This window comes from Nonomuraea sp. NBC_00507 (assembly GCF_036013525.1).
Taxonomy (GTDB): Bacteria; Actinomycetota; Actinomycetes; order Streptosporangiales; family Streptosporangiaceae; genus Nonomuraea.
In genome coordinates, this window is the sequence record NZ_CP107853.1 from 7,752,341 (window position 1) to 7,807,216 (window position 54,876).

General features: G+C 67.4%; 61 protein-coding genes and 1 pseudogene (1 of these 62 running past the window's edge). 26 read left to right on the top strand and 36 right to left on the bottom strand.

The window, feature by feature from the left end:
- On the top strand, window positions 1-405 hold the 3' portion of the coding sequence (locus OHA25_RS61570) for a recombinase family protein (RefSeq protein WP_442941935.1). The gene continues 102 nt to the left of window position 1, outside the view; 405 of the gene's 507 nt are visible here — the last part of the coding sequence; its start codon lies off the left edge, out of view; its stop codon occupies window positions 403-405.
- Here OHA25_RS61570 and OHA25_RS37235 read toward each other — a convergent pair.
- From OHA25_RS37235 to OHA25_RS37250, 4 genes are all read right to left on the bottom strand, one after another.
- On the bottom strand, window positions 383-1,318 hold the full coding sequence (locus OHA25_RS37235) for a hypothetical protein (RefSeq protein WP_327581605.1): 936 nt from the start codon (window positions 1,316-1,318) through the stop codon (window positions 383-385). The two genes, OHA25_RS61570 and OHA25_RS37235, sit on opposite strands and share 23 nt — an antisense overlap.
- Entirely contained in the window at window positions 1,315-2,382 is a 1,068-nt protein-coding gene (locus tag OHA25_RS37240) for a hypothetical protein (protein ID WP_327581606.1), read from the bottom strand. Before OHA25_RS37240 ends, OHA25_RS37235 begins: the two co-directional genes overlap by 4 nt.
- Before the next feature lie 953 nt (window positions 2,383-3,335).
- Window positions 3,336-4,343, bottom strand: coding sequence for a phosphotransferase enzyme family protein (locus OHA25_RS37245; protein WP_327581607.1), 1,008 nt, complete (start codon window positions 4,341-4,343; stop codon window positions 3,336-3,338).
- Between the two features lie 202 nt (window positions 4,344-4,545).
- Window positions 4,546-5,640 carry a MalY/PatB family protein gene (locus OHA25_RS37250; RefSeq protein WP_327581608.1) on the bottom strand — a complete coding sequence of 365 codons (1,095 nt, stop codon included), beginning with the start codon at window positions 5,638-5,640 and terminating at the stop codon, window positions 4,546-4,548.
- A gap of 171 nt (window positions 5,641-5,811) precedes the next feature.
- On the opposite strand from OHA25_RS37250, the gene OHA25_RS37255 reads away from it, so the two are divergent.
- On the top strand, window positions 5,812-6,270 hold the full coding sequence (locus OHA25_RS37255) for an Lrp/AsnC family transcriptional regulator (RefSeq protein WP_327581609.1): 459 nt from the start codon (window positions 5,812-5,814) through the stop codon (window positions 6,268-6,270).
- A gap of 220 nt (window positions 6,271-6,490) precedes the next feature.
- On the opposite strand, the gene OHA25_RS37260 is transcribed toward OHA25_RS37255, so the two are convergent.
- A complete protein-coding gene (locus OHA25_RS37260; RefSeq protein ID WP_327581610.1) occupies window positions 6,491-7,354 on the bottom strand; it encodes an RHS repeat domain-containing protein in 864 nt (287 codons plus the stop codon).
- Between the two features lie 57 nt (window positions 7,355-7,411).
- On the bottom strand, window positions 7,412-7,537 hold the full coding sequence (locus tag OHA25_RS37265) for a hypothetical protein (RefSeq protein ID WP_327581611.1): 126 nt from the start codon (window positions 7,535-7,537) through the stop codon (window positions 7,412-7,414).
- Here OHA25_RS37265 and OHA25_RS37270 point away from each other — a divergent pair.
- The 7 genes and pseudogenes from OHA25_RS37270 to OHA25_RS37300 all read left to right on the top strand — a co-directional run.
- A pseudogene (locus OHA25_RS37270) lies at window positions 7,536-9,644 on the top strand (DUF4158 domain-containing protein); the annotation flags it as partial. The gene OHA25_RS37265 and the pseudogene OHA25_RS37270 overlap by 2 nt on opposite strands.
- Window positions 9,645-9,690: 46 nt before the next feature.
- Complete coding sequence (locus tag OHA25_RS37275) at window positions 9,691-10,599, top strand: Tn3 family transposase (RefSeq protein WP_327591092.1); 909 nt, start codon at window positions 9,691-9,693, stop codon at window positions 10,597-10,599.
- 604 nt (window positions 10,600-11,203) lie between these two features.
- Window positions 11,204-12,403 (top strand): hypothetical protein, encoded by a 1,200-nt coding sequence (locus OHA25_RS37280; protein WP_327581612.1) that lies wholly within the window; start codon window positions 11,204-11,206, stop codon window positions 12,401-12,403.
- Between the two features lie 390 nt (window positions 12,404-12,793).
- Window positions 12,794-13,327 (top strand): hypothetical protein, encoded by a 534-nt coding sequence (locus tag OHA25_RS37285; RefSeq protein WP_327581613.1) that lies wholly within the window; start codon window positions 12,794-12,796, stop codon window positions 13,325-13,327.
- Between the two features lie 27 nt (window positions 13,328-13,354).
- A complete protein-coding gene (locus OHA25_RS37290) occupies window positions 13,355-14,374 on the top strand; it encodes a hypothetical protein (protein ID WP_327581614.1) in 1,020 nt (339 codons plus the stop codon).
- 22 nt (window positions 14,375-14,396) lie between these two features.
- Window positions 14,397-15,728 (top strand): Dyp-type peroxidase, encoded by a 1,332-nt coding sequence (locus OHA25_RS37295; RefSeq protein ID WP_327581615.1) that lies wholly within the window; start codon window positions 14,397-14,399, stop codon window positions 15,726-15,728.
- 40 nt (window positions 15,729-15,768) lie between these two features.
- Window positions 15,769-16,638 (top strand): bile acid:sodium symporter family protein, encoded by an 870-nt coding sequence (locus tag OHA25_RS37300; protein WP_327581616.1) that lies wholly within the window; start codon window positions 15,769-15,771, stop codon window positions 16,636-16,638.
- 145 nt (window positions 16,639-16,783) lie between these two features.
- Here OHA25_RS37300 and OHA25_RS37305 read toward each other — a convergent pair whose 3' ends face one another.
- Window positions 16,784-16,921, bottom strand: coding sequence for a hypothetical protein (locus tag OHA25_RS37305; protein ID WP_327581617.1), 138 nt, complete (start codon window positions 16,919-16,921; stop codon window positions 16,784-16,786).
- Between OHA25_RS37305 and OHA25_RS37310 the strand changes: the two genes are divergently transcribed.
- Entirely contained in the window at window positions 16,907-17,185 is a 279-nt protein-coding gene (locus OHA25_RS37310; RefSeq protein ID WP_327581618.1) for a WD40 repeat domain-containing protein, read from the top strand. The genes OHA25_RS37305 and OHA25_RS37310 overlap by 15 nt on opposite strands.
- Before the next feature lie 67 nt (window positions 17,186-17,252).
- Here OHA25_RS37310 and OHA25_RS37315 read toward each other — a convergent pair whose 3' ends face one another.
- The 4 genes from OHA25_RS37315 to OHA25_RS37330 form a co-directional block, all read right to left on the bottom strand.
- Window positions 17,253-17,789: an NUDIX hydrolase gene (locus OHA25_RS37315; RefSeq protein WP_327581619.1), complete on the bottom strand. Its 537-nt coding sequence runs from the start codon at window positions 17,787-17,789 to the stop codon at window positions 17,253-17,255.
- 1,581 nt (window positions 17,790-19,370) lie between these two features.
- Window positions 19,371-20,906, bottom strand: coding sequence for a MobF family relaxase (gene mobF, locus OHA25_RS37320; protein WP_327581620.1), 1,536 nt, complete (start codon window positions 20,904-20,906; stop codon window positions 19,371-19,373).
- Window positions 20,907-21,104: 198 nt separating this feature from the next.
- The gene (locus tag OHA25_RS37325; RefSeq protein ID WP_327581621.1) at window positions 21,105-21,548 is read right to left on the bottom strand and encodes a GyrI-like domain-containing protein; all 444 of its coding nucleotides are present in this window, start codon (window positions 21,546-21,548) and stop codon (window positions 21,105-21,107) included.
- Between the two features lie 312 nt (window positions 21,549-21,860).
- Window positions 21,861-22,535, bottom strand: coding sequence for a hypothetical protein (locus OHA25_RS37330; RefSeq protein ID WP_327581622.1), 675 nt, complete (start codon window positions 22,533-22,535; stop codon window positions 21,861-21,863).
- Window positions 22,536-22,545: 10 nt separating this feature from the next.
- Here OHA25_RS37330 and OHA25_RS37335 point away from each other — a divergent pair, with 10 nt between their 5' ends.
- The gene (locus OHA25_RS37335) at window positions 22,546-22,944 is read left to right on the top strand and encodes a hypothetical protein (RefSeq protein ID WP_327581623.1); all 399 of its coding nucleotides are present in this window, start codon (window positions 22,546-22,548) and stop codon (window positions 22,942-22,944) included.
- 129 nt (window positions 22,945-23,073) lie between these two features.
- Here the strand turns inward: OHA25_RS37335 and OHA25_RS37340 are convergent, their stop codons facing one another.
- From OHA25_RS37340 to OHA25_RS37355, 4 genes are all read right to left on the bottom strand, one after another.
- A complete protein-coding gene (locus tag OHA25_RS37340) occupies window positions 23,074-23,709 on the bottom strand; it encodes a TniQ family protein (RefSeq protein ID WP_327581624.1) in 636 nt (211 codons plus the stop codon).
- Complete coding sequence (locus tag OHA25_RS37345; protein ID WP_327581625.1) at window positions 23,706-24,278, bottom strand: hypothetical protein; 573 nt, start codon at window positions 24,276-24,278, stop codon at window positions 23,706-23,708. The genes OHA25_RS37340 and OHA25_RS37345 overlap by 4 nt, the downstream gene beginning before the upstream one ends.
- Window positions 24,279-24,395: 117 nt before the next feature.
- Window positions 24,396-24,602: a hypothetical protein gene (locus tag OHA25_RS37350; protein ID WP_327581626.1), complete on the bottom strand. Its 207-nt coding sequence runs from the start codon at window positions 24,600-24,602 to the stop codon at window positions 24,396-24,398.
- Between the two features lie 236 nt (window positions 24,603-24,838).
- A complete protein-coding gene (locus tag OHA25_RS37355) occupies window positions 24,839-25,150 on the bottom strand; it encodes a hypothetical protein (RefSeq protein WP_327581627.1) in 312 nt (103 codons plus the stop codon).
- Window positions 25,151-25,412: 262 nt separating this feature from the next.
- On the opposite strand from OHA25_RS37355, the gene OHA25_RS37360 reads away from it, so the two are divergent.
- The 6 genes from OHA25_RS37360 to OHA25_RS37385 all read left to right on the top strand — a co-directional run bounded on the left by OHA25_RS37360 (window position 25,413) and on the right by OHA25_RS37385 (window position 30,336).
- Window positions 25,413-26,186, top strand: a complete 774-nt coding sequence (locus tag OHA25_RS37360; RefSeq protein WP_327581628.1) for a class I SAM-dependent methyltransferase — start codon at window positions 25,413-25,415, stop codon at window positions 26,184-26,186.
- 678 nt (window positions 26,187-26,864) lie between these two features.
- The gene (locus OHA25_RS37365; RefSeq protein WP_327581629.1) at window positions 26,865-27,896 is read left to right on the top strand and encodes a pentapeptide repeat-containing protein; all 1,032 of its coding nucleotides are present in this window, start codon (window positions 26,865-26,867) and stop codon (window positions 27,894-27,896) included.
- Between the two features lie 161 nt (window positions 27,897-28,057).
- Entirely contained in the window at window positions 28,058-28,297 is a 240-nt protein-coding gene (locus OHA25_RS37370) for a hypothetical protein (RefSeq protein ID WP_327581630.1), read from the top strand.
- Window positions 28,294-28,608, top strand: coding sequence for a hypothetical protein (locus OHA25_RS37375; protein WP_327581631.1), 315 nt, complete (start codon window positions 28,294-28,296; stop codon window positions 28,606-28,608). The genes OHA25_RS37370 and OHA25_RS37375 overlap by 4 nt, the downstream gene beginning before the upstream one ends.
- Before the next feature lie 323 nt (window positions 28,609-28,931).
- Complete coding sequence (locus OHA25_RS37380) at window positions 28,932-29,837, top strand: recombinase family protein (protein WP_327581632.1); 906 nt, start codon at window positions 28,932-28,934, stop codon at window positions 29,835-29,837.
- A gap of 130 nt (window positions 29,838-29,967) precedes the next feature.
- A complete protein-coding gene (locus OHA25_RS37385; protein ID WP_327581633.1) occupies window positions 29,968-30,336 on the top strand; it encodes a hypothetical protein in 369 nt (122 codons plus the stop codon).
- A 94-nt stretch (window positions 30,337-30,430) separates the two neighbouring features.
- On the opposite strand, the gene OHA25_RS37390 is transcribed toward OHA25_RS37385, so the two are convergent.
- From OHA25_RS37390 to OHA25_RS37420, 7 genes are all read right to left on the bottom strand, one after another.
- Entirely contained in the window at window positions 30,431-33,991 is a 3,561-nt protein-coding gene (locus OHA25_RS37390; RefSeq protein WP_327591093.1) for a WD40 repeat domain-containing serine/threonine protein kinase, read from the bottom strand.
- Between the two features lie 398 nt (window positions 33,992-34,389).
- Window positions 34,390-34,647, bottom strand: coding sequence for a hypothetical protein (locus OHA25_RS37395; protein WP_327581634.1), 258 nt, complete (start codon window positions 34,645-34,647; stop codon window positions 34,390-34,392).
- Window positions 34,644-35,102 (bottom strand): hypothetical protein, encoded by a 459-nt coding sequence (locus OHA25_RS37400; RefSeq protein WP_327581635.1) that lies wholly within the window; start codon window positions 35,100-35,102, stop codon window positions 34,644-34,646. The genes OHA25_RS37395 and OHA25_RS37400 overlap by 4 nt, the downstream gene beginning before the upstream one ends.
- 171 nt (window positions 35,103-35,273) lie before the next feature.
- Window positions 35,274-35,699 carry a hypothetical protein gene (locus OHA25_RS37405; RefSeq protein ID WP_327581636.1) on the bottom strand — a complete coding sequence of 142 codons (426 nt, stop codon included), beginning with the start codon at window positions 35,697-35,699 and terminating at the stop codon, window positions 35,274-35,276.
- Complete coding sequence (locus OHA25_RS37410) at window positions 35,700-35,909, bottom strand: hypothetical protein (RefSeq protein WP_327581637.1); 210 nt, start codon at window positions 35,907-35,909, stop codon at window positions 35,700-35,702. It lies immediately after the preceding gene.
- A 159-nt stretch (window positions 35,910-36,068) separates the two neighbouring features.
- On the bottom strand, window positions 36,069-36,581 hold the full coding sequence (locus OHA25_RS37415) for a single-stranded DNA-binding protein (protein WP_327581638.1): 513 nt from the start codon (window positions 36,579-36,581) through the stop codon (window positions 36,069-36,071).
- Window positions 36,582-36,673: 92 nt separating this feature from the next.
- Window positions 36,674-36,805, bottom strand: a complete 132-nt coding sequence (locus tag OHA25_RS37420) for a hypothetical protein (RefSeq protein ID WP_327581639.1) — start codon at window positions 36,803-36,805, stop codon at window positions 36,674-36,676.
- Between the two features lie 45 nt (window positions 36,806-36,850).
- Here OHA25_RS37420 and OHA25_RS37425 point away from each other — a divergent pair, with 45 nt between their 5' ends.
- The 4 genes from OHA25_RS37425 (at window position 36,851) to OHA25_RS37440 (ending at window position 41,944) form a co-directional block, all read left to right on the top strand.
- Window positions 36,851-37,021: a hypothetical protein gene (locus OHA25_RS37425; RefSeq protein WP_327581640.1), complete on the top strand. Its 171-nt coding sequence runs from the start codon at window positions 36,851-36,853 to the stop codon at window positions 37,019-37,021.
- Window positions 37,022-37,082: 61 nt separating this feature from the next.
- The gene (locus OHA25_RS37430; RefSeq protein WP_327581641.1) at window positions 37,083-37,391 is read left to right on the top strand and encodes a GNAT family N-acetyltransferase; all 309 of its coding nucleotides are present in this window, start codon (window positions 37,083-37,085) and stop codon (window positions 37,389-37,391) included.
- Between the two features lie 170 nt (window positions 37,392-37,561).
- On the top strand, window positions 37,562-38,803 hold the full coding sequence (locus OHA25_RS37435; RefSeq protein WP_327581642.1) for a cytochrome P450 family protein: 1,242 nt from the start codon (window positions 37,562-37,564) through the stop codon (window positions 38,801-38,803).
- 204 nt (window positions 38,804-39,007) lie between these two features.
- Entirely contained in the window at window positions 39,008-41,944 is a 2,937-nt protein-coding gene (locus tag OHA25_RS37440) for a Tn3 family transposase (RefSeq protein WP_327581643.1), read from the top strand.
- On the opposite strand, the gene OHA25_RS37445 is transcribed toward OHA25_RS37440, so the two are convergent.
- Window positions 41,928-42,197: a hypothetical protein gene (locus OHA25_RS37445; RefSeq protein ID WP_327581644.1), complete on the bottom strand. Its 270-nt coding sequence runs from the start codon at window positions 42,195-42,197 to the stop codon at window positions 41,928-41,930. The two genes, OHA25_RS37440 and OHA25_RS37445, sit on opposite strands and share 17 nt — an antisense overlap.
- Before the next feature lie 125 nt (window positions 42,198-42,322).
- Between OHA25_RS37445 and OHA25_RS37450 the strand changes: the two genes are divergently transcribed.
- Window positions 42,323-42,721, top strand: a complete 399-nt coding sequence (locus tag OHA25_RS37450) for an MmcQ/YjbR family DNA-binding protein (RefSeq protein ID WP_327581645.1) — start codon at window positions 42,323-42,325, stop codon at window positions 42,719-42,721.
- 129 nt (window positions 42,722-42,850) lie between these two features.
- Here OHA25_RS37450 and OHA25_RS37455 read toward each other — a convergent pair whose 3' ends face one another.
- The 3 genes from OHA25_RS37455 to OHA25_RS37465 are packed head-to-tail and all read right to left on the bottom strand — an operon-like array spanning window position 42,851 to window position 44,206.
- Window positions 42,851-43,099 carry a trypsin-like serine protease gene (locus OHA25_RS37455; protein WP_214324877.1) on the bottom strand — a complete coding sequence of 83 codons (249 nt, stop codon included), beginning with the start codon at window positions 43,097-43,099 and terminating at the stop codon, window positions 42,851-42,853.
- Between the two features lie 56 nt (window positions 43,100-43,155).
- Entirely contained in the window at window positions 43,156-43,920 is a 765-nt protein-coding gene (locus OHA25_RS37460; protein ID WP_327581646.1) for a DinB family protein, read from the bottom strand.
- Window positions 43,910-44,206, bottom strand: coding sequence for a hypothetical protein (locus tag OHA25_RS37465; protein ID WP_327581647.1), 297 nt, complete (start codon window positions 44,204-44,206; stop codon window positions 43,910-43,912). The genes OHA25_RS37460 and OHA25_RS37465 overlap by 11 nt, the downstream gene beginning before the upstream one ends.
- A gap of 378 nt (window positions 44,207-44,584) precedes the next feature.
- On the opposite strand from OHA25_RS37465, the gene OHA25_RS37470 reads away from it, so the two are divergent.
- A complete protein-coding gene (locus OHA25_RS37470) occupies window positions 44,585-45,172 on the top strand; it encodes a recombinase family protein (RefSeq protein ID WP_219537618.1) in 588 nt (195 codons plus the stop codon).
- An 89-nt stretch (window positions 45,173-45,261) separates the two neighbouring features.
- The gene (locus OHA25_RS37475; RefSeq protein WP_327581648.1) at window positions 45,262-45,822 is read left to right on the top strand and encodes a hypothetical protein; all 561 of its coding nucleotides are present in this window, start codon (window positions 45,262-45,264) and stop codon (window positions 45,820-45,822) included.
- An 11-nt stretch (window positions 45,823-45,833) separates the two neighbouring features.
- On the opposite strand, the gene OHA25_RS37480 is transcribed toward OHA25_RS37475, so the two are convergent.
- Together OHA25_RS37480 and OHA25_RS37485 are read right to left on the bottom strand one after the other, a co-directional pair.
- On the bottom strand, window positions 45,834-46,031 hold the full coding sequence (locus tag OHA25_RS37480; RefSeq protein WP_327581649.1) for a hypothetical protein: 198 nt from the start codon (window positions 46,029-46,031) through the stop codon (window positions 45,834-45,836).
- A 59-nt stretch (window positions 46,032-46,090) separates the two neighbouring features.
- Window positions 46,091-46,417: a DUF4192 family protein gene (locus OHA25_RS37485; RefSeq protein ID WP_327581650.1), complete on the bottom strand. Its 327-nt coding sequence runs from the start codon at window positions 46,415-46,417 to the stop codon at window positions 46,091-46,093.
- A gap of 32 nt (window positions 46,418-46,449) precedes the next feature.
- On the opposite strand from OHA25_RS37485, the gene OHA25_RS37490 reads away from it, so the two are divergent.
- The gene (locus tag OHA25_RS37490) at window positions 46,450-46,893 is read left to right on the top strand and encodes an ArsR/SmtB family transcription factor (RefSeq protein WP_327581651.1); all 444 of its coding nucleotides are present in this window, start codon (window positions 46,450-46,452) and stop codon (window positions 46,891-46,893) included.
- 75 nt (window positions 46,894-46,968) lie between these two features.
- Here OHA25_RS37490 and OHA25_RS37495 read toward each other — a convergent pair whose 3' ends face one another.
- The 6 genes from OHA25_RS37495 to OHA25_RS37520 all read right to left on the bottom strand — a co-directional run bounded on the left by OHA25_RS37495 (window position 46,969) and on the right by OHA25_RS37520 (window position 51,817).
- Window positions 46,969-47,481 (bottom strand): hypothetical protein, encoded by a 513-nt coding sequence (locus OHA25_RS37495; protein ID WP_327581652.1) that lies wholly within the window; start codon window positions 47,479-47,481, stop codon window positions 46,969-46,971.
- A gap of 429 nt (window positions 47,482-47,910) precedes the next feature.
- Window positions 47,911-48,177: a hypothetical protein gene (locus OHA25_RS37500; RefSeq protein WP_327581653.1), complete on the bottom strand. Its 267-nt coding sequence runs from the start codon at window positions 48,175-48,177 to the stop codon at window positions 47,911-47,913.
- A 375-nt stretch (window positions 48,178-48,552) separates the two neighbouring features.
- Window positions 48,553-49,011, bottom strand: coding sequence for a hypothetical protein (locus tag OHA25_RS37505; protein ID WP_327581654.1), 459 nt, complete (start codon window positions 49,009-49,011; stop codon window positions 48,553-48,555).
- A 532-nt stretch (window positions 49,012-49,543) separates the two neighbouring features.
- Window positions 49,544-49,786, bottom strand: coding sequence for a hypothetical protein (locus OHA25_RS37510; RefSeq protein ID WP_327581655.1), 243 nt, complete (start codon window positions 49,784-49,786; stop codon window positions 49,544-49,546).
- Window positions 49,783-50,607 (bottom strand): TetR/AcrR family transcriptional regulator, encoded by an 825-nt coding sequence (locus OHA25_RS37515; RefSeq protein ID WP_327581656.1) that lies wholly within the window; start codon window positions 50,605-50,607, stop codon window positions 49,783-49,785. The genes OHA25_RS37510 and OHA25_RS37515 overlap by 4 nt, the downstream gene beginning before the upstream one ends.
- A 307-nt stretch (window positions 50,608-50,914) precedes the next feature.
- Complete coding sequence (locus tag OHA25_RS37520) at window positions 50,915-51,817, bottom strand: LysR family transcriptional regulator (RefSeq protein WP_327581657.1); 903 nt, start codon at window positions 51,815-51,817, stop codon at window positions 50,915-50,917.
- 188 nt (window positions 51,818-52,005) lie between these two features.
- Here OHA25_RS37520 and OHA25_RS37525 point away from each other — a divergent pair, with 188 nt between their 5' ends.
- Entirely contained in the window at window positions 52,006-52,311 is a 306-nt protein-coding gene (locus tag OHA25_RS37525; RefSeq protein WP_327581658.1) for a DUF1330 domain-containing protein, read from the top strand.
- Window positions 52,312-52,889: 578 nt separating this feature from the next.
- Here the strand turns inward: OHA25_RS37525 and OHA25_RS37530 are convergent.
- Together OHA25_RS37530 and OHA25_RS37535 are read right to left on the bottom strand one after the other, a co-directional pair.
- Window positions 52,890-53,297, bottom strand: coding sequence for an ACT domain-containing protein (locus OHA25_RS37530; protein ID WP_327581659.1), 408 nt, complete (start codon window positions 53,295-53,297; stop codon window positions 52,890-52,892).
- 84 nt (window positions 53,298-53,381) lie between these two features.
- Entirely contained in the window at window positions 53,382-54,701 is a 1,320-nt protein-coding gene (locus OHA25_RS37535; protein ID WP_327581660.1) for an IS630 family transposase, read from the bottom strand.
- Window positions 54,702-54,876: the final 175 nt, after the last annotated feature.

Here is a 54,876-nt window from a genome sequence, read left to right on the forward strand (position 1 = left end):
CGAGAAGGCATCGCCGCGGCCAAACAGCGCGGCGCCGTACACCGGCCGCAAACCCGCGCTCACCGCCGAACAGGCGCAGCAGCTGCGAGAGCGCGCCGCCGCCGGCGAACGCAAATCCACACTAGCCAAAGACTTCGGCATCAGCCGCGAGACGGTCTACAGCTACCTCCGCCCGATCACCGCCACCGGCTGATCAACTGCTTAGCGTTGTTTTTGGGCTGGAAACTACGGGCGGGCCTCGTGACGGTGGATCAAGCACGCGGCCCGTTTCCGCCGTATTCCGGTGGCACCCCTACCATTGCTGCCGGAGTCAAGGTCTCGGTCGGCGTCGTGCACAAGACCGTGGCCAACGCCCAACAGGAACAGCTGTGCCCCCGGCTCGTCACGAGGGCAGGCGGTCGATGACCGTGGCGGCGTCGGCCTTGGAGCCCCTGACCGTCACCACGAGGTTGCTGACCCGGACCCATATGGTGTCCTTCTTCTGGAACGCCTCGTCCCCCAGGCCGTTCACCATTTTGAATGGCTTGCTTCTGTAATGGGCGAACATCGCCTTGGCTACGGCGATCCCGCTCTTGCCGCCCCACGCCGCTGCGTGCCGTACCGTGACGTCGCCGTGGTCGCACGAGGTCGCCGAGAGGGGCTTGCCGTCCTTCACCAGCGAGCACGCGTACGGCGCCGCGGCGAACCGTCCGTCCGACGGGTCGGCGACGGTCGGCGCCGACCGCGCCACGGCCTCCGCCACCCACAGCGCAGCCTTCCGCGCGTCGTCACGTTGCCGTGGGTCGTCCTGGGCGGGCTTGCCTTCGCGGAACCTGCCATATCGGACGATGATCACCACGTTACTGAGCCGGTAGCCCAGAACCGTGCTGGATGGCCCCAGGTCGTAGACGACCGACTCATCACCCACTCCCGGAAAGGAGTTCGTAGCCGGGTCGCGGGTCTTGGTCCGTCCGGCAGCCCACCACAGGTCAGCCGGTGGGTCCTGAAGATACGCGCGAGCTCGCGTGATGTCGGTGGCCAGATGAAAGCTGACTACGAGTTCGTAAGCCGACGCCGCCGGCAGGGAAGGAGCCGAAGGCCGCCAGACGCACGCCGGCCCGCTGTAGGCCCCAAGGGCGAACGGGACCAGCTGTTCCGACCGCTCAGCAGTGAGCAGGGCGCACGGATCGAGCACATGGGTGTACCTGCCGGGCCCGGTCTCCTGCGCGATGGACGCCTGCGGAGTGCGGGCGGCCTGGGAGGGCTTCACGGGCGGATCTGCCGAGCATGCAGCAGTGAGCAGCAGGAGGTATGCCGCGAGCAGCCGTACGCGCGTCATGAGAGACCCGCCACGATCCACCGGGCGGCCTGCTCGGCACGGGCCGGGTTCGTCGCCTCGATCCTGCCGATCAGGTTGGCCTTCCTGAAGATCACGGTGTTCCCGTCAGCGAGCGCCTCGTGCGCGATCCCCACGGTCACCGACTTGTCTGTCTTCCAGTGCGAGACCATCTCCTTCGCCTGAGCGATGCCGTCGCCTGCCGGACCCCGCCGGGGCGCCCAGAGCTGCACGACTAACCGTGGGTCCTTGAATAACGCTCCCCAATGGCAGCTGCTGGGATGGCTGCCCAGCGGCTGGATACTTCCGGCTTTCAGCTTCTTGATCTGTGCCGCGGTGAGCGTGGCGCAGGCCAGCGGTGTCTCCGTGAAAATCCCTGGAGGTGGCGCGGCGGTCCGTTCCGGCGGGCTCATCCGTTCGAACGCGGTAGCCATCCGCTTGCTCACCTCCACCGCGCCCCGGCGCAGACGGTTCGCGCTCACCCTGCCATCGATCCCGGTGTAGCCGACCTCCAGGAGGACGTTGCCGACGCGGAAGACGACCTCGACGCGCTCCAGCCGCTTAGTGGAAAGCCCCAACCGCTTCGAGGGAATGGTGAGGAAATCGACCTCATGAGCCTCATCGCCAACGCCCTCCAACGCGCGTGCCGCCGTTGTGGTCGCATCGCGCCTGTTAGCAGTCATCACTCCGATGGCGGGATCCGACCAGATCGTCAGCTCGGATGGACGTAAGTCGTCGGCGTGGCGCGTCCGGTAGATCTCATGCGTCTGCGCTGAGGTGCGGCTCCACGGTTCCACGTCCTTGTCGGTCCCATAAGTCTCGGGTAGTTGCTCGGAAGTCCAGGTAGACCCCTCCCCGTTCGGACCGACCGGCCGGACCTGGAGGCCCACGCCCCTTCCCGCCCAGACGCAGTGGATACCCTCATGCTCGACCTTGGCGTCCGGCACGAGCCGCTCGACCAGGCCGGCATCGACTACCGAGCAGAAGTCGATCGGAACGGGAAACCTCGGCTGGACTGCCCCCGGCAACGGGTTGAGCCACAGCAACAAAGCAATCATCAGCCGCACGACCCGGCACATTAGCCACCATCGGTATGTTCCGGGTATGTCGCTTCGGCCTTTCAGGAGGGCTGCACCTGACATCCAGCTCGGCGAAGCTCATCTTGGTGCTCGTGCGGGCGCCGAACCGGCGCAGCACCTCGGCTGGGTCGAGCCCGCGCAGCAAGGGCACGCAGTAGATCTCGCCGAGCAGGTCGCCCCGATCGCCGTACGGCGATCGCAGCCAGCGGAACGGTGCCAGCGCATCGATCGTCATTCCGGGATCTCGGCAGGCCCTCCAGCCCGCTCCACCCTGTCGCGCGCACCTGCTGTTCGAGAGTGACCTGCTGCCGCTGTAATCACGGATGGTCACTACCGTGCCTCTCGGCATCGAGAACTCGCGACAGGTGAATAGGCGACTCCACCAGTACCGAGGCCGAACAGGCCCTCGCCGCCGTGTGCACCAGAAGAAGAGCCAGGTCACGAGGGCCGCGCCGCGCCAGATCTGCAGGGCATGTCAGTGGCCGTGATGAGACCCTGGATGGCCCAGGCAAAGACCGTCATCCTCGAGATCGCTACATCGTTCCGCGTGGTGGACTTGCCCGTCGCCGCGGACGGGCGCTTCTCCTGCGGGTCTCTAACAGGCCTGGAGGCCTGGATGAAGATCGATTATGAGACGTGCAGGGCTCCTACCTGCGAACTGACACGCTGTGCAGATTCCTACTGACATCCCGCTGCAGATTCGCAAGCAGTCTGTCTCGACTCACCGAATCTGATGCATGAGCATGGCGCCGACCTGGAGTGCATCAGTTGTGCTGATCCACGGACAAGCCATGCGGCTCAGCGAAGCTGATGCACGCAGAAGATCGGGGTCAGCCGAGATAACAGGAATTCCGGCCGTGAGCGGATCTTGAACTCTCTGACCTGCGCAAATATCGAGGTACCGAGCCCCGTCGTGGGCTCGCGCCAGTCGCCCGTCAGAGTCACCCGTGCCCGCCGGCGGTCGCGAGTGACCGGAGCTTCCCGCCGTTGGCGTCGAGCCAGCGGGTCGTGTCCTCCAGCTTGCGGATCCGGTCGGCGACCTCGCCGAGCTCTGCCTTCCCGTTCAGCCAGCGGCCTCCTCGCGACAGAGCGCTACCGACGGCCCGGGCGAGGAGCAACCGGGGCAGCGCGTCGGCCTCGGCGGCGTCCAGCGGGCGGACCGAGGCGTACCCCCGGAGAAAGGCCGCCGTGCGGAGTTGCCAGTCGCGCGTCTCCAAGGCCCCGCTGTAGAACAGCGCCGCCGTTACGTCCTGGACCAGGAAGCCGACCCCGGCAAACTCGAAGTCAAGCAGCCCGCTCACCTCTCCGGTGTCCTCGTCGACCAGCACGTTCGAGGCCGCCAGGTCACCGTGGATGACCTGGGTCGGCAGCGCGCCGCCGCCCGCAAGCCACTCCTGCTCGACGCGGCGCGCCACGGCGTCGAGACGGGCGACCCGCTCCGCGCTGATCCCGGCAGCGCGCAGCTGACGGCAAAGGGCGCCAACGTGCGGCACGGCGGGGTGCGTCAGAGGATTACCGCGCCAGTGCCCCAGCCCGTCTTCTGGCGGCACGCCCAGCATCGCCTCGCCGAGCAGCCCGGCCGCCCGGCCGAAGCGCTCGAGTGCCGTCTGGCCCGTGAGGTCGGGCCGCACGCCGGGGATCCACCGGCAGACGGTCGCGGGCCCGGCCGCGGTCTCGATCACCGTGTCCCCGCTGAGCGCGGCGACTGGCTCAGGCACCTGGAAGGGAAGTCCGGCCTGCCGTAGCCACCGCAAGATCTGGTGCTCGGCGTCCACCTGCGCGGCGGACAGGGACTGGCTGACCTGGAGCACGAATCGGAGGTCCGCCTGGCGGAGCATGAACGTCTGGTTGTTGGTTCCCTGCTCGGCTCGGATGATCGTCGTGCCCGGGGGGAAACCCCACGCTGCAAGCAGCCGTGGCAGGAACTCGAGATCGGCGGGCGCGCTCACGCGCCAATTCTGGCGGCATACCCAGACCGGCGCGCAACCGGTTGGCCTGCCAGTAGGAGCGGAACGGCGAACCGGGTTTAGCGTCACATCCGTTGACACTGTAGGTCTGACCAGGCCAGTCTTGCCCAATGGCGGAGTCTGATGGTGTGCAGCGGGTCCGGAGATTCCTCGTGCATGAGCAGGGTCCGGTGTAGCCCTCGGGTCACTCCAGAGCGGCGGCCATCCGCCGGACCGCCTCGGCGATCAGGTCGGGTGAGGTCGCCAGGTTCAGGCGGACGAATCCGGCGCCGCCGGTGCCGAAGTTCGCGCCGGAGTTCAGAGCGACGCGACCGCGCGCCAGGAAGACGGCGGCCGGGTCGTCGCCCAGGTCCAGGGCCCGGCAGTCCAGCCAGGCCAGATAGGTGGCCTGGGCCGGCTGGTAGCGCACAGCGGGCAGATGTTCGGCCAGCAGGTCGACCAGCAGGCGGCGGTTGTCGTCAAGGCCGACCAGCAGCCCGTCGAGCCAAGCACACCCGTCTCGCAAGGCCGCTGCGTGGGCGATGTTGCCGATGTGGCTGGGGCCGTGACTGACCTCTTCAGGGATGCGGGCGAGGTCGTCAGCCGCGTCGGGGCCGGCGATGGCGAGGGCGGCCTTGAGACCCGCCAGGTTCCAGGCCTTGGACGCCGACATCAGTGATAGCCCGCTCTCCGCGCCGGGCACGCTCAGGTACGGCACGAAGGCCGCCCCTTGAGCCACGATCGGAGCGTGGATCTCATCAGCGACAACGCGGACCCCGTACGTCCGAGCCAACCGCGCGACGTCCGCCAGTTCGGCGGCGGTATGCATGGTCCCGGTCGGGTTATGTGGGCTGCACAGCAGGTAAACCGGGCGCGCCCGGCCGGCCGCGGCGCGCCCGAATGCGCCCTCCAGCACCTCGAAGTCGATTCGGCCGCCCGGATCCAGCGGCGCTTCGACGATGGGACGGCCCATGTTCTGAAGGAACTGGTAGAACGGTGGGTAGACAGGGCAGTTGACGACCACCGGATCGCTCCGTCCGGAGACCAGTTTGAGCATCTCGACGATGCCCAGCATCACGTCAGGAACGATTGCCGTGCGCTCCACCGCGAGCCCGTCCCAGTCCCACCGCTTGCTCGCGAATCCGGCCAGCGCCTCGGCGTACCCCGTCCCTACCGGATAGCCGGTATCTCCGAGCGCCACCGCGTCCAGGATCGCCTGCGCGACCGGCTCGGCCAGGAGAACGTCCATCTCGGCGACCCACAGAGGCAGCACGTCGTCCGGGTATGTACGCCACTTCATGCTCGTGCGACGCCGGAGCTGCTTCAAAGAGAGCTGACGCAGCGGATTGGCGACGCTCGTGGCAATAGTGTCACGCGACATATCGTGCATGAGCGAAAGATAAGCGAAAAGCTGGGCGAATATCTTGCCTCTTGTGCCCGTTTAGGCTGGTTTCCTGGGAGAATTTCACACATGGACGTTGTGGATCGCAAGATTCTTGCTGAGCTGCAGAAGGACGGACGGTTGACCGTGACCGATCTGGCCGACCGGGTGCAGCTCAGCGTCTCCCGCTGCCAACGGCGCCTGCGCGAGCTGGAACGCACAGGCGTCATCCGCGGCTACCACGCCGTCGTGAACGCCGCCGCGCTCGGTCTCGGCTTCGAGGTTCTGGCCTTCGCCACCCTGCGCCAGGAGAATCAGGACACCCTCACCGCCTTTGACGAGGCCGTCGCCGCCATCCCGCACGTCGTGCAAGCGCAGCGCCTCTTCGGCGACCCTGACTACCTGCTGCGTGTGGTCGCCGCCGACCTCGCCGCGTATCAGCGTCTCTACGACGAGAAACTCGTGCGACTGCCGGGCGTGCAACGTCTAAGCTCCACCATCGTCATGAAACACGTCGTCGATACTCGCCCCCTTCCGGCACGCCCGTAACCTCCAGGAGCCGCGCGGACCATGTCGTACCACCACACCCAGATCACCATCTCGACGCGAAGCGGCACCTCTTCGGCCCGGCACGGCGATCCTGAGAGTGGGAAGCGCCGCAGCAAGGCGGGGTCGGCGATGCGCATCTCCAGGCGGGCGAGCTACTGGCCGAGGCACTGGTAGATGCCGTGGCTGAAGGTGAGCTACCCGCGAGCCCCGGCGGCGAGGTTCACCTCGTTGCCGGACAGGAACTGCGTGGGGTCCCAGTTGGCGGCGGCCGGGTGCACACTGACAGGCTCGCCTTCCCGGATGATCCCGCCCCGAGCTCGACGTCCTGCACCGCAGTGGCCGCGACGCCGTACTGGACGATGGCGAGCTGAGCAGCGACTTCGGTGACCCGGATCAGCCGGCCGGCCTCGTCGTAGTCGTAGTCCTGGGCGCTGCCGCCCGGGCCCTGCCGGGCGGCCACGCGGCCCTGGTTGTCGGGCAGCGCGGAGAAGTCCAGCCAGGTGGCGTCGTCCTTGGTGTAGGTCAGCGCGACCTGGGTCCCGGTGTTGTCGTAGCGTGCCGTGCCGGTGAGACCGCCGGGATAGACCTGCCGGCTGAGGCGGCCGTCCTGGTCGTAGGAGCCGGTGAAGGCGCCGGCGCCGCCGGTGTCCACCTTGGTCGGCAGGTCGCGACGTTCCGCCCTGCCTGCGGCGTCCACGCCGTTGTAGGTGAAGGTGATCAGTCCTTTCCCGTCGTGGGTGGTGGCGATCTGGCCGTCGGCGTTGTAGGTGACGGTGGAGACGTTCCCGGTGGCGTCGGTCATGGACATGGCTCGGCCGAAACCGTCGTACGCGATGCTCACCTTGTCGCCTCCCGTGCTGGAGGTCTCGGCGGGCAGTCCGGTGGCCGGGTCGAAGCCGTAGGTGGTCTCCGGGACCGCCGTGCCGCCCGCGCCTTCGGGAGTGACCCGCACCTGCGACTTGATCACGCGGCCGGCGGCGTCGTGGGTGAAGGTGAGGGTTCGGGTGGTCTGCCCGGAGACGTCCGTACGCACTGCGGTGTCGCCGTAGAAGGAGTACGTGGTCCTCCGGACGGGGAGCGGCAACGTGCACATGCGGGTGGAGGCATCCGGGCAGGGCCGCGTCTATCAGGCTGGCCGCGATCAGACCATCAACGAGTGATGGGCGCCCAGCCGGTGCCAGCCCTCGCCCAGCCGGCTGGTCACCAGCACCCGCCCGGACAGGGCCGTGCGCGATGGGGGCGCCCTGGCATGCCTGGAGGCCCCCATGCCGGTCAGTTTCCTCACCCCCGAGCAACGCAGCCGATACGGCGTCTTCACCGCCGTCCCCGACATCGCCCAGCTGGGCGCCTTCTTCCACCTGAACGCCGACGACCGGCGCCGGGCGATGGCCGCCAACGGCGCGCGCAACCAGCTCGGCTGGGCCGTGCAACTGGGCACCGCACGGTTCTTGAACTGCTTCCTGGACGATCCCGAGGACGTTCCCGCCGCGGTGGTCGACTACGTCGCCGAGCAGCTCGGCCTGCAGGCAGCCGACCTGAAGGGGTACGGCGAGAAGGAAGCCCGCTGGGATCATCAGAAGCAGATCCGCACCGGCTACGGCTACACCGCCTTCGCCGGCGAGCAGTGGTTCGCGCTGGCCTGCTGGCTCTACAAACGGGCCTGGACCACAGGCGAGCGCCCGATCGTGCTGTTCGACCTGGCCACCCACCGCCTGGTGGAGGCCAAGATCCTGCTGCCCGGCGTCACCACCCTGGAACGGCTGATCGCCGCGCTGCGCGAGCGCGTCGCCGCCCGCCAGCACGCGCTGCTGGCCGCCGCCCCCAGCCCCAACCAGACCGCCGTGCTGGAGAACCTGGTCAAAGTCGAGGTGGGCCGGCGCGTCTCCCGGCTGGACCGATTACGCAAAAGCCCCACCGACGTCAGCAGCACCGGCCTGGTCAAAGCCCTGGACTGGCATGTGGAACTACGCGCCCTGGGCGCGGCCGGCTGGAACCTGGGCGCGGTGCCACCCGGCAAGATCGCCGCACTGGCCCGCTTCGCCCACGCCGCCCGCGCCCAGGCCGTCGCCGACCTGGCCGGGAGCCGCAAACTCGCCACCCTGGTCGCCTTCGCCGCGACCATGACCCCCCAATCGGCCGACGACGCGGTCGAGGTGTTCGACCTGGCGGTCGGCGACCTGCTGCGCACCTCAGCGTTCAAAGCGGCCAAAGAGCGGATGCGCACTCTCAAGGACCTCGACACCGCGGCGATCGTGCTGCGCGAGGTGTGGCTGAAGATCCGCTCCGTCGCCGAAATCCCCGACGGCGACATCCGCGCCGCCCTCGATGAGATGGATCTGGCCGCCATTCACGCCGCGGCTGACGTCATCGGCGACATCGCCCGCGAACCGGATGAGGATTTCCAAGAAGAGTTGCTGGATCGCTACGCCACCGTCCGACGCTTCCTGCCCAAGCTGCTCAAGCACCTCGACTTCGACGCCGGCGCCGATCAGACGCCCGGGCACGGGGTGCGGCGCGGCCATGAGGTGCTGGCTGCGCTGGACTTCCTCAAGGCGATCGAGCGCCGCCGCACCGACATCGACCCCAGCGAGGTTCCCGCGGGCGTGCTGACCTCGGCCTGGCACCGGCGCGTTTTCCCCAAACGCGGCGAGCTGGCCGGCACCTTCAACAAACACGCCTACACCGTGGCGACCGTCGAGCGGCTACGCGAGTCACTGCGCCGCCACGAGGTGTTCGTGCCGGGCCTGCGCAAATGGGGCGACCCCACCGCCGGGCTGCTCAAGGGCGCCGAGTGGGAACGGGCCCGCCCCCGCATCTGCGATGAGCTGAACCTGTCCCCACAGCCCGGCACCGACGTGGAGCGGTGGGCCGCCACCCTCGACTTCGCCTACCGCCAGCTCGCCGCCGGCCTATCCGGCGAAGACGACGGCCGCAACGACTGGGTACGCCTGGCCAAGAACGAAGATGGCAAGGACCACCTGGTGCTCACCGGCCTGGACCGCCTGGACGAGCCCGCCTCCCTCACCGCACTGCGCGCCGACATCGACGCCCGCATGCCCATCGTGGACCTGCCCGAAGCCCTGCTGGAGGTGCACTCCTGGACCGGCTGCCTCGACCACTTCACCCACATCTCCGAAGAGGCGCCCTCCCGCAAACAGGACATGACCACCTCGATCGCCGCCGTCCTGGTCAGCCAAGCCATGAACGTCGGCATGCGGCCGATGGCCGCCGAAGGCGAACCCGCCCTCGCCCTGGACCGGCTGTACTGGGTAGAGCAGAACTACCTGCGCGCCGCCACCCTCACCGCCGCCAACGCCGCCCTCGTCGACCACCACACCGGCCTGGAATTGGCCCAAGCCTGGGGCGGCGGCGAACTCGCCTCCGCCCGACGGACTGCGGTTCGTCGTCCCGGTCAAAACCATCAACGCCGGACCCAACACCAAATACTTCGGAAAAGGAAAAGGCGCCAAGGGCGTCACCTACTACAATTTCACCTCCGACCAATTCACCGGCTTTCACGGCATCGTCATCCCCGGCACCCCCAAAGACTGGTACTACATCCTGGAAGGGCTCCTGGACCAGGAAACGTCACTGAAGCCCACCGAGATCACCTCCGACACCGCAGGCGCCTCCGAAATCGCGTTCGCCATCTTCCGGCTGATGGGCTGGCAATTCTCCCCACGCCTGGCCGACGTTGGCAGCGCCACCCTGTTCCGCGCCGACCCGGCCGCCCACTACGGCACCATCGACGCCCTGATCCGCAGCCGGGTCAACATCAAGCTGATCAACGACTCCTGGGATGATCTGCTACGGGTGGCCGGATCGCTGCTCACCGGCGCGGTCAAGACCAGCGAGCTGTTTCGCTACTTCGCCGGCGGCGGCACCCCTACCCCCATCGGCCGCGCCCTGATGGAACTGGGCAAACTCGACCGCTCCACCTACCTGGCCAGCTACTACGACGACGAACTGCTACGCCGCCGGGTCAACACCCAGCTCAACCGGCAAGAATCCCGCCACACCCTGGCCCGCAAAATCTTCCACGGCCAAAAAGGCGAACTCCGGCAGAAATACAAAGAAGGCCAGGAAGATCAACTCGGTGCGCTGGGCTTTATGACCAACATCTGCATCCTGTGGAACACGGTCTATACGGCCCGCGCCCTGGAAGAAATGCGGGCCGAGGGTAAGAAGATCTCCGCCACTGACATCGCCCGGCTTTCACCCCTGGGCTTTGAGCATTTCAACATGCTCGGCCGCTACAGTTTCTCCCTGCCCGACCTGGTCCGCGACGGGCAACTGAGGCCGTTGCGCACACCCCCGCCCGCCGAGTAACCCCCCTGACGTTCAGCGCGCCGGATGCTCCCGGGCCGCAACGCCCTGCGCGAGCATCCGGCGTACCTGCTCATGGAGATCCCAGCGCTCGTACCGATCTTGCGCAGGCCCCACCCCTCACCCCGCGCGTCCGCCATCGCCACCATCAACGCCGCACCGGTCACCTCCGCCAACCGGCGCAGCCGTACCGCAGGCGCCAGGTCGGCGATCTCCCGGCAAAAAGGATCAACATCAGCACGCAGGAACGCCACACCCTCAGAATCCGCCATCGGGCAAGACTGGCCTGGTCAGACCTACAGTGTCAACGGATGTGACACCAAGCCCGGTTCTCCGTTCCGCTCCTACTGGCAGGCCCGGTTATAGGCGCGCCCGCATCAGTTTCACTGAGCCGACATCAGACCTACTGAGTCACGACGTCAGCTTGACTGAGCCGCATCACCTTCACTGAGCAAGGACACAGTCGCGATGACCACAGGCGAAGGCTGCCCGAACTAACTTGCGGGAATCTTGCCTTCTCGCAAGTTGTCTCGCGTCAGGAGGGACGCAACAAGCCACAATTTTCGATTTGTATTTTCTAGAAAATCGAAAATGGTAGGCTCCTGCTGTGACTGCGGAGACCAGTGTGGTGACGCCGTGCAAGCATTGCGGGGCGCCGATCGAGCAACGACGGGGCCGGGGGAGGCCCAAGGCGTACTGTCCCGAAAAGGACTGTCAGGCGGCCGCCAAGCGAGAGCGGGAGCTCCGGCGGGCCACGCCAGGTCTGGAGGGCGCGCTGGCCAGGGCCGAGCAGCTGTATGACCGCATGGAGAGCGGGCTGGCGTCGGCCATCGAACCTCTGGCGCGCGCCCTGGCCGACGAGCTGAGCCCCGCGGGAGTGGAGGCCAAGCTCAGCGCCGTGCAGGCTGAAGCGCACACACGGGTGGCGATCGCGCGTACCGAGCGGGAGCAGGCGTTCGAGCAGGTACGGCTGGCGCGCGAGGCCGCCGAGCACGCCCGCAGGCAGACGACCGAGATGCGGGCCAAGCTCGAGGAGGCGGAAACCGAGCGGGAGACGGCGCTCCACGACGCCGAGCGGGCGCGCGAGCAGGCGCTGGCGGCATTGCGGGAGGCCGCCAGCACCGAACGGCAAGCTCTGCAGACGGCCGAGGAGGCGCAGCGGCGCGCGGATGCGGCCGAGCAGCGCGCCAAGGAGGCCGCACACCAGGTTGAGCTGACCGAACGGGCCAGGGATCAGGCCGTGCAGGAGCTGGCCGAACGGGTAGAGCTGGCGGACCGGGAGGCTGCGGAGGCGCGGGCGCAGGTCATGCAGGCGCAAGAGGAGGCTGACCGGGCACGGGCGGAGACGGATCGCGCCCGGGCAGACACGGCGACGGCCGTGCGGGCCCGTGAGCAGGCCGAACGGGACGTGATCGCGGCCCGAGCCCGGGAGGAGGCGGCGGGGCAGGAGCGGGAACGCGCCGTGGAACGGGCGGTCGCGGCCGAGCGGGCCGCGGCGGAGGCCGGCCGCGATCGGGCGGTGGCACTGCAGGAGGCCGAGAGGGCCGCGGCCGAGGCCACGCGGTTGACGAGACGGGCCGCTGAGGTCGAGGAGGAGGCCGCGACCGCGCTGAGCCGGGAACGAAAGCTCATGACACGGGAGAGGACCCGCGCCGATGCCGCGGTCAAGGAGCTTGATCAGGCGCGGGCGGAGCTGCGGCTGGAGCGGGTACGGCTCGAGGACCTGCGGGCCGACCTGGAGGCGGCCCGAGCCGAGGCGGCTCAGCTGCGGGAACGGGCGGTCACCGCAGAGTTGCGAGCGGGTTGACCCTCCAACCGGGCCCCGGACTCGGGCGACGTGCTGGTAAGAATCGTGCCGCACGCCCCAAAGCGACGCTGCGTAACCAGGAGCTGCCCGGACGGCTTGACATAAAAGTAGTTAGCGAGCAATGCGACCTGCGGAAACGCCCGGTCCAGTGTTATTGAGCGGCATCGCGCCTGACTCATCCCCGAACGCCCGGACCGAAACCGGCCCTTTGGTGGGTGGCACAGTCGCACACCGTGACCTGGGGCGATGCCGCTCGTTTGGGCCGTATGGCGCGATTCTTACCGGCGGCCCATGTAGGCCCAGCATTGGTGGCCACATCGCACCGCATCATGAGACAATTGCCGTAGTCAGGTCACTTCAGTCTCCCCCTATGCCAGGAGGGGGATCGGCATGGAGATCAGACCGCAGGCGGTCGCCATCCCGAAGGAGACCGACCATCTGGAGCAGGGGAAATACGGCCCCATCTTTCCGAAGACGCCGGCCTGCTACGGGTTCACCATCATCGCGAAGGTCAAGCCCGGCCGGGCCGACGCCATCCGCAACCATGGGAACGCGCTCGCCAAGGCGGTGGAAGCCGATCCGCAGTTCCTCGCTCCGCTCAAGCTGCACTACCTGCGCTGGGTGCTCTTCGACGACGACACACGATTCCTGTATCAGGGAATCTTCGACACCGACTTCGACAAGTACACCGAAGACGCCGTCGCGCTGTTCGGCAAGGCGGGGCTCAACACGACCTTCGAAAACCTTGAGGGCTTCCCCGAGGACTGGAAGACCAACCCGGAGGCGTTCATCAGATTCGTTCGTGAGCATCATTGCCCGAGCTTCATCGAGTACGGCGAGTACCCGTACTTCACCGCCGATGAGATCAAGCAAGCTCTGCGGATCAAGAGCGCTCTGTCGGAGATGCTCGATCAGCTGCAGTGACATCCGCCGGCGCTGCCTGGAGGCGAGATGAGCGAGTCCGGAACCGCGCGTACCTACAACCAGAACCATGTGCCGCGCCCCTACAACCCGGGTCGGCGCCGGTTGAGCATCTACGTCGCGTGGAGCTATCCCGCCGAGGCGGGCAGGAATGTGGCCGAGCTGGACAACCGGTTCTCCACGATGACCGAGGTGCGCCGCGTGACGTGGCCGGCTTACGAGGACCCGAAATGGTCGGATCCGCTGCGGTTCCAGCAGGGCATCGCGGGCGGGCTGGAGCTGTTCTTCTGGGGCTGGCTGCCCTTCCAGCAGTTCGTCGAGGAGGCCACCGGTTACCCCGTGCCCGTGTACCAACGCGTCGATCAGGCGGGTTTCCACACGCCGCTGGACGAGCGGGTGCTGGCGGACACCGACACCCTGTTCGTGTGGGGGCTGGATCACATGATCACCGGGCAGGACGCCACACCTGCGGAGATCGAGGCGGTGCGTGATTGGCTCACTCGCGAAGGAACCTGCCTTGCTCTGGGGCCGCATCACGACGTCGGCGCATCGGACGACATGGCGGTGCGCGACATGGAGTATCACCATCACGGCGACGCGTTGGTGCCACGCCAGCAACGCTTCGGAAGGTACACCCGATCGCTGATGGCCGGTCTGGGGGTGCCCGTCGAGAACCGCTATGGGCTGCGTCCCGCGGTGGCGGAGGGGAACAGGAGCGCTCCTCTGTCCATCGCCAGGGACCTGGACACCAAGGGGTGGCTGGAAGGTGTGTCCAGCTTCAACTTCCACATGCACCTGCCGCACTACGCCGTCACCACCGACGATCCGAACGTCATCCACGTGCTGGGCAGGCAGCCGATCGACATGTCCAGGCCGCCGCACCCGTTCACCGAGGCCGGGAACACTGAGTTCAACATGTTCCTGTGGATGCCGCCGAGTGGGGACCGGGCCGGTGACGTGATCTTCGCCGACACCACGATCTTCAGCTCGCTGTTCGGCGTCGACGAGAGCCTGCGCACCTTCTGGCACAACATCGTCTCGGCGAAGTAGCACTACAGGGAGGCGGGTTCCGGTGAGCGAGCAAACCCACGTCAAGCTCGAACTCGACGACATCCAGCGTGGGGTGCTCAGCCCCCGGCTGACGCCGTACGCGGCGACCTACATCGTGTTCCGCATCGATGACCGCGAGCACGGGCGGGAGCTGATGCGGCGCGTGAGCGCCGTGGCGACCTCGGCCGCCGACACGGTGGGCCCGCTGGGTGAGACGTGGATCAGCATCGCCCTCACCTACCACGGTCTCAAGGCGCTCGGTGTTGCTCAGGAATCGCTGGACACGTTCGCCTGGGAGTTCCGGCAGGGGATGGCCGCACGGGCGAAGGCGCTGGGCGACATCGGCGAGAGCAGTCCCGAGAACTGGGAGCCCCCGCTTGGCACGTCCGACGTCCACGTGGTGCTGGTGGCGCTCGCGCCTGACAGCGCGCAACTGGAGGCCGCCATCGATCGTGCCCGCCCCGCCTATGACGCCCTGACCGGCGTAACGGCGATCTGGCGACAGAACTGCCACGCGCTGCCCACCGAGACCGAACCCTTCGGCTACCGCGACGGCATCAGCCACCCGGCCGTCGAGGGCAGCGGCATCCCCGGATCCAACACGCTGGAGGAACCGCTCAAGGCCGGCGAGTTCGTGCTCGGCTACCGCGACGAACTCGGCGGCATCCAGACCCCGCAACCCGATGTCCTCGGACGCAACGGCACCTACGTGGTCTTCCGCAAACTCCACCAGCGCGTCGCCCTGTTCCGGCGCTACCTGAAGGACAACTCCACCAGCCCCGAAGACGAGGAACTGCTCGCTGCGAAGCTCATGGGACGTTGGCGCAGCGGCGCGCCGCTGGCGCTCAGCCCGGACCGCGACGATCCCACCCTCGACGCCGACCCGCACCGCAACAGCTTCCTCTACCACAAAGATGACCCGGCGGGGTTCATCACCCCCGGCGGCTGTCACATCCGCCGGGGCAACCCCCGCGACGCGGCGGTGGCGGGCGTGGTGAGGCTGCACCGGATGATCAGACGCGGCACCGTCTATGGCCCGCCGCTGCCCGAAGGCGTCCTGGAGGACGATGGGGTTGATCGGGGGCTGATGTTCGCCTTCATCGGCGCGCATCTGGGGCGGCAGTTCGAGTTCGTCCAGTCGGAATGGATGAACGACGGCGTCTTCTTCGGCTCCGGCGACTCGAAGGACCCTGTCGTCGGCTCCACCGACGGCTCCGGCGACTTCACCATTCCCCGGCGCCCCGTACGGCGGCGCCTGCTCTCCTTGCCGAGATTCGTGGTTACGCGCGGCGGCGAATACTGCTTCATGCCCGGACTGAGCGCACTGCGCTGGCTCGGCGACCTCACAGACTGAGCATGACAACGCCGCTCTTGCCCAGAGACCGGGGATCCACATGGACACGCTGCAGCTGCTGTTCAACGCTGTCACCGTCATCTTCATCGCGGCCACCATGTTCGCCGCCGGCCTCGGAGCGACGCTGTCGGCCTTGCGCGTCGTCTTCGCGAACGTCTCGCTGCTCATGCTGGTGCTTGTGGCCAACCTGGTCGCCATCCCGCTCCTCGGCTGGGGCCTCGCCGCGCTGTTCGGCTTGCCCACGGCGGCGTTCATCGCGCTGCTCCTGATCGCGTCCTCACCCGGCGGGCCGTTTGGAGCGAAACTCGGCATGGTGCAAAAGGGCGACGTGGCCGCAGGTGCGGCGATGCAGGTACTGCTGGCTGCCATCGGCAGCATCACCTTCGGTCCCACGGCGAACGTCATGCTCAACGCGGCCAACGTGGGTGGCGGGGTTTCACTCAATGTCGCGACACTTATGCTGACCGTCGCGGTCCTCCAGCTCGTGCCGTTTGCCGTCGGATTGATCGTTCGCCACTACGCGCAGCCCACAGCGCGATCGTGGCACCCCGTGGCCGCCACGGTGTCGAACGTGACGTTCCTCGCCGTACTGGCGGGCATGCTCGTGGGTAACTGGCGTGACGTCGTCGCGCTGATCGGCTCACTCAGCCTGTTGGCGGGCTTCGTGTTCTCCGCCGTCGCCTTCGCTCTCGGCACAGCCCTGGCCACAGGACCACGGACACGCCGCACCACCATGGGCGCAGTCGCGGCGGTTCGCAACGCGGGACCGGCACTCGCCGCCGTCGGTATCGCCTTCGGCAACGAGCCGGCCATCCTGGGAGCGCTCGCGGCCGTCCTGGTGAGCGGCCTGGCCGCAGCCCTGCCCATCGCCGCGGTGCTGAGCCGCCGCCGGGGCGAAACCACGGTATGACTGCCCATGCCGCCATCTGCGTGAGCGTGGTCGAGGCTGATGCTCACACCCTCGCCAACTTCCTGGGTCTTGACCGGCCGCCAGGCGCTCCACGCGCCCTGCCCGCAGTCACAGCCTGGCGTGATACGTCGACGTCCCCCCTCGATCACCGGCCGCCCGCCAGCCCCTCGGCATCCCCGACCGTGACCCCCGACGGCTCCCTCGCGGTGGCCTTCAGCCGAGACGGGCGCACCCTGGCGACCGGCGGCGCCGACGGGGTCGCCCGGCTATGGGACATCCGCACGGCAAGACCGTACTTACTCTGGCTGGCGAACGCGTGCGTACTCTGCCCGAACACAACAAGGGGATCACCGCGGTGGCCATCAGCCCAGACGGGCGCACTCTGGCAACCGGCGGCGCCGACGGCCTGATCCGGCTCTGGAATATCGAGCACGGCTCGATGATTCGGTCCCAGGACGTGAGCAGCGGAGGCGTGGCTGCCGTGGCATTCAGCACAGATGGCCAGGTCATGATGTACGTGACAATGACTCCACGCACTGACGATTGAGGCGCGAACCCGAAGTGGATCCGCCACACATGTTGCCAGTGGGCACCAGCATGGGCGGATGGGTGATCTAGAGCCAGGTGTAGTTGTCGTCGGTGACTGCTGGCAGGGCGGCATCGATGATTGGTGCGCGAGGATCGGGAAGGGCGGCCAGCGCGGGCCCGATTGGAGGGAAGATCGGCAGGTGCTCGGTCTTGCGGTAGTCGATCCACTCGATGATGCCGAGCTCGTGGCTGCCGTTGGGGAGTTCGTCGTATTCGCGGTCGGCGAGCGTGGCGCGCACCTGCGCGGTGATGTGCAGCCGGTAGATCATGTGGAGCTTGCGCGGCGGCGGGGTCGGGCCAGGGCGTGAGATGCGCTGGTCGACCGTCCACAGCAGTTGTGGTGCGCTGGCCTGGCGGAGGTCGAGGTGGAGTTCCTCGGCTAGTTCCCGGCGCAGCGCGGCAGGCAACGGCTCGCCGGGTTCGACGTTCCCGCCGGGCGGCGTGTAGTGGGTGGAGGTGGCCCGGTCGCGGCGGATCAAGGCGACGTCGTTGTCGCAGAACACCAGGGCGCCGGTGCGGATTTTGAGGCGGGAGAAGGGTGCCGGATTGGCGATGGTGGACATGCTGGCCAGTATCCCCACACGGCGCGTTCCGGCACCCTTCTGGGTTAGATCGTTTCCGGGGCTAGGTCGTCGCGGCCAGTCCCGGCAACGCGTAGCCGGCGCGGCCTTGTTGGAGGGTGAGGTGTTCAAGCGCGCCGTCGGGCAGCGTGAGGGTGTGGCTGCGCAGCCGGCAGCCGGTGGCGCGCATGGTGGGGGATAGGTGGCAGGGGTCGAGTTCCTGGACCAGCAGGCTCGGCGTGGTGGTGGCCGGGTTCTTTTTGCCGGTGACGGCGATCTGCAGGGTGCGGGTGCCGGTCAGGGGCAGCGGGGTGATGCGCCAGATGGGGCCGCGGGCCGAGGACAGGCTGGCGTAGCCGAAGCCGCGTTCCTCGCGGGGGGTCATCGGTTCGCCGTTGGTGGCTGCCAGGCCGCGGAACAGGCCCTGGGCGCGGCCTTGGTTGACGATCTGGCCGGTGTCGATGCTGAAGCGGGGTGAGAAGAACGCTGCCGGGGGCAGGCCGGCGAGTTCGAGGGCGTGGGCGTAGGCGGCCACCTGCGGGTAGATCTGCTCGCGCAGGTGCTCGGCGGCGGCGCTGTCGTAGTCGGCCAGCGTGTCGGCCTGGGCGGACAGCGCGGCCAGCACGGCCTGGACGTCGCCTTGGGTGGCGTCGGGGAACTCGTCGCGGCGCTGTAGGCCGCGGGCGCTTTTGTAGGCGAGCAGGGTGTTGAGGTACCAGCGGGTGGCGTCGGTGTAGCCGCTGGCCTTGCGCTGGTCGGTGCGCGGGTACTGGTGCGGGGCGGTGAAGCGTCCGTCGGGGTGGAAGTCGGGGTCGGCGGCATAGTACGGGCCGTCGCCGTTGCTGAAGTGGTGCAGCCGCACCAGCCGGGCCTGGTGTGGTCGGTTCAGGGTCCCGGCCAAGGCGGCGGTGACGAGCTCGGCGAGCTCGGCCCGTTCGTGGTCGTGGCAGGTGAGGTGCAGGTAGGGGGCTCCGGGCCGGGAGTAGACGGGCTGGGTGCGCTCGTCCAGGTGGTCGATGACGGTTTCGGGCAACGGCTGCTCGCCGGGCTGGCGGGCGATGAGCAGGTGCGGGCCGCAGGCCAGGACGTGCCGGCCGTTGATGTGGGTGTCGAGCAGGTCGTGGATGCCGACGAGCGGGGCGAAGCGCAGTTCGCAGGCGGCGGTGGCGGCGCCGTGGCCGAGATGCTCCAGCAGCGGCCGGTAGGTGGCCAGGGCGGCGGCCAGGTCCTGGACGTATTCGTGGCGCGACAGCTCGCCGGTGCCGAGGTAGCCGGCCGTGTAGGGGGTGATGGACAGGCGTACCCCCTCGAAGACATCGGCGTACTCGGTGACCAGCCGCTGGTGCATCACGGCCAGGTGGGTGGCGTGGCGGGAGTAGCCGACGGTGGAGATACGCAGTTTGACGCCCAGTTCCTGCCGTGCCAGGGCGGCGTAGGCGTCCAGGTGAGGGTAGGAGCCGATGTCGTTGTCCAGGTAGGGGAAGATCACCCCGGGGCGGTGGATGCGGGCGCCGGCCACGGCCAGGCCGCGCTCGGCCGCGACCTGGGCGACGGAGGTGAGCACGCCGTGCAGGCCGTGCGTGGTCAGCTGCCAGACGTCGCGGCCGGCGGACTGGGAGCAGAACGCGCACCGGTTGAAGCAGCCCACCGCCGGGGCCAGGTACTGCAGGCGGGTGAAGGCTTCGTTGGGCAGCGCGCGCAGTCGGCGCGGGTGACAACTTTGCGGTGGGCGGTCAGGCCGTGGTCGGGTCGCCAGATCCACGCGGCGATCTCCTGCGGGCTGGGCCGCTCGGGCAGCACTGCGCGGCCGTGCCGGCACTCGTGCACGAGCGCAGCGGCGTCGACGTCGGCGGCCCGGCATTGGCGGTGCCAGTCCGCGCGCAGGTCCACCTCCTGCTGGTCGGCCGGCCGGGACTGGCGGGACTCGGCGGAGGCCACCTTCCTGGCCTCGCGCGAGGCCTGACTGTAGCTGGTGCCGAGCTTGGCCAGCAGCGCCTTGACCTGGCCGTCCCGCTTGGAGAATAAGGAACGGACATGCTCGGGGATCGCGGCGATCTCCCAGGCGCCGGTGTGCGGGTCACGGGTCCAGGCGATGCCGTACCGCTGCGTCAGCGTGCGGCGGATGCGCGCCTTGAGCAGCGCGTCGGCCGCGTGGGCGTGCCGGTGGATGTCGCGCCCCCCGGCAGCGATCGCCGACCACCGACGGTCGTCGCGGCCGCGCACCATGTTGGCGATCGTCACGTGCGCGTGCAGGTGCGGGTCCGGGGCCGAGCTGCCGACCGGCCGGGCGGTGCGGTGCCACATCACCCACCCGAGTAACCCCGTCGAGTCGGCTCGCTCGGCGAGCTGTCCATCGCCCTGGTGGCCTCGCTGGCCGTAGGCGGCCCAGGTCTCGACGGCGGCGACCGTCTCGGTGACGGCGGCGGCGAAGACGTCCTCGAGCTCGGCGGCGAACTCGCGGTCGGCGAGCCCGTACAGCACCGACACGCTCTTGACGATGTCCAGGGTGAGGTCGTAGCCGCGGTTACCGATGCGCACCCGGGCATCGCGCCACTTGCGGGCATACGCGAGCGACCGCGCGCTGCACAGCTGAGCCAGGTCGATGCCGGCCGCGCTCGCGAGCTGCTCGATGTCCTTGATGGGCATCAGATGCGCCTCGCCCTGGCGAGCGATACCGCGAGCCATCCGCGCGGCGCGCTTGGCCATCGCCGGACGCTCGTCGAGCAGCTGCTCGACGGTGGTGCCGCGCTCGACGGCCGCGCTCTCCAGGGCCTCGCCGAGCGGCGCGGCCGGCAGCTTGGCGCGCGGGTCGGTCACGTGCTTGGCCGGCACCAGGACCTCGCCGGTGAACGGGTCCAGCCCGCTCATGATGGCGCGGGCGATGTCGTGCTGGGTGGCGGCGAGCGACGTCTCGCTGGCCAGCCCGAGCTCGCGCAGACCTTGGCCCACCCACATCAGCCCGCGCTCGTCAGCCAGCCGGTAGGCGATCTGGCCGTCGGCCTCGGGGTGCGCTCCCTCGTGCTCGTGCTCGCCGGCGCGGTGGATGCCGCAGCCGGCGCCCTCCTGCAGCCGGTAGTCGACCTGCTCCATCAAGGGGCCGATCACGCTCACCCACGCCACGTGATCCACCCCCTTTTTCGGACCCGTCGAACGGTGTCCGTCCCAGCCACACCTTGCGGACGTCCGATCCGTCTACCAGCGACTCGCAAACTGGTTCTGACCGATGCCTGGGTGTTTCTGGTCAGACTTACTCTGCGAATTCGGCTGATCATGGGCGTGGGCAGCGATGGTACGCCTTGACCAAGCGGCGAGAATCTGTCATGTCAGCAGGTAGTAGACCTCGGTCCAAACCTCGGCAGGATCGTCGTGGTGGGGCCCGTAGACCTCCCATCGTGGACCGGCTAGCCGCCGCCTGTGTGCGGCGCACCAGTCGACCACGGTCTGATGTGCCGACGCCAGGCCGGCATACGCTCCGCGGTGGACGGTCATCGCCACCGGCCCTGCGGGCAGGTTCGAGGCCACCACCCGTCCGGTGAGCGGGCATGGTCCGCTCAGCTCGACACCGACTTCGACGTGCGGCACGTCGTCGCGATACAGCATGACGTTGCGACGGCCGCGGTCGATTCCGCCCGCGCGTAGGCACGCCCACACCTCGTCGAGCAGGTCCCTCCACAGCGTTGGGAACTCCTGCCACGTGGTCGTCACAGCGACCACCGCCGTCGGACGGGGCCTGACGTCCGTGGCGATCACCTCGTGACTCATGTCCGTGCCATCCGTTCGGGCGTCGACGTGGGTGTGCGTACCAAAAACACTCGCAGAGTAATTGCGACTCGCAAGATCGCTCGCAACCTAACTCTGCCACTCGCAACCTAACTCTGCCACTCGCAACCTTCGGCGATACAGGACATGCACTGTCTCGTTCGGGCGAAATCGTCGTACTGGCTAGCGTCTGACGTGCAAGAAGTCAGGTTGTTCCGAACGATGGATGCCACCTCTGTCCGGAATAACTCTGCATTTTCGGTACTCGGCGCTTCTCCTTTGGGTTTTCACGGAGCAGGCCGCCTTTCGTGATGATTACGATTTGATCAGTGCGTAGTCTTTGGACGCCTCCATGGCGACCAGGAACCGGTATCTCTTCTGGTTCCGCAGCCAGGTGTCGAGCCACGGTTTCCCTTCCGGCGCCCAGTAGTAGGGGTCATACATGCCGCCGTCCGGATCCCATACCGTGGCACCCGGCATGACGTCGTTGAACCCCGGGTCCTTGCTGTGAGCCGGCGTGGTGAAGGTCATCGTCAAGCCGGCGCAGTCGAGGTTGGGCAGGTCGCCAACATCGTAGATGCGCAGGCTGTCCTGCGGATCTGGTTTGCCTCCGAACTCACGCCAGTAGCCCCTGAGCTCGGCTGCCGAGCAGTCGGGTAACCGGCCCAGGAGGCCCTCGATGTCTCCGTTCCAGGCGTAGGCGCGGTAGAGGCTGAGCGTGCACTTGGATGAGAAGTCCTCCATGTTCTTGGCATCGTCATTGCCCTTCCTGCACCGATCGAGCCCGCTGTGGCTGATCTTCTTGGCCAGGCCCGCGGCTTTGGCCATCTGATTGAGACGGCTGTTCAGCGCCTGCCTGGCCGTGAACCCCAGCTTCCCCACCTCGGGGTCCGAGGGCGAGATCAGGGGCGGCTCTGCCGCCGAGGAGCAGGCTGCGAGGGTGATCGACACGATGGACACCAGCATGACAAGGAATGGAAGCTTGGTCATGGTCCATTTGATGTTCATGAGAGAGGCGCGGTTCCCGAGAAGAGAGCATCCCGTGGACATTGAAGTCGCTGTTCGCATCACTTCCCTTCTCTTGGGATTCCGCGGTTTGTCTTTCGGAGACGTAGGTGACGTTGTTCGGGAGGCGCCAGGATCCGGGGTGCTGGTGCTTCCTGAAGTCGCGGCGCGCTTCGCGTTGACGGTCGAGTTGATGGCTGTCCAGGCGCTCGGTGGGTGTGCCGTCGACCGTGCGGTCTCGGTTTTCGGGGAAGGTGAGGCGGGGCCTGAGACGTTCGGTGCCGAGTGCTCCTTGGAGCCATGCCTCGATGCTGATGGAATCGAAACTGCCCCGGCCGGCGCGTCCGAGTGCGTGGCTGAGAGGGGCGAGTGCCATGGTGTGGCCATCGCCTGAACTGAGTGTCTTCTCTGCGAGCTGGCGCCCAGCGGGAGAGAAGAACAGCTCAGTCAGGCGGACAGCCTCGGGATAGATTGCCGCGACGGACAGCCAGCCGTCGAAGGCCTTGAAGCGAATGCCGAGCCGTTAGACGCGGACGAGCCGTTCGAGGCGCGCTGACCAGGGATTTTCTGGGTCTGGCGGCCCATGGGGCCGTATGTGGGCGCAGAGGTTGAGCGAGGCTTCGAAGCCGTTGAAGCAGCGGAGCCAGCCGTGACGGTGCACCAGCCGCCGGTGACGACGTTGGGCGTCAGGTAGTTCCGGGATGTGGTTGGTCAGCCGTCGCGGGTGAGGCACGGCGCCGAGGGGTTCGACGGTGCCCTTGCCGACCTTCTCAGCCGGCCCGAACCAGTAGCCGTGGTCGGTGCAGAGGAACTCGTGGTGGGCGAGCAGGCGTTGGACGCGGCCTCCTGGGTGTCGGGCGGTGCAGAGTGGACATGCCCATTGGGCCAGGTGACGCAGTTGCGCCCAGTCCGGCGGCGGGTAGCGCAGTTCGGGCAGGGCCCGCTGGAGAGCCGGGAGCGAATGGCCGGTGAGGGCCGCGAGCTGCTCGGCCACGAGCAGGCGGCGGGGCAAGGTGGGCCGGATGCGTTTGCTCAGGCAGCGCCACAGCTCTTTGTAGGGCATGCCGTGGACGTCGGCCAGGCGCGCGACGTAGGAGGTGAGCGTCTCCTGGTGAGCGGGGCGGAACGCGATGGGCAGTCGTCGCAAGAGCGGCCTCATGCGCTGGCTCCTCTCGCGCGTGCTTGCTTCGGGTTGCCCGTGCCGGTGGGGCGCGTTTCGGCGGCGTGATCGAGGCGGATGGCGTCCAGGTGGGCTTTGGTGATCTTCTCGCTGCCGTCGAGGATGGCGTCGATCGCCGCGCCGCGGATGAGGTGGGACAGGCTGCCGATCATGCCGTTGGTGCGCTGGTGCAGGTAGTCGGGCAGCGCGGTCAGCGTGCCGGTCGCATGCTGCGCAAGGGGCAGCGTGGACTCCAGGCTGGCGATCAGCGCGCGCCACTCGGCGCGCTGTTCCGCGGTGCCATAGGCGAACGCGGTGGTGGGGATGGTGGTGAACCGGCTGGCGATCTGCCGGCCCCGGGGACCGGAGAACAGGCCTGCGCGTTCGACGTCGACGCCGGCGTAGACGAACGTGGCGGGCAGGCGCTCGGCGAAGTACTTCAGCTGGTCGGAGACTTCGGCGCCGGCCCGGGTGGCCAAGGAGATGTTGTGGATTTCATCGACCAGGACCAGCTCGACGTGCAGGCGGACGGCGGTGACGCACGCGCCGGAAATCATCGACGAGGCCATCGACGAGTACCGCTTCGCGCTGCCTGGCCCAGACGGGGCTGTCGTGGAGCGGCGACTGGATGAAATCACGTTGCCCGCTGGGCTCTGATCCCACAGGGTGTGGCCACGCAGCCCGGGTCAGCCGGGCTGGTGGCCGCGCCGGATGGCGGCCACCAGCGCGGCGGCTTCGCTGGTGGTCACTTCGGCGCGCCGCTCGTCGAGGAAGACGAGGCCGGGGCAGTCCGGCTGGTATTCCTCGCCGGGCGGGGCGTGGCCCTTCTGGCAGGGCAGGACGGAACGAACGTCGGCGAAGTTGTAGACGCCGGTCACCTGGTGGTGCTGCACGATGGCCAGCGGTTATGCGCCGGCTGCGGCAAGCGCTTCCTGGCGACCGGTCGTCGGCTGCGGGGATGATCAGGGCGGCTCTGATGGTGGCGTAGTAGCCGTACTCCGCGGTGGGAGCCGGGATACCACGGGCAGGATTGGCGGGCATGCGCTCTCCGAACAGCTGTGAAGGGAAGGGATGGGCCGGGTGGGCGGCCGACCCCGCCGCGAGGAAAGAGGGCGGGGCCAGCAGGAGGTCAGAAGGGCGCAGCCATGCCGGTGCCGTGGCAGTGCTCGCACCGGTCGTTACCGCCGGGCCGGGCGTTACGGTGGGTGGCCAGCTCCGTGGCGATCAGCCGGTGCAGCCACGTGGTGCGGCCGGGCCCGAGGGGGAAGACGTAGCGACGATGCTCATCGGTGACGTCGACGATGAACTCGTCGCCGGGCTCGAAGACGCCGTCGGCGGGGTAGGCCGGCAGGCTCTGCAGCAGAGCTCGCACCAGGATGTCGGCGCGGGCGGCGTCGGCCTGGCGGACGGAGGGTCGCGTACGCCAGATGCGGCCGAGCAATGCCGCCAGCCTGTACGGCTCCCCGCTCGGGTCGCCGTCATACGGGGCAATGTAGCGCTGAGTAACAGGGGGTCCCGGGAGTACTGGACACGCTGCGTATCAAGTTCGGACGTATTGATAGTTCCGAAGCGCCGACACCACGGCGAATGACGCGGATCAGCTCGCGCTATCCGCGGCATGCGCGGACGGGTTGTCCTTGCGAAAACCATTGGTGCCCGGCTTGCTCCGATGATGGACTGACGTCCCGCCGTGAGTCTGCCGCGTGACGGAGGTAGTGGTTGTGACGGAGTATGACGTGCTTGCCGAGGTGTATGAATGGCTTATCTCGGATGCAAAGTTGCCTCCAGCCGAGTTCGCTGCGTCGTTCGATGACGTCCTCAGTCTCCTGCCGTCGAACGCTCACGTCCTCGACTGTTCGTGCGGAACCGGACAGTTGGCGGTTGGCCTCGCCGGTCGTGGCATGCAGGTTGTTGCAACTGACGCCAGCGAAGCGATGGTTCGTCGGACTGCAGAGTTGTCTGAGGAGTTCGGGGCATCCGTCCGGGCCATGCGGGCGAACTGGGAAGAGTTGCCCGACCATTTCGAGGACGACACGTTCGACATGGTGTTCTGCGTTGGCAACTCGCTTCACCATGCCGCGGGCGCGACAGGCAGGGGTGCTGCTCTGGAGGCGATGTCACGGCTTCTGCGCCCTGGCGGGCGCTTGGTGCTCACATCCCGCACTTGGGAACTCGTGAGGGCCAGAGGTTCCCGGCTGGACATCAGTGACCGACTCGTCCGCCGGAACGGTCGCGATGCCGTCGTGGTCTACCGCTGGGAGATTGCGCCGCATTGGGAGCAGGAGCACCACATCGAGATTGCGATCGCGCAAGTTGATGCGACCGGGCTGGTTCTTGTCCGCTCGGAGCTGCTGTCCTGCTGGCCCTACCGGTACGAGGAACTCGAAGTCGAGCTGCACCGGGTCGGACTCCGGACGGAAGTGAGCACGTTCGATCTTGAGGCCGAGAACTACATGGTGGTCGCGAGCAAGGTATAGACACCGGGCTCTCAGTCCCCGGTCGGACCGCGCTGTTGCTCGCAGGACGCTTGCGCCCTCTCATCGGTGATCTTCTACCTTGCCCCGGGTGACGCCGACCCGAGCACCGAGCCTGTACGGCCACGGGCGTGTGGCGGGACGAGGGTGGATGAGGTCGCTGGAGTCCATGGCCGCTCCCTTTTGTGCGGGGCGCCCTTGGCCTGGGCGCCCTGTCCGGTGTTCCGATGAGGGAGGGCCCGCGGCCGGAGCAAGGGAACGCAACTTGGAGAACCCCGCCGCAGCCAAGAATGTTTTGGCGCCGTAACTGCGCAGGGGCGGCGTAGAGGTGACGTAGCAGCGCCAAAAGATCTGTGGCGGAGGCGGGAAGAGCCGGGTTGCGTGGACGAGCCCGGCTGCGAGGCTTGACCGAGTGGAACGCCGAGGGCGGCCGACCGTTGGCGCCTCAATCGGGCGCAAGGGGGAAGCCCCGGTTACGCGGTCCGGTCAGCGCCCGGCGCGGTGCCACGGACGACCCGGCGCTCCACATGGGCAGGCCTGGCTACCCGTGCGGCTCGGGATCGTCGGGCTTCGCACGCTGACGACCCACCCAGAGGTGGCCCGCAGCCCGGCCGTCACGGTTCATCAACAGCAGTCTCCGCACCCGAGCGCGAACCCTCCATCCTGCGTCACAGTGGAGCCGTGAATCGCTGGCGATGGATCCCGCAGGCCATCTGGCTCCTCCTGGCCGTCATCGGCTTAGCCTCGCTGCTGGCCTTGGTCTGGGTCATCGGCCCCGGAGCGACATGGGTCCTGGCCACCTTCGACGGCGTACGGCCAGAGACCCTTCCTGGGAAGGACTTGGCGGCCGCGCTGGACGCGATCAGAGGACGTGCTCTGGCGATCGCCACCGGGATCGCCGCGCTCGCAGCGGTGTACTTCACTGCACGCAACGCCCAGACCGCCCGCCAGGGCCACATCACCGACCGGTACACCAAGGCGATCGAGCAGCTCGGCTCCGACAAGATCGACGTCCGGTTGGGCGGTATCTACGCATTGGAGCGGATCGCCCGCGACTCTGCCCGTGACCATCCCACCGTGATGGAGGTGCTGGCGGCGTTCATCCGGGAGAACGCCCGCAGGCCTGCCGACGCCCCCCAAAAGCCCGGCGGCGGAAAGCGGGGACCTCGGCGATGGAAAATCGATCGTGAGGAGGAGAAGGAGGTGCCCCGTGTCGACATCCAAGCTGCTTGCTCGGTCCTCGGTCGCCGGCTCGTCAGGCAGGACGCCCCGCGGGCGAGGATCGACCTCACGGGTGCGTATCTGGCCGGCGTGCGCTTGTGGCGGGCGAAGCTGGCCCGCGCCGATTTTTCGAGGGCGATACTCGCTGGCGCGGATTTGATTGAAGCCGACCTCAGCGATGCGTCCTTCATGCGCACCGATCTCTCTGAGGCCAAGCTGGACCGCGCCACGCTCACCCATGCCTCCATCTCTGACGCGACCATTACCTACGCCGACATGACGGGGGCCGATCTTCGTCGCGCGATCCTGAGCAATGTCGACCTCACCGGTACCGATCTTCGCGCCGCGGACATCCGCAATGCGCTCTTCATCGGCAACCTCACGTTGACTTGGGCAAGTACCTCCGAAATCAAATGGACCGAGCAGAGTGCGTGGAAGGAGGCGGTCAGCCGGGCTCGTGAGGCGCGGCGGGAGGAGGAGCGGGAGGGATAGCCAGCCTGCGACTCAGCTAGGTCGAGAATGATCGACGAGGCTAATGAACGGTTTCTCTAGAGACCGCCAGGCCGGTTACCGCGCCCTCAAGCGGTGAGATTCCCAGCACCACTAATAGCCGCACTAGTAGTGTGACCACCATGCCGACTACCATCGCGAGTATGGGTACGACAAGGAACGGTTCCTACAGCCTGAGCGAGATCGCGCACGGCTTCATCGAGGCCGGCGCCGAACGCGATCGGCTCAGCAAGTCGGCCTACGTCGAGCAGGCCGTCATCTACTACGCCATCGCCACGGGAGCGCCAACCGTCGACGCTGACGAGGCGTTCGCCGAAGCGCTGGTCGATGAGCAGGAAGCTGCCGCGGCTGATGATGAGTTCCGGGAGCGGGGCGCCGCGTGATCCCACTCACTGCGGGCGGGGTCTACCTCTACAGCCCGAAGGGCATCGACCGTGAGCGCTTGATGCTCGTCACGTCCGCGGCCGCCGTACTCGAGTCCCGCCGCCGGTTCATCATCGGCCTGGCGGTCATGTCCTCCCATGACGGCGACACGCTGACGGTGCCGATCACCGTGAACGGCGCCCGTCGCTACGTCAACTGCACCCAGCCGATGCGGCTGATCCGCGACTGGTTCTTGGAGCACCACGACACCATCTCCCCTCAGGAGTTGGAGGCCGTACGGGCGTACCGCCGACTGTCGGAAGACCTGTGAAGCGCTGAGAAGATCCAGGAGCTCCCGCACCGCTCCTGGATCTCTCGACGGAGCGCATGGCCGCCGCATGTTGCCTCGCTGTGTGGGCTCGTTGAAGGATCACCGGCGACCCGCCACAACCGAAGTTTCCTCCGGTTTCCGGTCCGACCACCCGGACCGGGACTCTCCGTCACCAAAGATAGCGCCGCATGGTTCTCATAAATGACCAGTTGTGACAGTTCTGAGAACGCGCCAAAACATGCCCGATTTGCCCGGATTCTCGTTCGCAGAACACCTCTCAAAACTCCTGAAATTTGAGAGATACTTCTGAGAGACTGTCGGGCATGGACTTGACCCCCGCCGGCGCCGCAGATGCGATCGAACGCCGCGACTGCCCCAAATGTGTGGCACCGGCCGGCAGCGCCTGCCGTACCCGCGGCGGCAAGACCGCGACCAAGTACCACACCGCGCGTTTCATCCTCGTCCCCTCCCTCCGGGAGGAGCTCGAGGTGCCGGTGCCCGACGACCGCGGGCCCGGGCGGCCCGGGCGGCCCTGGCGGCAAGGACCATCGATTGAGGCGCGCCCCGAAACCAGCCTCGCCGCCAAGCCGATCCGGATCGGGTATGCGCGCTGCGCGACCGCGCAGCAGGAGCTGCAGAGCCAGCTGGATGCGCTGGAGGCCGCGCAGTGCAAGCGGATCTTCTCCGAGAAGATCAGCACCCGCGTCAAGGTGCGGCCCGAGCTGGAAAAGGCCCTCAAACTCGCGCATGACATCAAGCTGGCCGCGCCTGACCAGCCGGTCATCCTCGCCGTGCATGAGCTCAAGCGCCTGGCCCGCAACGCGGCCGAGCTGATGACCATCTCGGCCACCCTGCAGACCGGCGACATCCAGCTCGAACTCCTCACCGGCCCGCTCACCGGCGTCTACGACCCCAGCGGCATGGGCTCGATGCTGTTCGTCGTGCTGGCCGTGGCCGCCCAGCTCGACCGCAACTACATCCGGGAGAAGACGCTGGAGGGCCAGATGGCCGCCGCGGCCAAGGGCAACCACGGCGGACGGCCGAAGGTCATTGACGACGACATGCTGCTGTTCGCCCGCGCGCTGAAGGACAACGGCACCCCGGTGCCCGAGATCGCCAAGAAGCTGACCATCAAGACCGGCAAGAACGCGGGCAAGCACCCCTCGGTGGCGTCGCTGTACCGGGCCTTGGCCGAGGCCGAAAACACCGAACCCGCAGGCCACGTGTGATGATCTCGCGCGCGCCGGCGAGCGCGAGGGTTCCTGCGGAACATCTGCCGACCAGAATAGGAGAAGTCCCCATGCCCGTATCCCAGGTGCGTCTGCAGGCCAGCCAGGACGGCCGCTGCTCCTGGACGCCTTGATCAAGCATGACCAGTTTCGAGATGACTACGCCGGTGGCGGCGTCGACCCGTTGGGCACTCGACACGGTCCCTACTGGCTGAGCAATATCACCACCGACGCCTACGAACCGGTGGACGAAATGACCGCGATCGATGTCCTGAGAAGCTGGGCCAGCCAGTATGGAGGTCTGCCCAAACAGGTGGAAGAGGTCTTGAACCACGAGGTCTATGCGCTCATCCGGGCGGCCACGAGCCGATATCGCCTCAAAGAGCTTGGCCGGTCTGAGTTCCACGACTGGGGTGGCGTCCACACCGAATTCCATGAACTCATCGTCGTGGACCGGGCTAGCAGAAACCTGACTCTGATCATCGCAGCTGACGACTGACAGCACCACAGTCGAGAACCACTGACGCAAGCGCCCACCTGCCGGCAGCGGGAATGGTACCAAAACTCGTTCGCCGACAGCCCCTCGAAGATCGTCAACTGGCACCGAAACTCATGCGAACTTGGCGCTCGAACTCATTCGCCAAACCACTACTGGATATGGACCCGCGGACTGCCGATTCTGCGGATCGGCACAGCGTGAAAGGCTCGACGCCGGGCAGGTGGCGTGACCATTCAGCGGCGGTGAGTGTACGGCCCGCGCGTGCGCACACTGTCGCGGCCACGTGCCGCTCGTCCACGTCGTGCACACGGATCGTGCCGTCGGAGGCGGCGGTGTGGAGTTTCGTACCGTCCGCAGAGAATGCCACCCACCCGCTGCCGGTGCCGTTCGCCACCTGGTTTCCGTCGAAGAGGACGCCCAGCGGTCGCCGGCTCGGCACGTCCCAGAGACGTACGCGCGAGACCTGCTCGTACGTCGCGATCGTGCGCCCATCAGGCGACCAGGCCAGCATGGTGGCCTGGCTGCCCGGCACCGCGGGGAACTCGGCGATCCGGGTCCTGATGTCGCCGTCCCACAAGGTGAGCCGGCCGGTGGGCCCGGAGAATGCCACCTGCCGGCCGTCCGGGCTGAAGGCGAAGGCACCGGCGAGCTGCCCGGTGCCCGGCGCGGGAGGCCGGGTGACGCCCTTCGCCGGATCGATGAGCTGGAGCGGGTTACCGGTCACGAGCAGCCGTCCGTCGGGGCGGAAGGCGAGGTCGTTCGCGCCCGTCCCGGTCTCCGCTCGTTGAAATCCGCGTTCGAGGTCCCACAGTTCGACGCGATCGTGCTCCCCGTAGCGCGACACGGCCAGCGTGCGTCCGTCCGGGCTGAACGCCAGCGCCTGGGCGCCCTGCTTGCGGTCGCCCTCCAGCTTGAGCCGGGCCGACACCTTATGCCCGGTCAAATCCACGACGTGGACCGTGTCACCGGCGGCCAGGGCGAGCCGGCGTCCGTCGGGACTGAAGGCGGTCGCACTGCCGCCACTGCCTGACCAGCTGATCGGTTTCATCAAAGAGCGGCCCCTCGCCGTGTCCCTGACCTCCATCCGCTCGTTGTCCCAGATCGCGGCCAGCACGCGCGTGGAGGGGTCCAGCCGTACGTTCCCGCCTTCGATGCCGCCGCTGATCGGCGGGTCGAACACCATCGAGACGTCCTCGGTGTGGACGGCGCCGTATCCGTCCAGATAGCGGACGGCCCGGTCGGGGAGGTCGAAGCGGAGCCCGCTGGCGAAGGCGGGCATGACCCGGCTGTACGCCGTTTCAAAGGTGGAGCGCCGCCGAAACGTCAGCCGGTCCCAGCCGCCCCAGTCGGCGATGAAAGCGTCGCCGAAGACGAAGCCGGCCTCTTGGCCTGTCTCGCCCTTCTGGCCCATCACTTCCTCTCTGGATGGCAGCTCGAGCACACGGAGCCTGGTCTCCGTGTCCGAATTCAGAAGCTCCGTGGTCACCATCATCTTGCCGTCGTCGCTGAAGGCGGTCTGGTTGATGGTGCCTTTGTCCCGCCCGAGCCACGGGATCGGCGTCTTCTTGCCCCGGCGCAGGTCCCACAACTCCGCGTCATGGCCCTTCACCACGTAGCCGAAGCGGCCGTCCCGGCTGATCGCGTTGAGCGCGGCTCCCGAGGGGGCGGTGAGCTGCTTGCGCTTGGCGACGTCCCACCATTCGGGTATGGCTTTCGCCCCCCAGGGGATGGCCAGGTAGCGCCCGGAGCCGTCGAAGCTCAGTGTGCCTCCCGCCGATTGCCTGCCTTGACGGGCGATGGGGGCGCCGAGCGGTCTTCCGGTGCGCGTGTCCCACAGCCGTACCTCCTTGTCGTCGAGGAGGGCCAGGGTGTGCCCGTCGGGGGCGAGCGCGGCTTGGGACACGTTCGCGCTCACCCCGGACAGCGCGCCGATCCGCCGTTTGCCGGTGACGTCCCAGATCCTGGCCGTCCCGCCGTCCACGGACACGAGCACGCGGCCGTCCTGGCTGAGGTTCAGCACGGTCGCGGCCGTGTAGTCGGGGTCGTGGAAGACGGAGGTCGTGGTCTGAGAGAGCGAATCGTAGAGCGCGCCGCGGGTCTCGGGCAGCTCCGGGCTCAGCCGCCAGCCGGCCACGCTCAGCAGCTTCGCGACCTGGGGGTCGCTCTGCCGCAGGTCGGCGGCTCGCAGCGCGAGCTCCCGCGCCAGCGCGTCGTCGCGCTGGCGGTTCGACTCCCTGCGCAGGTATTCGGCCGTGCCCAGCCCGCCGAGTGTGGCCACCAGTAGCACGGCCAGGGCGGCCGCGACCAGGTTGCGCCGCCTGGACTGCCTGCGGGCCTGCCGGGAGGCGGCGTCGAGGTATTCGCGTTCGCGTCTGGCCAGCGTGAGGTCCTTGCGCTCGGCTGCGGCCCAATGGAGCGTCCGGTCCAGGGCCGAGCCGTGCATCAGATCGGCGGGTCTCCTGCCGTGCGACTCCCACTCGGCGGCGGCGTCGGCGAGGCGGCGATGCACGGGCAGCCCGGCGCTGTTGCCCGCCACCCAGTCCCGGAGCCTGGGCCAGGCGCGCAGCAGGCCCGGCATGGCCAGCGCGTACGCCGTCCCGGTCCGCGTGACGATGCCCGCCGCGGCGAACACGTCGAGCAGCGCGTCGACGGCCGGGGTCTCGGGCAGCTCGTCCCGGCCGACCGGCCGGAGCGTGTCGCCGTCGATCATCCGCAGGAAAACCTCGGGCACGCTGGCCCGCTCGGTCTCGGTGAGCTCGGCATAGAGCTCCTCGGCGATCGCGCCCAGGTCCGGTTCCGCCCGGCCCTTCAGCGTGCCGGCCAGCGTGCCACCGCGCACCAGCGGGTCCTCCTCGGCGGCGTCGCCCGCGACGGTGTCGTCGAGCAGGCGCAGCAGCACCTCCCTGGCGGTCGGCCGGTCGGCGGCGTTCCCGGACAGGGCGGCCGCCACGAGGGAGCCGAGCGGTTCCGGCAGCCCGGCCACGTCCGGCTTGAAGCCGAGCAGCCGCCCGATGACCGCCATCGGGTCACCGGGCTCGATCGCGTCCCTCCCCCGGGCCGCGAACAGCACGACCAGGCCCCACGCCCACAGGTCGGCCGCCTCGGTCACGGCCCGCCCGTCGAACACCTCCGGCGACATGTAGTTCGGCGTGCCCATGATCGGACCGCTCGTGGTGGGCCCGACCTCTCTGGCGACACCGAAGTCGATCACCCGGGGGCCGTCGGGGCCCAGGATGATGTTGTCCGGCTTGAGATCGCGGTGGACGATGCCGGCCTGGTGGATGGCGGTCAGCGCGGTCGCCACGCCGACGGCCAGGCGGCGCAGCCGGTCGCCCTCATAGGGGCCAGACTCGGCCACGACCTGCCGCAGGCTGAGGCCGGGGACGTACTCGCTGACGATGTACGGCGGGGCCGCCTCGACCTGCGCCTCGATCACCTTGGCGGTGCAGAACGAGGCCACCCGCTGGGCCGCCGACGCCTCCTTGGCCAGCCTGGCCCGCGCCTGCGCGCCCTCGGACCTGGGCACCTTGATCGCGACCCGCTCACCCGGCTCGCCGTACGCCTCGTAGACGACGCCCTGGCCGCCCGCGCCGAGGCGGCCGACCAGCCAGTAACGCCCCAGGCGGTGCGGGTCGGAAGAAGTGAGAGGAACCATCAAGTCCGCCATTCTGCTCGATCGGGGTCGTCCCGGACCATAGGGCGGCGGATGTTGAGGCGATGTTGAGGATCCGCCCAGGCCGGTGGCAAGCGCTTGCGTGCCGCGCAAGGACCGGGTCGCAAGCACCTTTTGCGACACGGAGAGGTCGCCAGCCGAACGACCGCACGAATCCGTCCAGTGACTGGTGACGTTCACCGCGGAGACGCCGTACTGGGAGCCGGGGCCGGTGATCCCCACTGGTCACCTGACGTCAACCCGAGCGGTGGGCCTCAACGTGCCACACGTGGAAGAAAAGATCATCTCTCTCTGACCTGCGAGAAGAGTACAGAGACCCAAGATAACGGTCGAGGCCGGCCGCGACGACGTGCCGATCCGCCTCCTGTCCTGCAAGCCCCTCACCACCGAAGACCAGGAGGTTCCATGATGACGATCACCAGCCCCGAGCAGACCACCCCAGACGCCGAGCAGGCCGAGCGCTGGCGGACGCCGTACAGCTCGTACCCGCCCAGCCGCCGGTTGGTGATCTTCGCCCGGCCGATGCGCTGGTAGACGCTGTAGGACCAGCCGGTGCCGCCGGGCCGCGGCTCGACTGGAAACAGCTCGCCGGCGGGCGGATCGTCCTGGCCCGCCGGCGAGGCCGGTTCCGTGGTCACGGGGCGGCGCTTTGCTCGTCGCGGGCCTTCACCGCCGCACGCGCCGCCTCGATCAGCTTGTTGGCCTCGGCGACGCCCCAGTCATATTCCTCCTGGGTGATGGGGTCGGGCCTGTCGTGCCCGCGGCGGACCTTGAACAGGATGTAGACCAGGACGGACCGCACCAGCTCCGCGTCATGGCCACGACCCTTGACCCAGATCGCCACGAACGTGGCCAGCAGCTCGATGGCGCGCCGGTACTGCTCCCCATCGTCGGCGGCGTGCGGGCCTTCGGCATCGGCGTAGGCCTCGCGCGGGTCGTCACGCCAGGGGTTGGTGACCACGGTGCGGGCGACGATGCGCGCGTCGACCGGCATCGTCAGGCGCGGGTCGGCGCGGCCCTGCCAGGTCCTGGTCTGGCCGAGCAGGCGCATGACGGCGTTGTAGTCGCCGGGGACGTCGGACTCGGTGACCATCTCTTCGAGGCGGCCGCGGGGAAACCCGCTGTGCCGTATCGCGTACTCCAGGACGATGCTTTCCGCAGGGGCCAGGGCGGGTCGTCTCCTTTGCTGGACGGAAAAAGGAAACGACTCCGGCGCGAGAACGCCGGAGGCGGAAGGGAGCGGAGGAGTGGGCTGAGTCGGGGATCAGTGCCGGGTCTTCGTCCGCTCCTCGTCGGTGAAGCCGTAGGTTCCCGTCTCGGTGCCGCGGGCGATCATCTGGCCCGCCGAGGTCAGGGCGGCCTCGCTGAGGTCGTGGTCGTACTGGATGGCGGTGTCGGAGTCGATGCCGAGGTGTTCGGCCAGCGCGTGAATGGCGTTGTTGGCGCCCAGCAGGACGAACTTCCAGAGGCGCTTCTTGCCCTGCAGTTCGCTTATCAGTTCGCGGACCGTGCGCTGGTTGAACGTCCGGGAGGCGTTCTCCAGGCCGTCGGTCAGCATGACGGTGATGATCTCGTCAGGCCGGTACGGCTTGGGCAGGCCGCGCACGAAGTGGCGGGCCTGGGTGATGGTCTGGCCCATCGCGTCCAGCAGCGCCGTCTGCCCGCGAGGGTGAAGCGTGATCGCGGGCACCTAGCTCAGGTCGCGGTTGGTGAACAGCGGCTCGACCTCGTGGTCGAACTGGGTCAGCGACACCGTGGTACGGCCGGGCACGTTGCGCTGTTCGACCAGGAAGGCTCGCGCTCCCTGCTCGGTCTGCGTCTTGATCGAATGCATGGAGTAGGAGCGGTCGAGGAGGAGCTGGATGAGGCGCCAGCGCTCAGTGGGGGCGATCGAGGTCATGGTGTTCTCCATGCGGTAGCGAGGGAATCAGCGGATCCCGCGCGGCGCGCGGGCGTATGGCCGCAGTCCGGGCAGGACTGGGCGGATCACGAATGGCGCCCCAAGGAGGACGGTCGGGGCGGCCGCTCCTGGACCGGGGAGCGGCCGCCAGCTGGTGGGCTAGAACTCCGGGGCGGGGTCGTAAGCCCCGGCCCCGGCTCCGGCCATGGCGGGCGCCGGCTCGCCGGCGGCCGGCCCGGCGTCCTGGCCTTCGGCGGGCATGCCGTCCCAGGGGTTCTGCGGGGGAGTGTTGACGGTGCGGCTGCCGCGAACCTTGACCACCTTGGCTGTGGCGTGGCGCATGGACGGGCCGATCTCGTCGACCTCCACCTCGTAGACGGTGCGCTTTTCGCCTTCCTTGGTCTCGTAGGTGCGCTGCTTGAGCCGGCCCTGCAGGATGACCCGCATGCCCCGCTGCAGGCTCTCGGCGGCGTTCTCGCCCATCTGCCGCCACACGTTGCAGGTCAGGAAGAGGCTGTCGCCGTCCTTCCACTCGTTGGTCTCGCGGTCCATGAACCGCGGGGTGGACGCGAGGCGGAAGCGGGCCACCGCCTGGCCGGTCGGGGTGAAGCGCAGCTCGGGGTCGTCGACGAGGTTGCCGATGAGGGTGATGACGGTGTCGCCGGCTGCCATGGTGTCCTCCAAGGACGTCAGGTGGGATGAGCGGTTGCCGAAGCGGGACGGGAACGGAGCGGGCGGGGGCCGCGGCCCCCGCCGGGCAGGACCTAGAAGGGGATCTCGCGGTCGGCGACCGTCGCCAGCCGGTACGCCTCGACCTGCTCGCACACGCACCCCAGGCAGATGCGGCCGCCGTCGGTGGTCGGCCAGCTGTGCTCGAGGGTGAACCGTTGGCGCACCTGCTGCAGGCGGTGATGTCCGTGCGGTAGAGGGGGAGGCCGAGCTTGAGGGTCATGGTGTGGGCCGGCACCGACGCCTTTCACCGGCACCTGGCCGAGCAGTTCGCGCGCCACCACGACGATCCGCTGCAGGCCTATTTGCACGCCGCGCTCGTGATGGTCGCCGAGCACCGTGACCACGAGATCATCGGCACGCTGATCGCTTACCTGCAGTAACGTCGTGGAGGATCATCTACAGCGCACCGCGGCGCGTACCGATCCCCGGGAAGCGCAGAAAATGATCACGATCGGCGCGATCGGCCTCGCAAAAATCAAGGCGATGGCCGTGGCCGAGACCGCACGTCGCTGCGGGATCGGCGCGGCACTGCTCAAGCGCTGCAAACAGGTCTACTTCCACTGCGGCTACCTGCTGCTGTACAAGGCGATGCCGCCCACCCCCGGGCTGGACGCCTTCTACCGGCGGCAAGGCTTCCAGGTGCTGGAGGCCGGGGCGCCGTTGGACATGTGGATGGTCTTCGGTGTCCATTCGCGCATCCAACCGGGCGTTGACGAACGCTACTTCGTCCGCTTCCAGCCGCCACGCTGAGATACCGCAGCCGACGTCGTCAGGTGACCGGGCGAAGAAGTCACGCCCGGCACGGAATGTGGCCTGGTCGGCAGGTGGAAGCTGCTCGGAAGTAAGACCGTTCGCTACTTGGCGTGGTTAACAGTGGCACGCACAGTAAGTATGACATTTGGTCAAAGGAGTTGTTGCCGATGCACATCCCCCTCCAACTGCCGGCTCCGAACGAGCGGACATCCCAAACGATCCGCCGCTATCGCGACGAGATCGGCCCCGTCCTGCGGGTCGAACTGCCAGGCAAGGTGCCCGTCTGGTTGGTGACCTCATATGACATGATCAACGAGGTCCTCGCGAACGACGGCATCCTCTACAGCAAGGACCCCAGGAACTTCACGGCCTTGCACGATGGCAGCATCCCCCCCGACTGGCCGCTGCGCCAGATCATCGAAGGCAAACATCTCCTGACCAAGGACGGTGCGGACCACCATCGGCTGAGAGGTCTCATCAACCACGCCTTCACGCCCGGCCGCGTGCAGGGGCTGACCTCACGCATCCAGAAGATGACGGACGCGTTGCTCGACCGGATGGCCGCCGAAGGCGGCGTGGTCGACCTCGTGTCCTCCTTCAACGCGCCGCTGCCCCTCACAGTGATCTGCGAACTGTTCGGCGTTCCGGAGGACGAGCGACCCCAGATCCGCGAGTGGGGCAACGTGCTGGTGTCGCACACCGCCGCTCCGGAGGAGTCCCTCGCCGCGAACAACGGGGTGCTCGGCTACCTGGCCGCCTTCATCGAGCGCAAGCGCCACGAACCCGGCGACGACCTCACCACCGGGCTCATCCGCGCACAAGAGGACGACGGCGACCGCCTATCCGAGGACGAGATGCTGTGGATCATGTGGCATATGCTGATCGCCGGTCACGAGACCACCGTGCACCTGATCGGCAACGCCGTCATCGCCCTGTGCTCGGACCCGAAGCAGCTCGCGCTGGCGCGTACGGAGATCGCCTGGGAGCAGGTGGTCGAGGAGACGCTGCGCAGCCGCACCTCGGTGGTGGGCATCATGTTGCGCTACCCCCGGCATGACGTGCAGCTCGCCGGGGTGACGATCCCGGCCGGGGAGGCCATCATGGTCGGCCTCGCCGGAGCGGGCACGGATCCGGCCAGGTTCGGCCGGGAAGCCGAGCGGTTCGACGTCACACGGGAGCCGGAGATGCATCTGGCGCTCGGCCGCGGTCCGCACTTCTGCCTCGGTGCGCCGCTGGCCAGGCTGGAAACACGCATCGCGCTGGCCTCATTGTTCGGCAGGTTCCCCGAGTTGCGCCTAGCGGTCGGGACGGACGAGATCGTCTACAACTCGTCGATCATCACCGAGGGACCGGTCAGGCTGCCAGTGGTTCTCGGTCAGCCCTTCGCCGACCCTGCGGCGTCGAGGTAGACAGTCAGGGGCCGCCGCAGATGCTGCAACCATTCCTGTCGGCCCGGAACTCCTAAAGCTACGGCGAGCCGCAAAGTAGCGGTGAGCTATCTTTCGGGTTCGTCGCGTAGTGGTTGCAAGTAGGTCAATCCCGGTGAAATGGGCGACCTTTTCCTTGATCGTGAGCCATGTCCTGGTGGTGGTCTCGGTCTGGGAGTGGTGGGGATGCGCGCGGAGTGGGAACCGGATGAGCTGATCGGTTCGTGGACGCTGGTCGAGGGTGATTGGAAGCTGATCCGTAACAAGTCGGGCGCGACGCGGTTGGGGTTCGCGTTGTTGCTGAAGTTCTATGAGCTTGAGGGCCGGTTCCCGGACGGTCCGCAGGCGGTTCCGCTGGTCGCGGTCGACTATGTGGCGTCGCTGGTGAAGGTCGACGCCGGGGAGTTCGCGAAGTACCGGTGGACGGGGCGGACGATCGAGTATCACCGCAAGCAGATCAGGGAGGCGTTCGGGACGCGGCCGGCGACGGAGGAGGATGAGGACCGGTGGGCACGGTGGCTGGCGGAGGAGATGTGCCCGACGGAGACGAGTCGCCAGCGGCTTGCTGAGGCGCTGCGCCGCAGATGCCGGAGCGAGGATGTGGAGCCGCCGACGCCCGGCCAGGTGGAGCGGGTGGTGGGGTCGGGCCTTTCCAAGTTCGAGGTGGCGTTTTCGGAGGGCGTGGTGGGCACACTGGGGTCGGTGGTGTGCGGCAGGTTGCAGGATCTGCTGGACCGTCCGCATGTGCTGGCGGAGTTGAAGTCCGACCCGGGTCCGCTGGGGTTGGACACGTTGCTGGCGGAGATCGGGAAGCTGGCGACGGCTCGGTCGCTGGGGCTGCCGGACGGGGTCTTCTCCGGGGTGTCGGATCGGATCGTGGCGGCGTGGCGGACGCGGGCGATGCGGATGTACCCGTCGGACTTCGAGGACAGCTCCGAGCCGGTGCGGTACACGCTGCTGGCGGCATTGTGCTGGACGCGGCAGGCCGAGCTGGTCGACGGGCTGGTCGGGCTGCTGATCGACCTGATTCACCGGATCAACGCGCGGGCCGAGCGGCGGGTGGAGCGGGAGCTGGTCGGCGAGTTGACGAAGGTACGGGGCAAGCGCGGCATCTACGTCAACATGATCAAAGCCGCGATCGAGCGCCCCGACGACACGGTGCGGGAGGCGGTGTATCCGGCGGTGCCGGGTGGGGTGGGAACGCTGAAGTCGCTGGCGCGGGAGCTGATGGCCACCGAGCGGGCTGTCTCCGAGCGGATCCGCTACCAGCTGCGCGGCTCCTACTCCCACCACTACCGGCGGATGCTCGGGCCGATCCTGGCGGCGTTGGAGTTCAAGTGCAACAACACCGCCTACCGACCGGTGATGGACGCGATCGACTTGCTGTCTCGGTACGCGGGGGTCGCGACGACCGAGCGATACTACGCCGAGACCGAGCGGGTGCCGATCGAGGGCGTGGTGCAGTGGGCGTGGCGGGACGCGGTGGTGGACGCCGAGTCCGGGCGGGTCGAGCGAATCCCGTACGAGCTGTGCGTGCTGATCGCGTTGCGGGAGGCGCTGCGGCGCCGTGAGGTGTACGTGCAGGGCGCTGGCCGGTGGCGCGATCCGGACAAGGACCTGCCCGGCGACTTCGAGACCAACCGCGACGTCCACTACGCCGCCCTGTCCAAGCCCCTGGATGCCACCGAGTTCATAGCCGACCTCAAAAGCCGCCTGACCGCGGGCCTGGACCGGCTGAACACCGGCCTCGTCGAGGGCACCACAGGAGGCGTGAAGATCACCACCCGGAAGGGCAAGCCGTGGGTGTCGGTCCCGAAGCTCGACAAGCTGCCCGAGCCGAAGAACCTCACCGCTCTGAAGGCCGAGGTGCAGCGCCGCTGGGGCACCATCGACCTGCTGGACATCCTGAAGAACACCGCGTTCATCACCGACTTCCCCGACCTGTTCACCTCGGTCGCGACCCGCGAGGTCCTGTCCAAGGAGACCTTGAGCAAGCGGCTTCTGCTCGTGTTGTTCGCGCTCGGCACCAACATGGGGATCCGACAGATGTCAGCGACCGGTGAGCACGGCCACACCGAGGCCGAGCTACGGCACGTCCGCCAGACCTTCATCACTCGGGAGAACCTGCGTGCCGCGATCGTGTCCGTGGTGAATGCGACCCTGGAGGCCCGGGATCCGAAGTGGTGGGGGAAGGCGACGTCGACGGCATCGGACTCAAAGCGGTTCGCCTCCTGGGACTCCAACCTGATGACCGAGTTCCACGCCCGGTACGGCGGCTACGGCGTCATGATCTACTGGCATGTCGACAAGGGTCGGCTGTGCGTCTACTCACAGCTGAAGTCGTGTTCCTCCTCGGAGGTTGCGGCGATGATCGAGGGGCTGCTGCGGCACGGCACCGACGCCGACATAGAGGCGAACTACACCGACACCCATGGAGCTTCGCTGGTGGGTTTTGCCTTCACCGAGGTCCTGGGGTTCAAGCTGCTGCCCAGGCTGAAGAACATCGGCGCGATCCAGCTGTACGCGCCGACCGCGAACCAGGCCGCGTGGCCGAAGCTGGCGAAGGTCCTGAAGCAGCGGCCGATCGACTGGGATCTGATCGCCCGCAACTACGATCAGATCATCAAGTACGCGACCGCGCTGCGCCTTCGCACTAACGAGGCCGAGCAGGTGCTGCGCCGGTTTATGAAGTCCAAGAGTGGGGGCCCCAAGCAGCCGGTCTACCTCGCCCTGGAAGAACTCGGCCGGGTCGTGCGCACCATCTTCGCCTGCGACTACCTCGCCGACGAGGAACTCCGCCGTGAGATCAACAATGGGCTGCAGGTCGTGGAGAACTGGAACGGCGCCAACGACAAGATCTTCTACGGTCGCGAGGGCACCCTCACCGGCTCCGATCGCGAGCACGCCGAGGTGTCCATGCTCGCACTGCACCTACTCCAGTCCTCGCTGGTGTTCATCAACACCCAGCTCCTCCAGGCCGTGCTACGAGATCCGAAGTGGGCGCGGAAGCTCACCGACGAGGACCACCGGGCGCTCTCACCCCTATTCTGGGTCCACATCAACCCCTACGGCCGGTTCCGCCTCGACATGAACACCCGCCTCGATCTCAGTCTGGCCGCCTGAGGACGAGTTCATGTCGATCCCCGGTCGGTCCGGGGCGCGCGGATCGGATGTCCCAGGTCGGCTCGTGGAGCTGATCGTTGTACACGATGATGTCAGCGTGATCGGTCGGGCGGGCTGTCGCGAAGTTGAGCTGTTGGGATGGGATGTAGCGGTGGCGCCAGGATCGTTCGATCTCGGCGGCATCGGCGGATCCGGCCATCGCCATGCTGCGGGTCAGGGCGCGATCTATGGTCTGCTCGAAGTCGACGGACACGAAGATCCGCAGATCGATCGAGCTGGGCCCGATAGTCCTATGACGTCGGCGCGGCCCCGCCAACCCCGGAGACTCTGATGTGCTGATGTCCTACCCGGCGGGCAGGATGGGCGCGGGAGGTACAGATGAGCGACATCGCGGACGTTCCACCCGCCGTTGTGGGCCGGCTCCGGGTGATCTGCGGGGAGCTGCCCGAGGCGTACGAGGAGCCGGCGTGGATCGGCCTGCGGTGGCGGATTCGCCGGCGGACGTTCCTGCACGTCTACACCACCGACGGGAGGCGGTCGGCGTACATCGATATGGACGATCCGGCCATCCTGATGACCTTCCGGGCGCCGCCCGGGGAGTTGGCCGCGCTGGCGCATGCCGGCCCTCCGTTCTTCCGGGCCGACTGGGGTGTGAATGTCGTGGGAATGGTGCTGGACGACGAGACGGACTGGGTCGAGGTTGCCGAGCTGGTGACGGACAGCTATCGCGTGCAGGCGCCCCGCCGCCTCGCGTTCCGGCTGAAGGCAGGTGGATGAACCGCCGGCTACCTCCCCACGTTGCCGCTTATCCAGGTTCGGTGCTGAGAAACATTCCTATTCACGGTGGGATAGGTCGGGTTGCCGCACTGGCCAGAGATATTTCAGGAGACGATTCCGATGACGACATCACCCAGTGCCGCATGCTCCGGCCGTCTGGCCGGATTTGCGGGTGCAGTTCATTCCGGGCGTGATCGGCTTCACGAACTGGTAGATGCCTTCGCAGGTCCACCGCGGCGTGACATCGAGGAAGACCTCGCGTCGTTCGTTGGGGAAGCCCGCATTGCTGGTCTTTCCGTAGCCGGTCGTGACTACCTCGCCGGTCGGCACCGCGCCCTGGCTGGGCAGTGCGGGTGCGATGAGGGGCTCCGACAGCAAGATGGGCTGGTCAAGCGCAGGATCGCGAGATCGCCGTCCATTGCCGGGACGCGCCTTCACTCGGTTCGGGCACCGGCCTCGAGCACGGTGAGGTCGCGGACCGCATACCGGTGATGCTCGGCCTCTTCCTTGCACACCACCGTGAGGCAGCGGCGCACGACGTACTCCTTGTCCGGGTAGGGGTCGGCCGGCTTGCGACCACATACCCGGTCGAGCTCGGCCTCGGTGAGCTCGTCGACGACCCGGCGCATCGTGGCCATGCGGGCGAGCCGCGGCGCGAGTACCTCGTCGAGCGTCGGGGTGGCATCGAGGGTGAGCCCGAGCTTCGCCGATGCTTCGGCCGGCATCCCGCCGCCAGGAAGGCCCAACGGGTGGTACGGCGCGTCCTCCTCGAGCACGGCGTTGCCGATCCAGGCATCGCTGGCCATCAGCAGATGCCGCTGCGTCTCGACGAACGACCACTCGCCGTCGACCTGCTCGTGCAGCTTCGCCTCGGGTAGGCGCCTGGCGCGGTCGAGCGTCTCCTCCCATTGCTTCTCGATGGCATCCCAAGCGGCCCGGTATTCGGCGGCGGACGTGGCCTCACGGGCCAGCACCCGGTTGGGATGCAGCCGGTCGAGCTCGGCCTCGACGTAGGCGGTCACGTCGACGTCGTTGACAACGACACGCTCGAAGCCGCCACCGAGGGAGACGTTGCCCCCATAGCAGTCCACGATCTTCAGGCCGGTGACGTCGCAATCGCGAATCTCGAGGCCGGAGAGGTCGCACTGGTGGATGCGGGCACCACAGAACTGGTCACTTTGGGTGTACTCAGCAGGCATTGGGACAGTTTCCCGTATCCGTCCCGCCCGCGCCAGTGAATGGCGCAGCGTGAGGGTTGCGTGTTGCGTCCGGGTGGGGGAGTGCGGGATCGAGCATCTTGGCGAGCGCTCGACGATCGATCTTGCCCGCGCGGTTGAGAGGCATCTCGTCCAGCCAGACGTAGACGCGTGGAATCATCGGCGCGGGTAGCCAACTACCCAGTTGGCTCGTGAGCAGCTCGTCGGGTCGCCGTTCGCCGACCAGATAGGCGACGATGGCCGCGCCGCCCGGGGTGTCCTCGCGCAACAGTTGCCGCCGCGTCGGCCACGCCTCGGCATGCGCGCAGGTTGTGCTCCACCTCGCCGATCTCGACCCGGTACCCACTGATCTTGATCTGGTCGTCGATTCGGCCGACGTACACGTAGTTCCCGTCCGGCTGAAGCCGAACGTTGTCCCCGGTGGCGTACATGCGCTCGCCGGGCCTGTCGGCGAACGGGTCCGGGAGGAACGAGGCCGCCGTGCGGCCGGGATGGCCGAGATAGCCTCTGGCAAGACCGGCGCGCCCTGATCGAAGGGGCCGCGTCCGCATAAATTTTTCGGACGGAGTTTTCTGGACGGCATCGTGGCTGGTCGCTATCGTGTCCAGAAACGTATACGTTCTTGGACTCGCGAAGGGTGGCGGCGATGACCGTCTGGGCGTACGCGCGGGTCTCCACACGTGATCAGAACCCGCAGCTCCAACTCGATGCCCTGGCGGTCAGTGGCTACGACGAGCTGGTCATGGAAAAGGAGTCCGGCAAGCGCGGCGTGGCCCGACCGGCGTGGGAGGCACTGCTGGCACGGCCGCAGTCCGGCGACACGCTGAAGTTCTGGAAGTCCGACCGATGGGGCCGCTCGGCCGGGCACGTCCTGACCACGATCAACGAGCTCCGCGACCGCAGCATCATGGTGGTGTCCCTGACGGAGAACTTCGATTTGGATACCAAGGAAGGCCGCTTCATGTTCGCGGTCTTGGCCGCGGCCGCCGAGTACGAACTGGAGCTGCGCGCCGAACGCCAAGCCGAAGGCATCGCCTCGGCCCTGCGCCGCCAGGCCGAGGGCCGGATGCTGCCTGGCAAACAGCACATCGGCCGCCCACGCGTCGTCGGCCCGGCAGAACTGCAGACGTTGCGCCGGCTGGTAGATGACGGCACCTCGGTGACCGAGGCGGCCCGCACGCTGAAGATCTCACGGTCGACGGCATACGCCGCGCTCACCCAGCACGCCCCATAGCGCCGCAAGAATCACAAGCCAGACACCGAGCACGTCGCACCCGGCAGCGTCCGGCGAGCGAAGTTTCCAGGACCAAGGGGGCGATCGGCGTGGGGGCAGGACAGCGAGCGCTTTTACAGGTGGTTGCGGGCATCGCGACTGCGGTGGTGGCGGGCGTCGCGGTCAACCAGGTCCTGCAAGACGGTCAGTGGAACTGGCCAGCTCTCGGTATTGCGATCCTCGGCGTGACGATATCTGTGCTGCTCACGATATGGATTGGCCTCCCACCTCCTCAACCCCTAGAACCGCCCGCTCCTGAGGCGCCCTCCAAGCGCATCCCGTTGATCCTTCAGCCAGACCCTGTCCCGAAGAACCACTTCCCGATCTGTCCGGACCCGACAAAGGCGTGTCTCCAGGTCCAGAATCTGAGCCGTCAGACCGTCGAGGTCATCCTCGACGCAGAGTGGCCACGCCTCGGCGAGATCGGTCCAGGCGGCACCTGCACGTTCTACGTCGAGCCAGGTGCCCACAACGTGCACGTGGAGTCCGGCGAGTACCGCAGCTCCCCTCACCAGTTCAATGCCCGGCAAGGGTCCACCGAGGCGCTCACATTCCACATCTCCGCCCCTGGACACTTTCGGCGACGATGGCAGAGAGCTAAGCAACTCTGACCAGCGGCTATCTAGTACTGCGGCCCGTTTCTGCCGTATTCCGGAACCGCCAGTTTGGCACCCGTGTTACGGATCAGCTTCCAATCACCCTCGACCAGCGTCCACGAACCGATCAGCTCATCCGGTTCCCACTCCGCGCGCATCCCCACCACTCCCAGACCGAGACCACCACCAGGACATGGCTCACGATCAAGGAAAAGGTCGCCCATTTCACCGGGATTGACCTACTTGCAACCACTGCGCGACGAACCCGAAAGATAGCTCACCGCTACTTTGCGGCTCGCCGTAGCTTTAGGAGTTCCGGGCCCTGTCGGGGCGGCCCCATGAAGAGATCCAGCTCGGCCGGCATAGGTAGGCGCACTCGAAGCGTCTCGGGATGCGCGCCGACGTGCAGCGCCAGTTTCAGCAGCTGCGCCATCGAGTAGAAGGGACTGACCGCCAGGACCTCAGCGACAGCACGGTTGGCGACGTCGAGCTCGCCTTGGCACCAGGCGGCCAAGGCCCGAAGGGAGCCGACCGGGGCTAGGAATGCGGGCTGGGTGCGCCTGGCCACGTCGAGCAGCATCGTCGTCATGGCGGCCGGCTCGGCTTGCACGGCCAGCCAGGCTGCTGGGCAGCCTGCGCCCGATGATGACCTGGTCGGCCGGTGAACTCCGCATCCCAGGCCACCGTCAGCAGGAGTTGTACCTTCGCGGACGAGGCTTGCTGCTCATCCCGACGTACTTCTGCGTCGGCGGACCGCTGACCATGTTCGACCCTGACCTGCCACCTGTGCTGATCTACCCTGTCGAGCACGGCCCGGATGCCTTGCCAGTAAGCGCATCGAGGGCGCGCGCCGCCCTGGGAGCGCTGATCGGGCCGACCCGGGCCGCGGTACTGAACGCGATCGGCACACGAGACGCCACAAGCACCACCGAGCTGGCCCGCCATCTGGGCATCTCCGCGGCTTCGGCCAGCGAGCACACAACCGTCCTGCGGCAGGCAGGTCTGGTCGCGAGCCATCGGGACCGGAACCGAATGCTGCACCTATTGCCCGAACTCGGCCTAGCTATGCTGGACACCAGCGGGTAGCCGCCGTGGAATGTGGGCGCTCACGCAATTCCGTGAGCGCCGACAGGAGCTGCCCCAGCCCGCGCGGTGGATGCATCAGTCACTGTCGTAGTAAGAATCGGTGCACAGCGTCGACCAGTACCCGTAGACGGGGTACTGCAGGCAGGCCCGCATGTAGTAACCGACGTTGTTCGCCTCCGTGGTCCAAATCTCCTGTCCGCTGTAGGTGACGTCCTGTTTCGGGCACTGCGTCCAGGGACCGGACGAGCTGCTCGACCTCTCCACCCATGCCTTGTCGCCCGGCCGCGTCTGCCCACCCAGCCGCGCATGGCTCCAGTCCGACACCCGCTCGTTCATGAGCTTCAGCGTGACCTGCCGGCTTCCGCCCTCGTTGACCAGGGTTGGACTGATGGACCTGATGTTGTAGTACCAACCCACTTCAGCGCTATCGCACGTAATCGCATGTGCAGGATGCGTCGTCGCCGTAAGGCCAGTGGCCACTAAGGCAACCCCGATGCCCATCTGGAGGATCTGTCGAACCATCTCTGCTCCTTCACCGCTGATGTCGCCAAGAGCATGATTCAGGGATTGTGGGACGGTCCAGATCATTCGGCGACAGTCGAATATCCCAGCTCAGAGACTCCGCCGACCGACGCGACTCGTCCAACGCGGCCCGGCCACTGCGCCCGCTGTTCGTCCGACAACTCGGCCTCGCGTCAGGCAATCGCTGCTGCGGGCGCGGGGCGACTCGCGGCGAAGCCCCGCCCTTGAGCAGGCCGCGGCGCGACTTGGATGGTACGCACTCCGCGGCCGCCAGGCGCGGGAACAGCACCTCCTAGCGTTTGGTGTTGGGCCATTTCGTGGCCGGTCTGGGCCATCATCACCGTGCCTTGGCGCAGGTAGCGCAGGGCGATAGGGTCGCGCGGAAGCTCTAGTGTGGCCTCCACGAAGTCGGCCCCGCCGTCGAGGCCCGACGATCGGCAGCTGCACCATCGGCGTCCTCCTGTTCCGGAGAGCGGCCCTGCGTGAAGGGGCGGGTCAGCCGGCGTCCGGCACCGTGGTGTCAACCGGGACGTGTTCGCTGTCACGCAGCAGCTGCTGCATGCGGGCCACCCGCAGGCGTAGCTCGGCCAGGACGGCCTCGTGCTGGGTGATGGCCGTGTGCTGGCGGGCCAGCAAGCGATGACGGCGGCTGGCGCGGCAGGCGGCGGCGCGGCGAAGCTGGCCGAGGTCGGGGCGGTCCAGCCAGTACCGCGCCAGCGCGGCCACGATGGTGGCCATCTGGTGAGCGACGCGGCGGGGCACCGGGGCGTTGTGGTGCCGGCTGCAGGCGTCCCGCCGCCAGATGACGCCCAGCCCGAGTTCGCGCGGGGTGCGCGGGTCGCTGTAGCCGCAGCTCAGCGGGGTTCGGCGGTAGACGCGACATCCTCTGTGACAGTGGGTGGTCCAGCATCAGCGGGCGCGGCGGCGTTAGGCGGGTCTGCTTCGGCGGTGATGCGCGCGGAGGTCTCCTCGCCCAAGCGCACATAGCGGCCGAGGCTGGCCTGCTGGAGAAATGTGGCACGGCGACCGGACTGGGCTTCGTTCGGTCGCCGTATCCAGGTGGATGAAACCGCGGACGGTGGAGGTAGTGACGTCACGAGAACGGTGATTCCGTACGCCACGAATCCTCGGTGGCGTTTACCGCGCCCAGACCTTCATGATCGAGATCCCGTCGTTGTAGTAGTCGCCCACGTATTGAACGTCGCCGATGTGCCCGTAGCTCGTGTTGTTGCCCAGAAGGTTGGTGTAGTAGGACCAGTAGCATCCGCCATAGAGGCGGTAGGAGCTAATACGATAGGCCCAGGTCGACAGATTGTAGAGGTTGATTGTGTATCCCTCTCGGTCGCACGGGCCGTCGTCGCCGTAGATGTCCGCCCAGCTTCCCCCCCACGAGGCGTGCTCGTAGATCCTTGCCAGCCACGAACGTGCGGCGCTTGCCGCTTTCAGCGTCGCTTCGTCGCCGCACACTTTGCTCGTTGGCGGAGTGTCCTTGTCGGGCTCGGCGCGATGGACGAGGAAGACGCAGTTTTCGCCCGGGTCGTACGATGCCGCCGTAGCAGCCGTCGGAACCACCAGCGTAACCACGACGAGAAGCATGGTTGTGACGCTCGCATATAAAGCGTGTCGCCTGTTGTGCCGGATCATTGACGCTCTCTCTTTCTCTCCGAGTAGCTGTGCGAATGTGATACGAGTTCGCCTGATCGGGAGCGAGTGAACTCACTTGTTCTGCGCCACGAGACAAGTCATCGCAGGCAAGGGCAAGGTTTCCTTTACCGCGAGCAGCCCTGGCGCGGCGACTTCCCTGTCGAATTCCCCCTTACACGTGTCGACGGCCTTATCTGACATGACACGGCCGACGTTATAAGGCGCAAGGGCGGGATGATATCCAGTAAACGTTCGACGTCTTGCGTATCCAGGATACGAATACGTACAGGCGATACCGCGCTGGCGTCACCGGTCACCCCAGCGCAGGGCCGAAGCGTTCTCATGTTGTAAGACCGAGTAGTTGAAGGCCGTCGGCGGGGTAGCTGCGGTAATAGTCAGTCCACAGGCTGGATGACAAGAAAAGCAGGCCGCCAACAGTCCGCCGGCGGCCTGCAGCCGCGCAACGGGAGCTGTTCGCGAGGTCTTAGCCGAGCAGGATTTCGGTGATGATGGCGTAGAGCGCCCACACCGACAGCCCGGCCATGATGATGATCTCGCGCCAGCCGAGAGCGGGGTTGGCCTGGATGGCGTACGACAGGGTCATGTTCGGTGGCGACGGCGCAGGCGGTCGTTTGTCCTCTGGCAGCGGCTCGTTGAAGCGGTGGATGAAGATCTGGATGAGGTTCATGCCGGCGACCAGTCCGGCGGCGAAGCTCGGCGCGCTCATCCCGGAGGCGAACTGCAGGGCGATGATGGCTGCGACGCAGAGCAGCGTGAGGGTGTCGTAGAGGCCGATGAGGCGTTGCCCGCGCGCGTAGTAGGCGGCGATCCGCTGCCGGTGCTGTCGGTGATGCTGTCGTCGGTGGTGAACCAGGGCCGCAGCACGGCGGGCTCGACCAGCAGGATCGACTGCTCGGGCAGGCCGAGGATGCGTTCCAGGGCCCGCGTGTGGGCGGCGACCGTGTCCAGGGCGGCCGGCAGATCCGGTTGGCCGGTGGCGTCGAAGGACAGGATCATCTCGGCCAGCCGGTCGTTGAGGTCCTGCAGCAGCGCGATGAGCATGCGGCCGGTCGCTTGCGGATGCGTGACCGTCAGCACGGCCTCGCGTACGCCCTGCTCGAGGATGGCGGCCAGCAGTGGTGCGAGCCGGTCGGCGATGCCCGGGCGCAGCTTCTGCCGGACGACCGCGTTGTCGTCGGACTGCCAGACCTCCAGCAGCGCGACGAGCAGGTCGCGCCGCTGGTCCTTCCAGCGGCCCAGCCCGGTGAAGAAGGCCTGCAGCTTCTTCGGTGCGGGGGCGTGCGGATCGGCGGCCACCGGTGCCAGGGCGGCGGCGATCTGGTCGGCCATGCGCTCCATCACCGCTTCGACGAGGGCCTGCTTGGAGTCGAAGTAGTGATAGAAGGCGCCCTTGGAGGCGCCCACCGCCGACCAGACGTCGTGCACGCTCATCCGCTCGTATCCCTTGGTGCGCAGCAGGTACTGCGCCGCGTCCAGGAACTGCGCTCGCCGTCCGGCGTGCGCGGCCTGATCAACTGTCCGGGCCACCGCTTCTCCTCATGCCTTCCATTAGCAAACCGGATGCCGGTTTATTAATAGCACAGATGGCAGACGTTGTCCGGTTCGGCGTCGGCGAAGGCGCGGTATCCGCTGAGATCTCGGGCTGGGCGAGGACGTCGCCGCGGTGTACGACTCGGACCGGACCCGGGGCCATCATCGGATGCTGATCCGCCGGCGTAGCGAGGTCGTGTCGGACATTCAGCAAGACCGCCGTCGTCATCACCGCGAAGTCCGCCGGGCGCAAGGTCTTCGGCCTCGCCACCGCAGGCGTCCGTCTCGCTTGACCTCTTGCGCGTCAGTCCGGCAGCCAGTGCAGCTCGTGCGCCAGGGTTTTGGCGACGGCACGGATGCGGCGGTGTAGCGGCGACTGCTCGCGTGGGAGGACCAGGTGGATCGTCAGGCTGGGCGCGCCCCGCAGCGGTCGCCAGGTGAGACCGGCCGGTTGTGCCGTGACCGCGGCTTCTCCGGCCGGGGCGAGGGTGACCCCGTCGCGCAGGTCGCGCTGAGACATGTCGAAAGAGACTGCGGGCGTGTGGAATCGGGGGTGTGGTCGGGTGTCTCGGAACAGTGCGGACAGCTGATCGTGGATCACGGGGTTGGCCGCACGGTCCGGGAGTCGCAGCGGATACGCGGCCGCGTCGGCGATCTCGATCTCCGGGTATTCGGCCAGCGGATGGTGCTGCGCCAGCTGGACCCCGACGCGCATACGCCGCAGCAGGAACCGGCGCACGCCACGGCCCGGCTGTTCACCGCGGGTGATCCCGGCATCGATGCGGCCGTCGGCGACCGCGGGGGAGATCTCCGGTGTCGCCATCGGGACCGCGCTGACCTCGAGTCCGCTGTTGCCGCGAATCAGCCTGTCCACCAGGGCCGGTGCCGTCTCGGCCCCGGCGCTGAGGCTGTATCCGATGCGCAGCGTGCCCAGTTCACCGGCCGCCGCGCTCCGGGCGGTGTCCCATGCCCGGTCCAGCGCCGCCAGCGCGGGCGGCGCGGACTCCGCCAAAGCCGCACCGGCCGTGGTCAATACGACGCTACGCGTGTTGCGGACCAGCAGGGCCGTACCGAGTTCCGCCTCCAATCGGCGCATCCGGGCGCTGAGTGCGGGCTGTGCGATACCGATCCGTGCGGCCGCGCGAGTGAAGTTCAACTCCTGCGCCAGCACCAGGAAGTACCGCAGGCTCACCGTATCCGGCGCCACGTGCCCTCCCTGCCGATTGATAACGATCCGTTCTGAGTCTATCCCGCACCGGTCTTTCCCTCGACCGCACATCAAGCCCTAACCTGCGCATATGACGATTCAACTGACCGCAGTACCCGTCGCCGGGATCGATCGATCTGAGTGTCAATTCGCAGTCGGACGTGTCCGGCCCAACACAGGAGGTTTCCATGGCTAAGGGCTACTGGGTCAGTGTCTACCCCGCCATTTCCGACCTTGAGAGGCTGACTGCCTACGACAAGCTGGCCGGTCCGGCTGTCCAGGCTGGGGGCGGGCGCGTCCTGTCCCGGATCCCGTCCCGTGGCGGTCGAGTCGTCGCCCACGAGGCCGGAATCACGCAACGCGTCGTTCTGATCGAGTTCGACAGCTTTGAACAGGCCGTCGCGGCATACGAGAGCGAGGCATACCAGAAGGCGCTGGTGGCCCTCCCCGACGGCTTCGAGCGCGACTTCCGCATCATCGAAGGCATCGACTGACCGGCGGGCCCAGCCATCGCTGAGCATCCGTCACCTGATACGTACACGGTGCTGAACGACGACTCACGAGACGAGTTCGAAGCCATGCCCCGCGTCCCAGTTCGTCGCCGACGTCCTCGACGACCTGATCCCTGTCGGGCGGATCGAAGAAGCGACGCCACGTCCGGGGCAGCTGGACTGTCTCGCTAACCTCGTCGACGAAACTCACCCTCACCCGAAGCGAACCGCGAACCGCTTCTCACACGACAGATCGGTCCAGCGAACACAAGGCTTCGATGACCAGGGGCGCATCCCGCATCCATCTGCCGTGTGCCCCGTCGGGGCTACTCAGAGTTTGAAGAACCGCAGGTCAAGACCTCTTTCGAGGGGTTTCGATCTGCGGTTCTTCTGTTGTTGAAGTAGCCCAGGGGCGCGCCTGGCTGCGCCAGGATGGCGCACTGGAGCCGGCGACGGCGTGGTGCGGTGGGCCAGCACCCGCGCCGACCTGCCCAGGGTGCGGGTGTGGATCGGCCCCTACAAGAATCTGCATGGGTGGTAGAGCCCACCATCCAGTTCAACGACTCCTTCGAGAACGACGGCTAGTGCTGTGACCAGAAAGGTTCACCGGCCTGACCGTCCCCGCTTTCCACCTGGTGTCCTGCTTCCTCCAGAGCGATGACGGCCTGCTGCTCTCTCTGCTGGGGAACCAGAACCAGGTCGGCGTCGGAGGTCGAGGCGACGAACACCGGTATCGCCGCCTCTGCCAGCGGCTTGACGATCGCCGCCAGCATTCCGGGAATGTCCAGGCCGTGGGCTGTGGCCCCACTGTAGAAACCGATCCACCGTTCCCCTGACTCCAGAGGCCGGGCCGCACGGACAACGGTCAGCCCTTCTGGCCCGCGGACAAGCACGACCCAGTCGTCCCCGGGCGACGCCGGATGCGGCAGTTGTTCGATGGCGAACACTGGGGAAACGATGCGCAGGTGTTGAGCCGTGGGCGAGTTCATGGACGCATGCTTACCAGAGATCCTGCGACCCACGCTTGCTCGGCCAGTGGCACCCGGCGAACGTTTCTGGTCACGGCACTAGTGTCATGCGCCTGAAATTCGTCGGCAATATTTAGCGAGGGATTCGAGGATCTCTTCGGCGGTCTTGGTCCAGACGAACGGCTTGGGGTCGTCGTTCCACTGATCCATCCAGCCGCGGATGTCCTTCTCCAATGCTTGGACGCTCTTGTGGACTCCGCGGCGGATCAGCTGGTCGGTCAGGTAGCCGAACCAGCGCTCGACCTGGTTGATCCAGGAAGAGCCGGTCGGGGTGAAGTGCATATGGAAGCGAGGGTGGCGGGCCAGCCACGCCTTGATTGCCGGGGTCTTGTGGGTGCCGTTGTCGCAGATCAGGTGGACGTCGAGTTCGGCCGGCACCGTCTGGTCGATCGTGGTCAGGAACTTCTTGAACTCGGCGGCGCGGTGCTGACGGTGCAACTCGCCGATGACGCTGCCGTCGGCGATGTTGAAGGCGGCGAACAGGCTGGTGATCCCGTTGCGGACGTAGTCGTGGGTGCGCCGCTCGGGCATGCCCGGCATCATGGGCAGCACCGGCTGAGACCGGTCCAGGGCCTGGATCTGCGATTTCTCATCCACGCACAACACCACTGCACGTTCGGGCGGGTCGTGATACAGCCCGACCACATCGACGACCTTCTCCACAAACAGCGGATCCGTCGACAGCTTGAAGGTGTCGGCCTGGTGCGGCTTGAGCCCGAAGTCCCGCCAGATCCGCCCGATCGTCGACTTGCTCAGCCCGCTGCGCTTGGCCATCGAGGCCCGCGACCAGTGCGTGGCGTTCTTCGGCGTCTCTTCCAGGGTCGCCACCACCACCTCTTCGACCTGGTCCAAGGTGATCGAGGGCGGCCGGCCTGGACGCTGCTCGTCGATCAGCCCGTCCAGCCGTAACCGCAGGAACCGATGACGCCATTTGGACACCGTGTCCGGGTGCACCCGCAGCTCAGCGGCGATCTGCTGGTTGTCCTTGCCGTCCGCACAGCCCAGCACGATCTTCGAGCGCATCGCCAGGACCTGCGCGGACTTGCTCCTTCGCGCCCACCGCTGCAACACCGCCCGCTCGGTGTCGGTGACCGTCAACTCCGCCTTGGGCCGCCCGGTGCGGACCTCATCCATCAAGGCATCCAACCCGCCCCGGGCAAAGGCCGCACGCCATTTGCGCACCGTGCCCACGGCGATGCCCAACTCCCGCGACACCTGCGCGTTACTGGATCCCGGCTCCGCGCAGGCCAGCACGATCTTCGCCCGGATCGCCAACCGTGACGGCTCCGCGGACATGCCGATCAACCGAGCCCGCTCAGCTTCGGTCAGATGAATCTCCACCGCGGCCGGTCCTCGATGCGCCATAAGCAGCAGCATATGAACTTATCCGAGGAATTTCAGGCGCATGACACTAGGGCAAGGACGCCCTGATCGGCGAACTGGCCTCGAAGGGCTCCCGCGACATCCTCGCCGAATGCCTGGCCAACCGTGAGGAGGAGGGCTTCTATGACGCCGGCTTCTTTGACGACGAGGAAGACAT

Excerpts from the sequence above, each read along its gene's own strand:
- OHA25_RS37235 (WP_327581605.1), bottom strand. The coding sequence starts at position 1,318 with ATGACGCGCGTACGGCTGCTCGCGGCATACCTCCTGCTGCTCACTGCT.
- OHA25_RS37250 (WP_327581608.1), bottom strand. The coding sequence starts at position 5,640 with ATGAAGTGGCGTACATACCCGGACGACGTGCTGCCTCTGTGGGTCGCC.
- OHA25_RS37255 (WP_327581609.1), top strand. The coding sequence starts at position 5,812 with ATGGACGTTGTGGATCGCAAGATTCTTGCTGAGCTGCAGAAGGACGGA.
- OHA25_RS37265 (WP_327581611.1), bottom strand. The coding sequence starts at position 7,537 with ATGGGGGCCTCCAGGCATGCCAGGGCGCCCCCATCGCGCACGGCCCTG.
- OHA25_RS37285 (WP_327581613.1), top strand. The coding sequence starts at position 12,794 with ATGGAGATCAGACCGCAGGCGGTCGCCATCCCGAAGGAGACCGACCAT.
- OHA25_RS37290 (WP_327581614.1), top strand. The coding sequence starts at position 13,355 with ATGAGCGAGTCCGGAACCGCGCGTACCTACAACCAGAACCATGTGCCG.
- OHA25_RS37300 (WP_327581616.1), top strand. The coding sequence starts at position 15,769 with ATGGACACGCTGCAGCTGCTGTTCAACGCTGTCACCGTCATCTTCATC.
- OHA25_RS37310 (WP_327581618.1), top strand. The coding sequence starts at position 16,907 with ATGGGACATCCGCACGGCAAGACCGTACTTACTCTGGCTGGCGAACGC.
- OHA25_RS37315 (WP_327581619.1), bottom strand. The coding sequence starts at position 17,789 with ATGTCCACCATCGCCAATCCGGCACCCTTCTCCCGCCTCAAAATCCGC.
- OHA25_RS37325 (WP_327581621.1), bottom strand. The coding sequence starts at position 21,548 with ATGAGTCACGAGGTGATCGCCACGGACGTCAGGCCCCGTCCGACGGCG.
- OHA25_RS37330 (WP_327581622.1), bottom strand. The coding sequence starts at position 22,535 with ATGACCAAGCTTCCATTCCTTGTCATGCTGGTGTCCATCGTGTCGATC.
- OHA25_RS37335 (WP_327581623.1), top strand. The coding sequence starts at position 22,546 with ATGTTCATGAGAGAGGCGCGGTTCCCGAGAAGAGAGCATCCCGTGGAC.
- OHA25_RS37340 (WP_327581624.1), bottom strand. The coding sequence starts at position 23,709 with ATGAGGCCGCTCTTGCGACGACTGCCCATCGCGTTCCGCCCCGCTCAC.
- OHA25_RS37345 (WP_327581625.1), bottom strand. The coding sequence starts at position 24,278 with ATGGCCTCGTCGATGATTTCCGGCGCGTGCGTCACCGCCGTCCGCCTG.
- OHA25_RS37370 (WP_327581630.1), top strand. The coding sequence starts at position 28,058 with ATGGGTACGACAAGGAACGGTTCCTACAGCCTGAGCGAGATCGCGCAC.
- OHA25_RS37380 (WP_327581632.1), top strand. The coding sequence starts at position 28,932 with ATGGACTTGACCCCCGCCGGCGCCGCAGATGCGATCGAACGCCGCGAC.
- OHA25_RS37390 (WP_327591093.1), bottom strand. The coding sequence starts at position 33,991 with ATGGTTCCTCTCACTTCTTCCGACCCGCACCGCCTGGGGCGTTACTGG.
- OHA25_RS37400 (WP_327581635.1), bottom strand. The coding sequence starts at position 35,102 with ATGGTCACCGAGTCCGACGTCCCCGGCGACTACAACGCCGTCATGCGC.
- OHA25_RS37410 (WP_327581637.1), bottom strand. The coding sequence starts at position 35,909 with ATGACCTCGATCGCCCCCACTGAGCGCTGGCGCCTCATCCAGCTCCTC.
- OHA25_RS37415 (WP_327581638.1), bottom strand. The coding sequence starts at position 36,581 with ATGGCAGCCGGCGACACCGTCATCACCCTCATCGGCAACCTCGTCGAC.
- OHA25_RS37430 (WP_327581641.1), top strand. The coding sequence starts at position 37,083 with ATGATCACGATCGGCGCGATCGGCCTCGCAAAAATCAAGGCGATGGCC.
- OHA25_RS37435 (WP_327581642.1), top strand. The coding sequence starts at position 37,562 with ATGCACATCCCCCTCCAACTGCCGGCTCCGAACGAGCGGACATCCCAA.
- OHA25_RS37440 (WP_327581643.1), top strand. The coding sequence starts at position 39,008 with ATGCGCGCGGAGTGGGAACCGGATGAGCTGATCGGTTCGTGGACGCTG.
- OHA25_RS37450 (WP_327581645.1), top strand. The coding sequence starts at position 42,323 with ATGAGCGACATCGCGGACGTTCCACCCGCCGTTGTGGGCCGGCTCCGG.
- OHA25_RS37460 (WP_327581646.1), bottom strand. The coding sequence starts at position 43,920 with ATGCCTGCTGAGTACACCCAAAGTGACCAGTTCTGTGGTGCCCGCATC.
- OHA25_RS37470 (WP_219537618.1), top strand. The coding sequence starts at position 44,585 with ATGACCGTCTGGGCGTACGCGCGGGTCTCCACACGTGATCAGAACCCG.
- OHA25_RS37480 (WP_327581649.1), bottom strand. The coding sequence starts at position 46,031 with ATGGGCGACCTTTTCCTTGATCGTGAGCCATGTCCTGGTGGTGGTCTC.
- OHA25_RS37490 (WP_327581651.1), top strand. The coding sequence starts at position 46,450 with ATGATGACCTGGTCGGCCGGTGAACTCCGCATCCCAGGCCACCGTCAG.
- OHA25_RS37495 (WP_327581652.1), bottom strand. The coding sequence starts at position 47,481 with ATGATCTGGACCGTCCCACAATCCCTGAATCATGCTCTTGGCGACATC.
- OHA25_RS37505 (WP_327581654.1), bottom strand. The coding sequence starts at position 49,011 with ATGCTTCTCGTCGTGGTTACGCTGGTGGTTCCGACGGCTGCTACGGCG.
- OHA25_RS37510 (WP_327581655.1), bottom strand. The coding sequence starts at position 49,786 with ATGAGCGCGCCGAGCTTCGCCGCCGGACTGGTCGCCGGCATGAACCTC.
- OHA25_RS37525 (WP_327581658.1), top strand. The coding sequence starts at position 52,006 with ATGGCTAAGGGCTACTGGGTCAGTGTCTACCCCGCCATTTCCGACCTT.
- OHA25_RS37530 (WP_327581659.1), bottom strand. The coding sequence starts at position 53,297 with ATGAACTCGCCCACGGCTCAACACCTGCGCATCGTTTCCCCAGTGTTC.
- OHA25_RS37535 (WP_327581660.1), bottom strand. The coding sequence starts at position 54,701 with ATGGCGCATCGAGGACCGGCCGCGGTGGAGATTCATCTGACCGAAGCT.